The sequence below is a fragment of the Duganella vulcania genome (genome assembly GCF_009857655.1).
GTDB lineage: Bacteria > Pseudomonadota > Gammaproteobacteria > Burkholderiales > Burkholderiaceae_D > Rugamonas > Rugamonas vulcania.
The window spans coordinates 1-56,027 of the sequence record NZ_WWCX01000036.1; the positions used below are offsets into that span (position 1 = coordinate 1).

General features: G+C 66.1%; 53 protein-coding genes and 1 pseudogene (1 of these 54 running past the window's edge). 34 read left to right on the forward strand and 20 right to left on the reverse strand.

All coding sequences use genetic code 11. The annotated features are described in order from the left end of the window. From GTP90_RS18970 to GTP90_RS18995, 6 genes and pseudogenes are all read left to right on the forward strand, one after another. A pseudogene (locus tag GTP90_RS18970) lies at window positions 1–239 on the forward strand (hypothetical protein); the annotation flags it as partial. 48 nt (window positions 240–287) lie between these two features. Beyond that, window positions 288–689, forward strand: coding sequence for a hypothetical protein (locus tag GTP90_RS18975; RefSeq protein ID WP_161085035.1), 402 nt, complete (start codon window positions 288–290; stop codon window positions 687–689). Then, on the forward strand, window positions 686–1,363 hold the full coding sequence (locus GTP90_RS18980) for a C39 family peptidase (RefSeq protein ID WP_161085036.1): 678 nt from the start codon (window positions 686–688) through the stop codon (window positions 1,361–1,363). The genes GTP90_RS18975 and GTP90_RS18980 overlap by 4 nt, the downstream gene beginning before the upstream one ends. A gap of 12 nt (window positions 1,364–1,375) precedes the next feature. Beyond that, a complete protein-coding gene (locus tag GTP90_RS18985) occupies window positions 1,376–1,867 on the forward strand; it encodes a hypothetical protein (RefSeq protein WP_161085037.1) in 492 nt (163 codons plus the stop codon). A 21-nt stretch (window positions 1,868–1,888) separates the two neighbouring features. Beyond that, window positions 1,889–2,938 carry an acetate kinase gene (locus GTP90_RS18990; protein ID WP_175048150.1) on the forward strand — a complete coding sequence of 350 codons (1,050 nt, stop codon included), beginning with the start codon at window positions 1,889–1,891 and terminating at the stop codon, window positions 2,936–2,938. Window positions 2,939–3,005: 67 nt separating this feature from the next. Further along, on the forward strand, window positions 3,006–3,962 hold the full coding sequence (locus GTP90_RS18995; protein WP_161085038.1) for an MBL fold metallo-hydrolase: 957 nt from the start codon (window positions 3,006–3,008) through the stop codon (window positions 3,960–3,962). Window positions 3,963–4,071: 109 nt separating this feature from the next. Here the strand turns inward: GTP90_RS18995 and GTP90_RS19000 are convergent, their stop codons facing one another. Together GTP90_RS19000 and GTP90_RS19005 are read right to left on the reverse strand one after the other, a co-directional pair. After that, entirely contained in the window at window positions 4,072–5,127 is a 1,056-nt protein-coding gene (locus GTP90_RS19000) for an alkene reductase (protein WP_161085039.1), read from the reverse strand. 10 nt (window positions 5,128–5,137) lie between these two features. Beyond that, entirely contained in the window at window positions 5,138–5,428 is a 291-nt protein-coding gene (locus GTP90_RS19005) for an ArsR/SmtB family transcription factor (protein ID WP_301547063.1), read from the reverse strand. Between the two features lie 134 nt (window positions 5,429–5,562). On the opposite strand from GTP90_RS19005, the gene GTP90_RS19010 reads away from it, so the two are divergent. Continuing rightward, window positions 5,563–6,624, forward strand: coding sequence for a hypothetical protein (locus GTP90_RS19010; protein WP_161085040.1), 1,062 nt, complete (start codon window positions 5,563–5,565; stop codon window positions 6,622–6,624). A 3-nt stretch (window positions 6,625–6,627) separates the two neighbouring features. Here GTP90_RS19010 and GTP90_RS19015 read toward each other — a convergent pair whose 3' ends face one another. Then, window positions 6,628–6,984 carry a DUF1304 domain-containing protein gene (locus GTP90_RS19015; RefSeq protein WP_161085041.1) on the reverse strand — a complete coding sequence of 119 codons (357 nt, stop codon included), beginning with the start codon at window positions 6,982–6,984 and terminating at the stop codon, window positions 6,628–6,630. A gap of 114 nt (window positions 6,985–7,098) precedes the next feature. Here GTP90_RS19015 and sugE point away from each other — a divergent pair, with 114 nt between their 5' ends. Then, the gene (gene sugE, locus GTP90_RS19020) at window positions 7,099–7,416 is read left to right on the forward strand and encodes a quaternary ammonium compound efflux SMR transporter SugE (RefSeq protein WP_116989972.1); all 318 of its coding nucleotides are present in this window, start codon (window positions 7,099–7,101) and stop codon (window positions 7,414–7,416) included. Here sugE and GTP90_RS19025 read toward each other — a convergent pair whose 3' ends face one another. From GTP90_RS19025 to GTP90_RS19035, 3 genes are all read right to left on the reverse strand, one after another. Further along, window positions 7,417–8,376, reverse strand: coding sequence for a M14 family metallopeptidase (locus tag GTP90_RS19025; RefSeq protein WP_161085042.1), 960 nt, complete (start codon window positions 8,374–8,376; stop codon window positions 7,417–7,419). Window positions 8,377–8,474: 98 nt separating this feature from the next. Continuing rightward, a complete protein-coding gene (locus GTP90_RS19030; protein ID WP_161085043.1) occupies window positions 8,475–8,849 on the reverse strand; it encodes a DP-EP family protein in 375 nt (124 codons plus the stop codon). A gap of 4 nt (window positions 8,850–8,853) precedes the next feature. Further along, window positions 8,854–12,114, reverse strand: coding sequence for an nSTAND1 domain-containing NTPase (locus GTP90_RS19035; RefSeq protein ID WP_161085044.1), 3,261 nt, complete (start codon window positions 12,112–12,114; stop codon window positions 8,854–8,856). Window positions 12,115–12,284: 170 nt separating this feature from the next. Between GTP90_RS19035 and GTP90_RS19040 the strand changes: the two genes are divergently transcribed. The 3 genes from GTP90_RS19040 to GTP90_RS19050 are packed head-to-tail and all read left to right on the forward strand — an operon-like array spanning window position 12,285 to window position 14,391. Further along, window positions 12,285–12,923: a DUF1906 domain-containing protein gene (locus tag GTP90_RS19040; protein WP_161085045.1), complete on the forward strand. Its 639-nt coding sequence runs from the start codon at window positions 12,285–12,287 to the stop codon at window positions 12,921–12,923. Continuing rightward, window positions 12,923–13,213: a hypothetical protein gene (locus tag GTP90_RS19045; protein WP_161085046.1), complete on the forward strand. Its 291-nt coding sequence runs from the start codon at window positions 12,923–12,925 to the stop codon at window positions 13,211–13,213. The genes GTP90_RS19040 and GTP90_RS19045 overlap by 1 nt, the downstream gene beginning before the upstream one ends. Window positions 13,214–13,230: 17 nt before the next feature. Next, a complete protein-coding gene (locus GTP90_RS19050; protein WP_161085047.1) occupies window positions 13,231–14,391 on the forward strand; it encodes an acyltransferase family protein in 1,161 nt (386 codons plus the stop codon). Here GTP90_RS19050 and GTP90_RS19055 read toward each other — a convergent pair. Then, window positions 14,388–14,852 carry a hypothetical protein gene (locus GTP90_RS19055; RefSeq protein WP_161085048.1) on the reverse strand — a complete coding sequence of 155 codons (465 nt, stop codon included), beginning with the start codon at window positions 14,850–14,852 and terminating at the stop codon, window positions 14,388–14,390. The genes GTP90_RS19050 and GTP90_RS19055 overlap by 4 nt on opposite strands. A 156-nt stretch (window positions 14,853–15,008) precedes the next feature. Here GTP90_RS19055 and pvdQ point away from each other — a divergent pair, with 156 nt between their 5' ends. Continuing rightward, on the forward strand, window positions 15,009–17,390 hold the full coding sequence (gene pvdQ, locus GTP90_RS19060) for a bifunctional acylase PvdQ (protein WP_217432001.1): 2,382 nt from the start codon (window positions 15,009–15,011) through the stop codon (window positions 17,388–17,390). A gap of 59 nt (window positions 17,391–17,449) precedes the next feature. Here pvdQ and GTP90_RS19065 read toward each other — a convergent pair whose 3' ends face one another. Both GTP90_RS19065 and GTP90_RS19070 read right to left on the reverse strand, forming a co-directional pair. Next, the gene (locus GTP90_RS19065; protein WP_161085049.1) at window positions 17,450–18,319 is read right to left on the reverse strand and encodes a pirin family protein; all 870 of its coding nucleotides are present in this window, start codon (window positions 18,317–18,319) and stop codon (window positions 17,450–17,452) included. Between the two features lie 23 nt (window positions 18,320–18,342). Further along, the gene (locus GTP90_RS19070; protein WP_161085050.1) at window positions 18,343–18,942 is read right to left on the reverse strand and encodes an FMN-dependent NADH-azoreductase; all 600 of its coding nucleotides are present in this window, start codon (window positions 18,940–18,942) and stop codon (window positions 18,343–18,345) included. Between the two features lie 112 nt (window positions 18,943–19,054). Between GTP90_RS19070 and GTP90_RS19075 the strand changes: the two genes are divergently transcribed. Further along, entirely contained in the window at window positions 19,055–19,966 is a 912-nt protein-coding gene (locus GTP90_RS19075; RefSeq protein ID WP_161085051.1) for a LysR family transcriptional regulator, read from the forward strand. Between the two features lie 3 nt (window positions 19,967–19,969). On the opposite strand, the gene asd is transcribed toward GTP90_RS19075, so the two are convergent. After that, entirely contained in the window at window positions 19,970–20,818 is an 849-nt protein-coding gene (gene asd / locus GTP90_RS19080; RefSeq protein WP_161085086.1) for an archaetidylserine decarboxylase, read from the reverse strand. 160 nt (window positions 20,819–20,978) lie between these two features. On the opposite strand from asd, the gene GTP90_RS19085 reads away from it, so the two are divergent. From GTP90_RS19085 to GTP90_RS19115, 7 genes are all read left to right on the forward strand, one after another. Further along, window positions 20,979–23,207, forward strand: coding sequence for a TonB-dependent receptor plug domain-containing protein (locus tag GTP90_RS19085; protein ID WP_161085052.1), 2,229 nt, complete (start codon window positions 20,979–20,981; stop codon window positions 23,205–23,207). Window positions 23,208–23,312: 105 nt separating this feature from the next. Further along, the gene (locus tag GTP90_RS19090; RefSeq protein WP_254451941.1) at window positions 23,313–23,609 is read left to right on the forward strand and encodes a hypothetical protein; all 297 of its coding nucleotides are present in this window, start codon (window positions 23,313–23,315) and stop codon (window positions 23,607–23,609) included. After that, window positions 23,606–25,930, forward strand: coding sequence for a GAF domain-containing protein (locus GTP90_RS19095; protein ID WP_161085053.1), 2,325 nt, complete (start codon window positions 23,606–23,608; stop codon window positions 25,928–25,930). The genes GTP90_RS19090 and GTP90_RS19095 overlap by 4 nt, the downstream gene beginning before the upstream one ends. Beyond that, a complete protein-coding gene (locus GTP90_RS19100) occupies window positions 25,927–26,841 on the forward strand; it encodes a LysR family transcriptional regulator (RefSeq protein ID WP_161085054.1) in 915 nt (304 codons plus the stop codon). The genes GTP90_RS19095 and GTP90_RS19100 overlap by 4 nt, the downstream gene beginning before the upstream one ends. Window positions 26,842–27,094: 253 nt before the next feature. Continuing rightward, window positions 27,095–27,385 carry an H-NS histone family protein gene (locus GTP90_RS19105; RefSeq protein ID WP_161085055.1) on the forward strand — a complete coding sequence of 97 codons (291 nt, stop codon included), beginning with the start codon at window positions 27,095–27,097 and terminating at the stop codon, window positions 27,383–27,385. A gap of 268 nt (window positions 27,386–27,653) precedes the next feature. After that, the gene (locus GTP90_RS19110; protein ID WP_161085056.1) at window positions 27,654–28,268 is read left to right on the forward strand and encodes an LON peptidase substrate-binding domain-containing protein; all 615 of its coding nucleotides are present in this window, start codon (window positions 27,654–27,656) and stop codon (window positions 28,266–28,268) included. 92 nt (window positions 28,269–28,360) lie between these two features. Beyond that, the gene (locus GTP90_RS19115; protein ID WP_161085057.1) at window positions 28,361–28,990 is read left to right on the forward strand and encodes an FMN-binding negative transcriptional regulator; all 630 of its coding nucleotides are present in this window, start codon (window positions 28,361–28,363) and stop codon (window positions 28,988–28,990) included. An 8-nt stretch (window positions 28,991–28,998) separates the two neighbouring features. On the opposite strand, the gene GTP90_RS19120 is transcribed toward GTP90_RS19115, so the two are convergent. Then, a complete protein-coding gene (locus tag GTP90_RS19120; protein WP_161085058.1) occupies window positions 28,999–29,958 on the reverse strand; it encodes a DMT family transporter in 960 nt (319 codons plus the stop codon). An 80-nt stretch (window positions 29,959–30,038) separates the two neighbouring features. Between GTP90_RS19120 and GTP90_RS19125 the strand changes: the two genes are divergently transcribed. Continuing rightward, window positions 30,039–31,394 (forward strand): erythromycin esterase family protein, encoded by a 1,356-nt coding sequence (locus GTP90_RS19125; protein WP_161085059.1) that lies wholly within the window; start codon window positions 30,039–30,041, stop codon window positions 31,392–31,394. 7 nt (window positions 31,395–31,401) lie between these two features. Here the strand turns inward: GTP90_RS19125 and GTP90_RS19130 are convergent, their stop codons facing one another. Further along, the gene (locus GTP90_RS19130; RefSeq protein WP_308937309.1) at window positions 31,402–31,665 is read right to left on the reverse strand and encodes a DUF1294 domain-containing protein; all 264 of its coding nucleotides are present in this window, start codon (window positions 31,663–31,665) and stop codon (window positions 31,402–31,404) included. Between the two features lie 35 nt (window positions 31,666–31,700). Continuing rightward, complete coding sequence (trpS, locus tag GTP90_RS19135) at window positions 31,701–32,753, reverse strand: tryptophan--tRNA ligase (RefSeq protein WP_161085060.1); 1,053 nt, start codon at window positions 32,751–32,753, stop codon at window positions 31,701–31,703. Window positions 32,754–33,030: 277 nt separating this feature from the next. On the opposite strand from trpS, the gene GTP90_RS19140 reads away from it, so the two are divergent. Together GTP90_RS19140 and GTP90_RS19145 are read left to right on the forward strand one after the other, a co-directional pair. Next, the gene (locus GTP90_RS19140; protein ID WP_161085061.1) at window positions 33,031–33,270 is read left to right on the forward strand and encodes a hypothetical protein; all 240 of its coding nucleotides are present in this window, start codon (window positions 33,031–33,033) and stop codon (window positions 33,268–33,270) included. A gap of 56 nt (window positions 33,271–33,326) precedes the next feature. Beyond that, window positions 33,327–35,240 (forward strand): CocE/NonD family hydrolase, encoded by a 1,914-nt coding sequence (locus GTP90_RS19145; RefSeq protein ID WP_161085062.1) that lies wholly within the window; start codon window positions 33,327–33,329, stop codon window positions 35,238–35,240. A gap of 19 nt (window positions 35,241–35,259) precedes the next feature. Here the strand turns inward: GTP90_RS19145 and GTP90_RS19150 are convergent, their stop codons facing one another. The 3 genes from GTP90_RS19150 to GTP90_RS19160 are packed head-to-tail and all read right to left on the reverse strand — an operon-like array spanning window position 35,260 to window position 37,993. Next, window positions 35,260–36,060, reverse strand: coding sequence for a substrate-binding periplasmic protein (locus GTP90_RS19150; RefSeq protein WP_161085063.1), 801 nt, complete (start codon window positions 36,058–36,060; stop codon window positions 35,260–35,262). After that, window positions 36,057–37,316 carry a TCR/Tet family MFS transporter gene (locus GTP90_RS19155; RefSeq protein ID WP_161085089.1) on the reverse strand — a complete coding sequence of 420 codons (1,260 nt, stop codon included), beginning with the start codon at window positions 37,314–37,316 and terminating at the stop codon, window positions 36,057–36,059. Before GTP90_RS19155 ends, GTP90_RS19150 begins: the two co-directional genes overlap by 4 nt. A gap of 17 nt (window positions 37,317–37,333) precedes the next feature. Next, window positions 37,334–37,993 (reverse strand): HD domain-containing protein, encoded by a 660-nt coding sequence (locus tag GTP90_RS19160; RefSeq protein ID WP_161085064.1) that lies wholly within the window; start codon window positions 37,991–37,993, stop codon window positions 37,334–37,336. Between the two features lie 158 nt (window positions 37,994–38,151). On the opposite strand from GTP90_RS19160, the gene GTP90_RS19165 reads away from it, so the two are divergent. The 3 genes from GTP90_RS19165 to GTP90_RS19175 all read left to right on the forward strand — a co-directional run bounded on the left by GTP90_RS19165 (window position 38,152) and on the right by GTP90_RS19175 (window position 40,676). Continuing rightward, the gene (locus GTP90_RS19165) at window positions 38,152–38,463 is read left to right on the forward strand and encodes a hypothetical protein (protein WP_161085065.1); all 312 of its coding nucleotides are present in this window, start codon (window positions 38,152–38,154) and stop codon (window positions 38,461–38,463) included. A 93-nt stretch (window positions 38,464–38,556) separates the two neighbouring features. Then, window positions 38,557–39,051 carry a chemotaxis protein CheW gene (locus tag GTP90_RS19170; RefSeq protein ID WP_161085066.1) on the forward strand — a complete coding sequence of 165 codons (495 nt, stop codon included), beginning with the start codon at window positions 38,557–38,559 and terminating at the stop codon, window positions 39,049–39,051. Beyond that, window positions 39,051–40,676 (forward strand): methyl-accepting chemotaxis protein, encoded by a 1,626-nt coding sequence (locus GTP90_RS19175; RefSeq protein ID WP_161085067.1) that lies wholly within the window; start codon window positions 39,051–39,053, stop codon window positions 40,674–40,676. The genes GTP90_RS19170 and GTP90_RS19175 overlap by 1 nt, the downstream gene beginning before the upstream one ends. Before the next feature lie 6 nt (window positions 40,677–40,682). Here the strand turns inward: GTP90_RS19175 and GTP90_RS19180 are convergent, their stop codons facing one another. The 3 genes from GTP90_RS19180 to GTP90_RS19190 form a co-directional block, all read right to left on the reverse strand. Further along, entirely contained in the window at window positions 40,683–41,372 is a 690-nt protein-coding gene (locus GTP90_RS19180; protein WP_161085068.1) for a ribonuclease HI family protein, read from the reverse strand. Next, the gene (locus GTP90_RS37445) at window positions 41,372–42,115 is read right to left on the reverse strand and encodes a thrombospondin type 3 repeat-containing protein (RefSeq protein WP_161085069.1); all 744 of its coding nucleotides are present in this window, start codon (window positions 42,113–42,115) and stop codon (window positions 41,372–41,374) included. Before GTP90_RS37445 ends, GTP90_RS19180 begins: the two co-directional genes overlap by 1 nt. A gap of 240 nt (window positions 42,116–42,355) precedes the next feature. Further along, window positions 42,356–42,610, reverse strand: a complete 255-nt coding sequence (locus GTP90_RS19190) for a hypothetical protein (protein ID WP_161085070.1) — start codon at window positions 42,608–42,610, stop codon at window positions 42,356–42,358. Between the two features lie 201 nt (window positions 42,611–42,811). On the opposite strand from GTP90_RS19190, the gene GTP90_RS19195 reads away from it, so the two are divergent. From GTP90_RS19195 to GTP90_RS19230, 8 genes are all read left to right on the forward strand, one after another. Continuing rightward, complete coding sequence (locus tag GTP90_RS19195; protein ID WP_161085071.1) at window positions 42,812–46,180, forward strand: penicillin-binding transpeptidase domain-containing protein; 3,369 nt, start codon at window positions 42,812–42,814, stop codon at window positions 46,178–46,180. A 100-nt stretch (window positions 46,181–46,280) separates the two neighbouring features. Next, on the forward strand, window positions 46,281–47,609 hold the full coding sequence (locus GTP90_RS19200; RefSeq protein WP_175048152.1) for a hypothetical protein: 1,329 nt from the start codon (window positions 46,281–46,283) through the stop codon (window positions 47,607–47,609). A gap of 12 nt (window positions 47,610–47,621) precedes the next feature. Then, window positions 47,622–48,203 (forward strand): hypothetical protein, encoded by a 582-nt coding sequence (locus tag GTP90_RS19205; RefSeq protein WP_161085073.1) that lies wholly within the window; start codon window positions 47,622–47,624, stop codon window positions 48,201–48,203. 3 nt (window positions 48,204–48,206) lie between these two features. Continuing rightward, on the forward strand, window positions 48,207–49,337 hold the full coding sequence (locus GTP90_RS19210) for a hypothetical protein (RefSeq protein WP_161085074.1): 1,131 nt from the start codon (window positions 48,207–48,209) through the stop codon (window positions 49,335–49,337). Further along, window positions 49,334–50,362: a hypothetical protein gene (locus GTP90_RS19215; RefSeq protein WP_161085075.1), complete on the forward strand. Its 1,029-nt coding sequence runs from the start codon at window positions 49,334–49,336 to the stop codon at window positions 50,360–50,362. Before GTP90_RS19210 ends, GTP90_RS19215 begins: the two co-directional genes overlap by 4 nt. Before the next feature lie 100 nt (window positions 50,363–50,462). Further along, window positions 50,463–52,736, forward strand: coding sequence for a hypothetical protein (locus GTP90_RS19220; RefSeq protein WP_161085076.1), 2,274 nt, complete (start codon window positions 50,463–50,465; stop codon window positions 52,734–52,736). A 34-nt stretch (window positions 52,737–52,770) separates the two neighbouring features. Then, window positions 52,771–55,077, forward strand: coding sequence for an SUMF1/EgtB/PvdO family nonheme iron enzyme (locus tag GTP90_RS19225; RefSeq protein WP_161085077.1), 2,307 nt, complete (start codon window positions 52,771–52,773; stop codon window positions 55,075–55,077). 64 nt (window positions 55,078–55,141) lie between these two features. Then, window positions 55,142–55,486 carry a zinc ribbon domain-containing protein YjdM gene (locus GTP90_RS19230; RefSeq protein ID WP_117010145.1) on the forward strand — a complete coding sequence of 115 codons (345 nt, stop codon included), beginning with the start codon at window positions 55,142–55,144 and terminating at the stop codon, window positions 55,484–55,486. On the opposite strand, the gene GTP90_RS19235 is transcribed toward GTP90_RS19230, so the two are convergent. Further along, window positions 55,487–56,027 carry the 3' portion of a LysR substrate-binding domain-containing protein gene (locus GTP90_RS19235; protein ID WP_161085078.1) on the reverse strand. 344 nt of this gene lie beyond the right edge of the window, so 541 of the gene's 885 nt are visible here — the last part of the coding sequence; its start codon lies beyond the right edge, outside the window; its stop codon occupies window positions 55,487–55,489.

Sequence of the window (56,027 nt, forward strand, 5' to 3'; positions counted from 1 at the left end):
GCCGCACCGCCAGTGGCCCCACCACCGGTGGCGCGGCCACTGGCGGTGCGGCGGCGGGCGGCACCGGTGGCGCCGGTGGCGATGTCTCGGTGGCGGCGGGTACCTTCAACATGTCCAACACCATGAGCAATGTCGGCCAGTCGGCCGCCGGCATCCTGGTCATGTCGCAGAACAGCGGCATCTCCTCGCTGGTGCAGCAGAGCGTCAACGTCCAGTCCAACCTGTCGGTCGGCAGGTAACACGGTGGCGGGGTGCGCTCGCATCCCGCCATTTACAGGGAGGACCGTATGCACAGACCAGTCTTGAGTTTATGCGCCGCGCTGGCGCTGGCCGGCCAGGCCGCGGCGGCGCCGGCGATTCCACCGCTGGCGCAGCGGCCCGCGCCATCCCGGCCGACGCTGCTGCCGGACGCCATCGTCATCACGGCGGCCGATCCCGCCGGCTTTGACGCCGCCCCAGTGCCGGCCGCCACACTGGCCGGCAAGCGCGCCGGCGTGGAGGTGGTCAACAACGACATGCAGTTGAGCGGCGCCGTCAGCGGCAACACGGCGGTCAATGTCACCACCGGCGCCAACGCGATCAGCAGCGGCTCGTTCAGCAACGCCTCCGGCCTGCCGGTGGCGATACAGAATTCGGGCGCCAATGTGCTGATCCAGAACGCCACCATCATTAACGTCCGGGTGCAATGAACACCTATGCTCGCATCATCATGCTGGCCGCCCTCGCGTGCGGCCAGGCCGGCGCGGCGGACCTGCCCGGCGTGGCGGGGGGCAGCTACACGCTGCACGTCACCAGCCTGAAGGAGGCGCGCTTCCGCGCCACCGTGCGCCAGCAATTCGATTTCAGTTGCGGCTCGGCGGCGGTGGCCACGCTGCTCAGCTATCACTACGACACGCCGGTCAGCGAGCGCCAGGTGTTCGACGCCATGTACGCGCAGGGCGACCAGCAGAAGATACGGCGCGAGGGCTTCTCGCTGCTCGACATGAAGCGCTACCTGGCGACGCTGGGTTTCATCGCCGACGGTTACCAGCAGCCGCTGCACAAGCTGGCCGAGGCGGCCTTTCCCGCCATCGTGCGCATCCGCGAAAACGGTTATGACCATTTTGTCGTCATCAAGGGACTGGACGCGGAGCGCGTGCTGCTGGGCGATCCGGCCGGCGGCACGCGGGCCGTGCGGCGCGCCGACTTCGACGCGCTGTGGCAGGACCGGCTGCTGTTCGTCATCCACAACTGGCCGGGCAAGCCGCGCTTCAACCAGGCCGCGGACTGGCGCGTGGCGCCGCGCGCGCCGCTGGGCGAGGGCATCAACCGCGCCAGCCTGACCGACCTCACGCTGCCCAAGAACGGCAGCGGCAACTACTGAACGGAGGCGCGCATGCGCACCAGTTTCCTGAGCCTGCTGCTGGCCTGCGCGGCGGCGGCCCACGCCGGCGATCTGCCGGACCCGACCGATGGCTGGACCGCCGTCGACGATGCGCGGCTGGACCAGGCGCGCGGCGGCTACGAGCTGGGCGGTGGCCTGGTGGTCTCGCTAGGTGTCGAACGTTTGGTCTCGATCAATGGCAGTGTTGTAGCGAATAGTCGTTTCGCGATCGCCGATGTGACAAAGTTGAGCGCTGCGGAGGCACAGATGGCCGGCGATGCGCTGGCCGCCGTGGTGGTGCGCAACGGCGCGGGCAACGCGGTCGATGCGCTGCCGGCCGCGCCGGGACTGGGCGCCTTGCTGATCCAGAACAGCGTCAGCGACCAGGCCATCCGCAGCCAGACCACGATCAGCACCAGCGTCAGCAACCTGGCGTTGCTCAAGGCCGCCAACTTTGAAACCCTGTTGCGCGATGCCCTGAGCGGTGCGGTGGGACCGAAATGAACGCGACTCAGGAGGGCGGCGATGCGAGGTGCAAGATGGCAGGGCGGCGCGGTGGCGCTGTGGATGGTGGCGTGCGCGGCGGCGCAGGCGCAACAGCAGGGCGGCGCGGCCCAGCCGCCGGCGGTGGCCCCCTTGTTCGAGCAGCCGGGCGTGCTGACGCCGCGCGGCAGGCTGGTGCTGGAGCCGTCGGCGCAGTTTGGCTACTCGTCGAGCAACCGGGTGGTGCTGGTCGGCTACACCATCATCCCGGCCCTGCTGATCGGCCTGGTCGATGTGCGCGAGGTCAAGCGCAACACGCTGACCGGCGCCGTCAGCCTGCGCTACGGCCTGACCAACCGCGCCGAGCTGGAGCTCAAGCTGCCGTATGTGTACCGCTCCGACTCCACCGTCAGCCGCGAGATTTTCACCGGCACCGGCGTCGACAGGGTGTTCGAGACCAGCGGCAAGGGCGTGGGCGACGCCGAGCTGGCGTTGCGCTACCAGCTCAACCAGGGCGGGGCCGACCAGCCGTATTACGTGGCCGGCCTGCGCGTGAAGTCGCGCACCGGCACCGATCCATTCAGCGTGGTCACCGATTGCAGCAAGCGCTGCGTCGGGCCCAACGCCACCGGCACCGGGCTGCCGCTGGAGCTGCCCACCGGCTCGGGCTTCTACGCGGTGCAGCCCAGCCTGACGTGGTTGTACGCCAGCGATCCGGCCATCCTGTTCGGCAGCGTCAGCTACTTGTATAACTTCAAGCGCAGCAACGTCAGCCGCAAGGTGCTGGCCGGCGACTGGGAGCCGCTAGGCACGGTCGCGCCGGGCGATGTGCTGGGCTTTAACGTCGGCATCGGCCTGGCGATCAACGACAAGGTCCTGGTCAGCCTGGGCTACGACCACAGCTCGATCGCGCGCACGCGCCAGAACGGCGTGCCGGTGCCGGGCTCGGTGCGCACCCAGCTGGGCACCTTGCTGATGGGGGTGTCGTACCGGCTCAGCGACAAGCGCACCATCAACGTCGCGGTCGGCGCCGGGCTCACGCGCGACACGCCCGACGTGCAACTGTCGTTCCGCCTGCCGTTCACCTTCTAGGTGCTTGAGCAACAAAGTTGATTTTGCGGTATCGTAGCGTTTCTCGATAATCACATTCAGGGACGCTATGACCACGACCACCTTGACCCGCTCCGCCGCCATGCTCGCACTGGCGGCGGCCTGTTCGATGGCGCACGCGGCCGCGCCGATGGCCAAGTTCCAGGCGCCGGGCTTCTACCGCACCACGCTGGGCGAGTTCGAGGTCACCGTGCTCAACGACGGCACCATCGACCTGCCGGTCGACCAGATCCTCAAGCAGCCGGCCGCCAAGACCAACGCCGCGCTGGCCCGTTCGTTCCTCAAGAGTCCGGTGGAAACCTCGATCAACGCCTTCCTGATCAACACCGGCAGCAAGCTGGTGCTGATCGACGCCGGCGCCGCCAGCCTGTTCGGGCCGACGGCCGGCAAGCTGCTGGCCAACTTCAAGGCCTCGGGCTACAAGCCGGAGCAGGTGGACGAGATCTACATCAGCCACATGCACGGCGACCACGTCGGCGGCCTGACCGCCAATGACCAGCGGGTGTTCCCGAACGCGGTGGTCCGCGCCGGCAAGCTCGACGCCGACCATTACCTGAGCCAGAGCAACATGGACAAGGCGACCGGCGACGGCAAGGAAGATTTCCGTGGCGTCATGATGTCCCTGAATCCCTACGTCAAGGCCGGCAAGTTCCAGCCCATCATCGCCAACAGCGAACTGGTGCCGGGGATCAAATCGTATTTCAACGGCGGGCACACGCCAGGCCACATCACCTACGTGGTCGAGAGCGCGGGGCAGAAGCTGGTGTTGCTGGGGGATTTGCTGCACGTGCAGGCGGTGCAGTTTGAGAATCCGGGCGTCGGCATCGCCTTCGACACCGACAGCAAGGTGGCCATTGCCGAGCGTCGCGAAGCGTTCGCCGCGGCGGCCAAGGACGGCTACCTGATCGGCGCGCCGCACCTGTCGTTCCCGGCGCTGGGCCACGTGCGCAGCAACGGTGGCAAAGGCTACGAATTCGTGCCGGTCAACTACGCGTTGCCGCGCTAAAATTTGGGGTCAAGTCTGACATTCGGACACGAGCTCTTCCGTAGCAGCCAGCTACGGAAGAGCTCGTGTCCGAATGTCAGACTTGACCCCAATGGTTTGATCCCAGTGCTTAGGCCAGCGCTGGATAGTCGGTGTAGCCTTCTTCGGCGGGCGCGTAGAAGGTTTCGGCTTTCCACTCGTTCAGCGGCGCGTCCAGCTGCAGGCGGCGCGGCAGGTCCGGGTTGGCGATGAAGGCCTTGCCGAAGGCGATGGCGTCGGCCGTGCCGGCATCCAGCACCTGCTGCGCGGTCTGCTTGTCCATCTTTTCATTGGCGATATACACGCCGCCGAATTCCTTCTTCAGCAACGGTCCCAGGCTGTCCTCGCCCACCGCTTCGCGCGCGCAGATGAAGGCGATCTTGCGCTTGCCCAGCTCGCGCGCCACATAACCGAACGTCGCGGCCGGATTCGAATCGCCCATGTCGTGCGCGTCGCGGCGCGGCGCCAGGTGCATGCCGACGCGGCCGGCGCCCCAGACGGCGATGCACGCATCGGTCACTTCCAGCATCAGGCGCGCGCGGTTCTCGATCGAGCCGCCGTAGTTGTCGGTGCGCTGGTTGGTTTTATCTTGCAGGAACTGGTCGAGCAGGTAGCCGTTGGCGCCGTGGATTTCCACGCCGTCGAAACCGGCCTTCTTGGCGTTCTCCGCGCCCAGCTTGTAGGCCGCCACGATGCCGGCCAGCTCTTCGGTGTCGAGCGCGCGCGGCACCGGATAGGCGCGCTGCGGACGCAGCAGGCTGACATGGCCATTGGCCGCGATGGCGCTGGCCGACACCGGCGCTTCGCCGTTCAGGAAGCTCGGGTCGGAGATGCGGCCCACATGCCACAGCTGGGCGAAGATCAGACCACCGGCCTCATGTACGGCAGCCGTCACCTGTTTCCAGCCCTCGACCTGCTCGTCCGACCACAGGCCCGGCGTGTCCGCGTAGCCCACGCCCTGCGGCGTGACGGCGGTTGCCTCGCTCAGGATCAGGCCGGCGCTGGCGCGCTGTACGTAGTACTTGGCCATCAGCGCGTTGGGCACGCGGGCGCCGCCGACGGCGCGGGCGCGGGTCAGCGGCGCCATGACGATGCGGTTTTTCAGGGTGAGGTCGCCGATGGTGAGCGGGTCGAAAAGATTTGCCATGATGAGTTTCCTATAAGGTCATTTGATCGATGAAGGCCTGGATGGTGGCTTCGTCGCGTTTAAAATAATTCCATTGCCCCACGCGGTGGGACGTGATCAGCCCGGCCTTGAGCAGCGTGGCCAGGTGCGCCGACACGGTCGATTGCGACAATGCACAGCGCCGGTCGATGAGGCCGGCGCACACCCCCAGGCTCAGCGGGTGCTGCTGCTCTGCGAAATACACCTCGGGCTCCTTCAGCCACGCCAGGATCTGGCGCCGCACCGGGTTGGCGAGGGCTTTATGGATAGCGTCTATGTCCATTGTCATGTAACGATATATGGATCGTCTTTTTCCGATTTCAATATCGTGATTTTACGATATAAAAGAAAAACGTGCTGGCGGCCCGAAAATCATTTATGTTATTGGAACATTGTTCGAAGTTTAATGAGGGCCGTATGACGAGTCATTACCTGGATGTGGCCATCGGGCTGTCCTACACCTTCCTGGCCGTGAGCCTGCTGTGCAGCGCCACGCGCGAAGCCATCGCCTCGCTGTTCCAGACCCGCGCCAAGGTGCTGCTGGACGGCGTGCTGACCATCCTGCACGAGTCGGCCGGCAAGCCGCGCCTGAGCGGCATCGGACCGTCGATCAAGCGCCTGCTGCGCATGGACAGCGGCTTCAACCTGGCCAAGCTCGGGCCCGATTCGCTGTCGGCCGCCGTCATGTCGCATCCGCTGATCACCGGCATGGCGCAGCAGGGCCGCATGCCGTCCTACATTCCGTCGGCGATCTTCGCGCGCGCCTTCGTGTCCACGCTGACGGCCAAGTACGGCAAGGGACACACTGCCGCGCTGCTGCTGGCCAACGTCGGCAACGAGGGCTTGAGCCGCACGCTGCTGGCGATCATGGGGGAGGGGCCGGACGACCTGGCGGCGCTGGAAAACGCCGTGCGCATCTGGTACGACACGGTGATGGACCGCATCACCGGCTGGTACAAGCGGCGCTCCCAGCTGGTACTGTTCTGTGTCGGCCTGTTCTACGCCGGCGCGATGAACATCGACGCGCTGCAGCTGAGCCAGCGCTTGTGGCGCGACAACGCCGCCGCCAGCGCCCTGGCGCAGCAGAGCGCCGACGCCATCGCCGCCGGCAGCATGAAGCCGCCCGTGGCCGCCGCCCCCGGCGCCCCGGCGCCCACGCCGCTGAGCCAGGCGATGGAAGCCAAAAAAGACCTGCAAACCGTGCAAGCGCTGCCGATAGGCTGGCCGTCCGCGCGCTTCGACGGCGCGCACGGCAAGGGGGCGGGGGCCTTCATGGCCGCGCTGGCGTTCGCGCTGATGGGCTGGATCATCACCGCCTTCGCCTCGTCGCTGGGATCGCCGTTCTGGTTCGACGGCATCGGCTGGCTGCTGGCCCTGCGCGGCACCGGCGCCAAGCCGGCGCCGACCGAAGCGGCGCCGGTGGTGGTCGACACCATCGTGCTGCCGAGCCTGACGGTGACCAAGGCCGCCGGCAGCTGAGTCTTAAGCGAAGTGCAGGGCCAGCGCGATGACGGCCGGCAGGGTCTGGATCAACAGGATCGAACGCTTGACGGTCACGCCGCCCCACACGCCGGCCACCGCCACGCAAGCCAGGCCGAACACCGTGAACGCCGAAGCGATCGCCGGATTAGGATGCACAAAGCCCACCACCAGCGCGGCCACCAGGAAGCCGTTGTAGCAACCCTGGTTGGACATGGCCGGCTGGACGATGTCGGCCTTCTCCTTGCTCAGCCCGAACACGCGGCGCCCGCGCGACTGGAACAGCACGGTTTCCAGCAGGACGATGTAGACATGAATCAGCGCCACCAGTCCGGTGACGATCTGCGCCAGTAATTGCATGGGTGCTCCTCGTTATTATTGAAAGGGCATTATGGCCTGAGGCGGGCGCGGCGGGAAGCCATCGGCAGAGATTTAGCGCCGGTGCTATAGTCTGCGCCAACTTTGGAGACACAGATGACCTGGATAATTCTCATCCTGGCCGGCCTGCTGGAAGTGGCATGGGCGGTCGGACTCAAATACACCGACGGCTTCAGCAAGCCGCTGCCCACCGTGCTGACGCTGGGCGCGATGGCCGGCAGCGTCGCGCTGCTGGGCCTGGCGCTGCGCACGCTGCCGCTGGGCACCGCCTACGCCATCTGGACCGGCATCGGCACAGTCGGCACGGTCATCTTCGGCATCGTCGTGCTCAACGAACCGGCCAGCGCGCTGCGCGTGGGCTGCATCGCCATGATCATCGGCGGCATCGTCGGCCTGAAGCTGTCGACCGTCTGATCAGAAGCCGGGATTGGCGCGCGTGAGGTAATACCATTCGCTGTTGGCGCCGGCCGCCGCGTCGGGGAACAGGATGCGGCCGTCGAACTCGGCCTGCACCGGCGTGCCATCCGCGCGCGTGCCGATCTGTTCGCCTTGCAGCACCGGATCGAAGCTGGACCAGGCGCGCGTGAAGCGGTCGTCGGCGTACTGCTTGTCATAGACCGCGACCATGCTGAGCGCCTCCATCGCCTCGTCCGCGATGGGCGGCGGCGACGGCGCATCGATCAGGCCGAGGAAGGCGAGGGTGTTGACGATGGCGCGATAGCCGACCTCGGGCGCTTGCGGATCGGCGTGCTGGCCGCACTCGAGCGTCAGCGCGTAGCCGCCGGTGCTGCGCATGTACTCGGTGGTGCCCATGCCGTAGCGCAGCACGGTTTCCAGCTGGCTGTCGTCGCGCAGGCGGCGCTGCACGCCGGCGCCGTACGTGCGCAGCCAGCCGTCGACAAAGCGGCGCACGCCGAGCCGGCGCGCCATCGCGCGCTCCTGCTGCTCGTGCTGGAACGGCTCCAGCGGACCATCGTTGTTGCGCGGGCCGACCATGACGAACGGTTCGCTGGCGGCGTTGAACGAGTGCAGGTCCAGCAGCACATCATGCTGCGCCAGCAGCGGGCATAGCCAGTTGGCCACGCGGTCCTCGAAGTCTTGCGGGTTCGGATTGGGGAACAGGTTGCGGTTCAGGTTGCGCTCGCCGAAGCGCTCGCCCTTGGCGTAGGCCAGCGGATTGGCGATCGGGACGAAGGTGACGCAGCCGTGACGTACGGTCAGCGCGCCGCTGTCCAACTCCTGCATCACGCGCGTGATGGCCTTGGTGCCGCAGGTCTCGTTGCCGTGCACGGCGCCGCTGACGATCAGCCGCGTGCCGGGTTGCTGGCCGGTGTATTGATGTGATTTGAACTGATAATTTCCGGTGCCGCTCATACAGCATTCCTGTCTGGTTCATTACTACCGCAGAGTATCTGAAATTAAGCACGCCAGCAGCGGCGAATCGTGCCACTGCTGGAACGTTGAGGATACAGTTAGGTCGGTGGATTGTTGCTGATTTGTGGATCGTGGCTGAACTCGATTCCCTCTTTGCCATCGTCCTTAAATTTGAGGGTGACATTTAACGTCATGGCTTCCGTGTTGGCATCACTGAATGTCAGCGTTTTGCCGCTTATGCTAACACTGGGAGGGCTAAGCTGATCGTTGAAGTCTGGTTTGACGGACATGCCGGTGAATACGATGTCATAACCGTTAGTGTCGAAGATCTGGTAATTGATGACCGTGTCGACCTCGGTTATGACCGGTACTGCGGGGGCAGTCAAAACATCGTAAGTGCCCGGCTGGGTCGTGCTGGGCTTGACGGAAACCAGAATGTTGACGAACGAGGTTGATGCTGGAAATGTACTCATTGGATCACTTTCTTTGGTGGGTGGAAAGATAATTTAGATAGCTCGCATCTCGATACGGCATTGCCTCGAGCTGCTTTTTGATGTGGCTTACTTGTTCGCTCTGATCCAGACATGCGTGGGCCTTCACCCAGGGAGCAAGCAGTTGGAAATCAGCGCTGCCGGTGACCAATGGGCGTAGCAAGGTGCGTACGGTTTCACATTGGTCGAGCGCCTTCGGATCATTCCGCATTTCTGCCACATCGGCACTAAGCAACAAGGCATCAACCATCGCATCGCGAATGGTTATGTCAGCTGGTGCCGCTGCGTTGAGTTTCCTTAGATTGTCCAGGGCCGGTTGTAAGACCTCAGCACCGGCAGATGGTTGGTGCTGTTGCATTAATATTGCGGCCTTTCTCTGCTGGATGATGGCCAGAGTGACTTGACGGTCGAGTGTTTTGGGTTCCAGTCGGCTGAGTTCAACGAAAACTTGATGCAGTTTTTCCAGATGGGCATACGACTGCGTCAATTTTTGTGCTTTGTTTGTCTCAACCACACGGAGCTCCGCGATGTACATCTTGCGCTGCCAGTTCCGGTTGCTAGGGTCTTTTCCGACCATACTTTGCAACAGTGTAAATGCCTCTTGTGCGTCGTGATAGCTGCCGGCCACGTCGCCACTTGCTTGCTTAAGTTCGGATTGACGCGACCATGCCCCGGCCAACTGGTTCACCCAAAGAGTATCTTCGGGATAAGTGGCGTGTAATGATTGCAGCAATGCCAGCGCGCGAGCATAAAGGGACTGCGCTTGAATTAGCTGCCCAAGCCGTACTTGGACGGTTGCTTGCCACGAAAGGCTGTCGGCTAAGTCCGCTGCAAGTTGTTTGTCCTGCGGCGTCTTGGCGTAGGCACGAGTCTTGAGCTCTACTGACAATGCAAATTCGGCAGCTGCCCGCCTCACATCGCTTCGTTGTAACGCCAGCGTTCCAAGGCTATTGTGTGCATACGATTGCTCGACCCAGCCGCTGACTTCATCAGGCGCGGCGGCCGATTGCCGGTCTGCATAGGCAAGGTATTCGTCAAAATATAGTTGCGCCTTGTTCCATTCCTTTTGATCGAAATGAATCTGTCCCAGCCAAAAGGCGTTCTCTCCTGCGCTTTTCAGCAACGTGATATCTGTTGGTTTTGCTTGCAGTTGCCGCTGCAGGATGTCCCGACCTGCAAGCAGTGCGGTATTGGCGCTGACGGGATCTGAGCGCGCTATCTTGACCTCGGAAATTAGCTGAAGCGATTTTGCGCGTTGGGCGAGTGCCGCATCGCTGTCGGTCGTGAGTGTTGGGTCAGAGAGATACTTCAATGCGCGACTGCTGACGCTATCGAGGAGTTCCAGCTTTCCCAGTGGACGTAGCTTGTCGACAAACTCCCCCAGCATATAGCCCATCAGACCTTCTGCCTCGGCTCGGTGTGCTTCTGCCTGGGTCTGCGCCGAACGGGCCGCGAGGCCCAGGCCTGCTGCCAGCAGGGCCAGCGTCGTTATCAAAACCATGATGACAAGACGCAGCCGCTCGCCGCGCTGCACGCCCTGCAGCGAGGCCTGCACAAAAGCCTGCTCCTGCGGCGTGAAGCTGAAGCCGCTGGTCTTGAGCAGCTGGCGCGCCTGGTTAGCCTGCGTGCCCGACGGCAGCAGCATGTCGCGTGCGCGGCCGCTGTCCTGCCAGCGTCTGGCTTGCGCGCTGATGCGGCTGCGCACCTGCAAAGCCTGGCGATGCTCCTCGATCCACGCCACCACGCGCGGCCAGCGTCGCAGCAGCGCTTCATGCGCGATGCCGAACGCCGGCGCGCCGCCATGCAGATCGCTGACGAACAAGTGCGCATCGACCAGCGCCTGCACCAGCCCGTGGTCCGCCTCGTTGCGCAGTGCCGACCACGGCACGCGGCGCGACGTGACGGTGGATTCGTCCTCGGCCACCAGCACCAGTTGCGACAGCACATGCGGCAGGGCGGCGATCTGCGCGCTGCCCAGCGCCGAGATGACCTGCTCCGCGCGCGCGCCGATCGCACCCTCCAGCCCGCCCAGCGCGTGGAAGCTGGCATGGCTCAACTCGCCGTCGGGACTGCGCAGCCGGTACAGCTCCTGCAGACAGTATTGCAGCAGCGGCAGCGTGTCCGGGCCGGCCTTGGCGGCATCGATCAGCACCTGGTCCAGCGATTCGCCGGTCTCGGCATTGACCGTGTAGCGCAGCTGCGCCACCTGCACCGGATGGCGGATGATCTGCGCGATATCGGCCGCGCCAGGCGGCGCCAGGTCGAAGTGGCCGCCGCGCAGCTTCATGCCCATGAGCGCTGGATAGCCGCTCAAGTGCGGGTAGAAGTCATTGCGGCAGGCCAGCACGATCAGGATGCAGCCGGACCGCGCCAGCTGGTCGAGCGCATGGATGAACGCGGCCCGCTCCTGCTCGCTGATATGCGGCAGCCGGAAGATGGCTTCGAAACGGTCGATGAAGAGCATCAGCCGTATCGTCGGCAGCCGCGCCTGCAAGTGCTCGATCAGCCCCGGCAGGTCCTGCGCCATGCGCTGGGCCAGCGCCACCGCGCTGGTGTTTTCAAACAGCAGATTGCCGTCCAGCTCGGCGTCGAGCAGCACGCTGGCCAGCGTGTCGAGCAGGCCGGACTGGCCCATGTCGGCGCAGTCCAGCTGCAGATGGCTGGCGATCGCCAGGCCCGATTCGGCCGGCGCCGCGCCCGCCTTGAGGGCAGGGATCAGGCCGGCCTGCACCAGCGAGGTCTTGCCCGCGCCGGACGGCCCCAGCACCAGCACCATCGCGCACGCGGCCTGCACCTGGCTGAGCACCACCTGCACCAGCTGGTCGACGCCGAGCTTGCGGCCGAAGAAGATCGCGGCGTGCTGTTCCTCGAACGCCTCCAGCCCGCGGAACGGCGAGGCGTGCAGCCAGCTGCCGTTGCTGACGTCGTCGTCATAGCTCAGCTCGGCCAGCAGCCGGTAGCCGCGCTTGCGGATGGTTTCGATATAACGCGGCTCGACCGCCGAATCGTCCAGCGCCCGGCGCAGCTGGGTGATGATTTTGTGGACCGCGTTGTCGCTGGGCGAGACGTCGCCCCAGCACGCATCAAGCAAGGTTTCGGCGGATACGACCACGTGCGGATGTTTGCACAGATGCAACAAAACATCCATGGCGCGTGGTTCCAGCTGACGGTTGAGGTCGCCGCAGCTGAGTGTATTGGTGGCGGGATCGACCCGCCACTGCCCGAAACGAAAGCTTTTGTGATTCACACGGACCTTCTTGGTTCAGCGATAAGTTATTTGTAATCAATGACTTGGAGGCCGGAAGGTTTTCCGAAGGCCAATTTCATGCGGATTGACTACAGTTGTTCCATATCTACATATTTTGCAAATATTAACATTAACGCGGGGAAACCACACCCCTTTCTACCGGAGATGTCATGGTTGTTCTGACTGGCCTGAAAGCGCCATTTGAACTGACGCAGCACGCAATAGCAATTAAGCAACAAGGGATTGATTTCGCGATCCGGTATTACAGCCACCAGGCGGGCAAGAGCCTGTCGCTGGCCGAGGCCCGTTCGCTGACGGACGCCAGCATCCAGATCGGCGCGCTGTGGCAGGCTGGCGGCGACCACCTGAATTACTTCAGCCGCGCCCAGGGCTGCGCCGACGGCGCCGCCGCTTATCTGATGGCGCAGCAGGTCATCACCCAGCCATCCGGATCGGCGATATATTTTGCGGTGGATTTCAATCCGTCGGAGGAGGCGATCGCCGGCCCGGTCAGCGCCTATTTCGAGGGCGTCAACCAGGCGTTCCGCGCGGCCGGGCCGGGCGAGCCCAAGTATCAGGTCGGCGTGTACGGCTCCGGCGCCTGCTGCGAGACGATGCTGCTCAGGGGATTGGCGGCGTTGAGCTGGCTGTCGCCGTCGCCGGAATACCATGGCTCGCGCGACTATGTCGGCTTCAGCCTCAAGCAACTGGCGGCGGCCAGCCTGCCGGTTGACGACGGCAAGCGCATCAGCGTCGACCTGACCCGCACCAACGACGGCTATCCGGCAGGCCTGTTCCGGGTGCTGTGATGCAAATAATACAATTTACCGAGGCGGTGTCGCTGAAGACGGTCAAGCCGGCCAAGACGATTTTTCTCAACAATACGGGACAGGACCTGGTGCTGAAGTTCGTCACGGCGCCGGACCTGCTGCTGGCGGCCTACACCATCAGCAACGGCGTCAGCGCGGCGATCGACAGCATCCGGCTCGGCACCGTCGACTATTATTCGGGCCACAGCCAGAACTTCGCGATCGCGGCCGGCAGCACGGCCGTGCTGAACGTGACCAACAACGTGCTCAACATGGTGATCTCGCCCTGATTTGTTAAGATGCGGGCATGACTCCCACATCCCAGGGCCGCAACGCCGGCCTCGACACCTTGCGCGCGCTGGCCATCGTGCTGGTGTTCACCAACCATTACATGCTGTTCGTCAGCGCCAGCCCGACCTTCGGCTGGTTTGGCAAGGTTGGCTGGACCGGCGTCGACCTGTTCTTCGCCCTCAGCGGCTATTTGATCGGCAACCAGATCCTGGGCGGCATCCGCCGTTCGCGGCAATCGGACGGCGGCGAGCGCTTTTCGCTGCTGCGCTTTTACGCGCGCCGCCTGCTGCGCACCTTGCCGAACTTTTACTTCGTGCTGGCGCTGTATGCCTTGTGGCCGGCCTTCCGCGGCGCCAACGTGCTGCCGCCGCTGTGGAAGTTCCTCACCTTCACCCAGAATATCCAGCTGGTGCCGGGCACGGCGTTCTCGCACGCGTGGTCGCTGTGCGTGGAGGAGCAGTTCTACTTCCTGCTGCCGGCCGTGGCGCTGGCGATCGCCGCTTGCCGCAAGCCGCTGTTGCTGGCGTGGCTGGCCGTGGTCGGCATGCTGCTGGCCGGCATGGCGATCCGCAGCCATCTGTGGACGCAATACGTGGGGCCGGAGGAGCAGGGCGGTTTTCATTACTACACGCTGATCTATTACTCGTCGCTGTGCCGTTTCGACGAGCTGGTGGCCGGCGTCGCGCTGGCGCTGGTGAAGAATTATCATGCGACGGCCTGGACGCGGCTGACCTCGCGCGGGAACTGGATGCTGGCGGCCGGCGCGGCGTTGCTGGCGCTGACGTGGTCGCTGTTCCTGGAAGATCACTACGGCTATGCGATGACGGTGGCCGGCTATCCGCTGCTGGGCCTGAGTTTCACGCTGCTGCTGGTCGCGGCCTTGAGCCCCGGCTCGCTGCTGCAACGCTTGCGCGTGCCGGGCGCGGCCAGCATCGCGTTGTGGTCGTACGCGATCTACCTGACGCACAAGACCTTGTGCGTGTTGTTGCGCGCGCCGCTGCAGGCGGAAGGCTGGGGACCGAACAGCTGGCAAGCCATCGTGCTGATGAGCGCGGCCAGTCTGCTGGCCGGCTGGCTGCTGCACCTGCTGGTGGAGACGCCGTTCATGAAGCTGCGCGACCGCTACGTACCGGGCAATTTCGCACGCCCGGTGGCGCCGGCGGGCGCTGTCGCTTAATTCAGTTCGATCACATCGAACGGCGACTGCATCGAACCCAGGAAGGCCATCACGCTGCGCGCGCGCTCGCCCATGTCCTCATGGCGGGTGGCGGCGATGGCGGCGCGCAGGCCGGGCACCACTTCGGTGATGTGCGGACTGTCGTAGGCGTTCACCAACAACGCGGCCAGCTCGCTGGCGCGGCCGCGATTGTTGCGCATGCGTTCCTCCAGCATCGCCAGCAGCGCGCGCTGCATGCGCGGCGTGGGATTGGTGATGTAGCCGAACACCAGCGGCGTATTGCTGATCGCCTCGCACAGCCGGCTTTCGATCTGGTCCGGTTTCACGTCCGAAGCGATGTCGAAATACGCGCCGTTCCAGCGCGTCCGTTCATACGGATGGCCGGGCGGGAAGGATTCGGCCGTCTCAAAGCCGAGAACGTGGCTCAGGTAGCGCAGCCATTTGAGGATAGTGGGCATCATCCCGGCATTTTATCCTGAGACGCGACACTCCCGCACGGTATCGCCGCGCGCCACCAGCTGTGCCAAGCGGCAGACCCTTTCAAAAGCCGATGGATTTTTCTTGGAAGGTTGGCAATATTGCGCACCTTGTCACCCCATCCGATGAAGGAACTTTCCATGACATCTCCCACCTTGCGTCTGGCCCGTGTCCTGCTGCCGACACTGGTCGCCCTGTCCGGCTGTTCCGGCGGCAGCAGCTCGCCGGACAAGCCGGTCGATCCGGTCAAACCGGCGCCCAAGTACCAGGCCGAAATCCGCCGCACCGCGTTTGGCATTCCCCACATCAAAGGCAGCAGCGAAGGCGACATCGGCTACGGCGTGGGCTACGCCTACGCCGAGGACAACCTGTGCACACTGGCCGAGGAAGTCATCACCGCCAGCGGTCAGCGCTCACGCTTCTTCGGGCCGGACGGAACCCGCATCGGCTACCAGAGCACCAACCTGGCGGCCGACTATTTTTACCGGATGCTGAATGACGACGAGGCCGTGAACCAGTCCTGGGCTGCGCAGCCGGCGGAGATCAAGGCGCTGGTGCAGGGCTACGTGGCCGGTTACAACCAGTATCTGAAGGAAACCGGCGCCGCCAATCTGCCGGGCGAATGCAAGGGCGCGCCGTGGCTGCGCGAGCTTAGCGAGCTTGACGCGATACGCATGATGCGCCGCTACGCGGTCGAAGGCAGCTCCGGCCAGTTCATGGCCGCGCTGTACGGCGCCGCGCCGCCGGGTGCGCCGGCGGCGCGGGGCAACCGCACGCAGGCCGTCGCGCCGGCCGGCGAGCCGAACGTGCTGAGCCCCGAATACTGGCGCCGCCTGCACCAGCGCACCGGCAGCAACGCGGTGGCGCTGGGCAAGGACGCCACCGACAACGGCCAGGGCATGTTGCTGGGGAATCCCCACTTCCCGTGGAAGGGGCCGCTGCGCTTCTACCAGTTGCACCTCACGATACCGGGCAAGCTGGACGTGATGGGCGCCGCGCTGGGCGGCATGCCGCTGGTGAACATCGGCTTCAACCAGAACCTGGCATGGAGCCACACCGTCAACACCTCGGCGCACTTCACGCTGCACCGGCTCAAGCTGGATCCGGCCGATCCCACCAAATACCTGGTTGACGGCCAGAGCAAAAGCATGACCAAGCGCACTGTGACGGTCGACGTGAAAGGCGCGGATGGCGTCGTTAAGCAGCAGTCGCGCGACTTCTACAGCACGGAGTTCGGCCGCATCGCCGTGGTGCCGGGCGTGGCCACTTGGGACCGGAGCACCGCCTACGCGCTGGGCGACGCCAACCAGGACAATCATCGCCTGCTGACGCAGTGGTACGCGATGGACCGGGCCGCGTCGCTGGCCGAGTTCAAGGAGGCCATCGTGCGCACGGTCGGGCTGCCGTGGGTGAACACGCTGGCGGCCGACAAGGACGGCCAGGCGCTGTACCTGGACGTGACGGCGGTGCCCAACGTCTCGTTGGCCAAGCAGGGCGCGTGCGTATCGGCGGCGGATCAGCAGCTGGCCGGCTTCGGCATCATCATCCTCGACGGCGGCCGCAAGGACTGCGCCTGGGATATCGACCCGGCGGCGCCGCAGTCCGGCATCTTCGCCGGCGCCAGCCTGCCGATGCTGACGCGCAGCGACTTCGTGCAAAACTCCAACGACAGCGCCTGGCTGACCAATCCGGCGTCGCCGCTGGTGTCGTTCCCGGCCATCGTCAGCCAGCAGGGCACCGAGCAGAGCGGCCGCACCCGCATCGGCATCAGCCAGCTGCAGGCGCGCCTGGCCGGCACCGATGGCCTGGCGGGCAACCGCATGAGCTTGGCGCAGCTGCAGCAGATCGCCTTGAACAACCAGGTCTACATGGCGCAGCAGGTCATGGATGATGTGTTGAAAGTGTGTAGCGGGGCCGACCTCGCGGTGGCCTGCGCCAAGCTGGGTGCATGGGATCGCAGCGCCAACCTGGACGCGAACATGGGTTACGTGTATTTCGCCGGCATGTGGGACCGGGTGCGCGACCAGGATGTGTGGGCCGTGCCGTTCGACCCGGCCGATCCGGTGCGCACGCCACGCGGCCTGAACCTGGCCGACGCCGGCGTCGCGGCCGCGGTGCGGTTGGCCTTGCAGGACACGGTGCGCGCTGCCGCCGCCAAGGGCTGGTCGCCGGAGGCGAAATGGGGCGACATCCAGGTGGCGGTGCGCGGTGCGAAGAAGATCCCGATCCACGGCGGCGAGGATGTGTATGGCGTGTACAACGCCATCACCAGCGTCGACATCGGCGGCGGCCTGCGCGACGTGACCGACGGCACCAGCTATATCCAGGCCGTCACCTTCGACAAGAACGGCCCGGTGGCGCAGGCCATGCTGAGCTATTCGCAATCGAGTGAGCCGTCGTCGCCGTACTTTGCCGACCAGACCGAGCGCTTCTCGCGCAAGGCATGGATCACCCAGCCCTACACCGAGGCGCAGATCACCGCCGACCCGGCGTATCAAACCAAGCGCATCAGCATGCCCTGAGCGGGCGCGCCGCCGGACAGTCTGGCTGTCCGGCGGCGGTGGCAACGGCTATCGCAGCGTCAAGCGTGGGCTTCCTCGCCCAGCTTGCCGGCGCGGAAATCCTCGACGGCGGCGAAGATCTCGGCCTGCGTGTTCATCACGAACGGGCCGTACTGCGCGATCGGCTCGTTGAGCGGCTGGCCGGCCACCAGGATCAGGCGGCTGGCTTCCGCCGCATGCACCGTCACGCCGTCGGCACCGGCCGTGTTGGCCAGGATCGCCATGCGGCCCGACGCCACCGCCTTGTCGCCCACAGCCACCTCACCGCGATAGGTGAAGATGAACGCATTGTGGCCTTCGGGCAGCGCCTGGCTGAAGCTGGCGCCGGCCGGCAGATGGATGTCGAGATAAATCGGCTGCGTCACCTCGCGCTGCACCGCGCCGGCCACGCCGTGGCTGCTGCCGGCGATGACTTTCACGTCCACGCCGTCGGCCGTGGTGAAGGCGGGCACATCGGCGCCGTTGAAATCGCGGTACCACGGCGCCTGCATCTTGTCCTTCGCCGGCAGGTTCAGCCACAGCTGGAAGCCCTCCATCACGCCTTCCTCCTGCTCCGGCATTTCCGAGTGGATTACGCCACGGCCGGCCGTCATCCACTGCACGCCGCCGTTGGTCAGCAAGCCTTCGTTGCCGGCGCTGTCCTTGTGGCGCATGCGGCCTTCCAGCATGTACGTCACGGTCTCGAAGCCCCGGTGCGGATGGCTGGGGAAGCCGGCGATGTAGTCGTTGGCCTGGTCGCTGCCGAAGTTATCCAGCATCAGGAACGGGTCCAGCCGGCGCTGCAAAGGCTGGGTCAGCACGCGGTTGATCTTGACGCCGGCGCCGTCCATGACGGCCTGGCCGCTGATGATGCGTTCTACGCCGCGAGGGCTGCTTACTTGGTCGGTCATGGCATTCTCCTTGTGTGCTTGTCTTACACCAGTACTGCGTTGATCTCCGCTTCGGCCTGGGCCTGCGCCTTGGCGACCGCTTCCGGGCCCATGCCCATGCCTTCGGCGAACACGTACTGCACATCGCTCAGGCCGACGAAGTTCAGGAACATCTTGATGTGCGCCAGTTGCGTGTCGGTCGGCGCGTCGCGGTGCATGCCGCCACGGGCCAGCGCCACATACACTTTTTTGCCGGTCAACAGGCCAACCGGGCCGGTCGGGCCATATTTGAATGTCACGCCGGCGCGGGCAATCGCATCGAACCAGCTTTTGAGCTGCGCGGTGATGCCGAAGTTGTAGGTCGGCGCACCGATGACGATCACGTCGGCAGCCTGGACCTGGGCGATCAACGCATCGTCCAGCGCCACGCGGGCGGCCTGGGCTTCGGTGCGCTGGTCGGCCGGGGTGAACAGGGCTTGCAGCGTCGGCTCGTCGATCACCGGATGCGGATCGCTTGCCAGGTCGCGGCGCAGCAGCGTGGCGGCCGGATTGGCGGCGCGGACCTTGGCGACGATGGCGTCGGCCAGGCGGGTGGATTCGGAACCGGTGCTGCGGGCGCTGGAGTTGATTTGCAAGATGTTCATGGTGTTGCTCCTGTTATTGGGTTTGTGCTGCGATGGAGTTACTTTAATCGTTTCAAATTCATTCCGGAAGCCGTTAAAATGGATAACATTAGTCCACTCATGGAACAATCCTATGGAAATCGACCCTGGCGACCTGCTTTTGTTTGCCCGCATCGTGGAATGCGGCAGTTTCAGCCTGGCGGCGCAGCGCGTGCAGCTGCCCAAATCCACGGTCTCGCGCCGGCTCTCGCTGCTGGAGGCGCAACTGGGCGAGCGCCTGCTCCAGCGCACCACGCGCAAGCTGGTGCTGACCGAATTCGGCGCCAGCCTGCTGGAACACGCGCGCCGGGTGGCCGACGAAACCGAGATGGCCGGCGCGCTGGCGCAGCACCGGCAGGGCGCGCCCAGCGGCTTGCTGCGGGTGTCGATGCCGGCCGACTTCGCCAACCTGACGATGGGCGGCATGATGGCGCGCTTCATGAACCAGTACCCGGCCATCTCGCTGGAGCTGGACCTGTCGCCGCGCCGGGTCGACCTGGTGGCGGAGAATTTCGACCTGGCCATCCGCATGGGCAACCTGCCGGATGACGCCTCGCTGGCCGCGCGCCGCGTCACGCTGAGCAAGATCGCGCTGTACGCGTCGCCGCTGTACACCTCGCTGCGCGGGCTGCCCGAGCATCCCGACGACCTGTTCAAGCACGATCTGCTCAGCCTGCCGCCGCGCCTGAACGGGCTCACGCGCTGGAAGCTCCTGCGCGGCAAGGTGGAGTGGGAGCGCGAACTGCCGGTGCGCCTGATGGCGAATTCGCCGGAAATGCTGGTGCGCATGGCGGCGGCCGGCGTCGGCATCGCCGCCTCGACCGAGCTGATCGCGCGCGAGTATTTGCAGGGAGGGGACTTGGTGCGGGTCTTGCCGGAGTGGTCGTTCCCGGTCGTGACGGGCTGGGCGGTGTTCCCCGGCCGCCGGCTGATGCCGGCCAAGACCAGGGTGTTCCTCGATATGCTGGAGACCGCCTTCGAGGACGGCCGCCCGGTGGAGCGATGAAGCTTACTTCTTGAGCTTGGCCATCGCCTGGCCCAGCTGGACCGCGCCGGCCGGCTGCCAGGCTGGATTAAAGCTCAGCACATCCTTGGGGAACAGCATCACGACGGTCGAGCCGAGCAGGAAGCGGCCCAGTTCCTCGCCTTTTTTCAGCACGATGTCCTGGTCGTCGTACTGCCATTCGCATACATGCGGCATGCGCGGCGGATTGACCACGCCATGCCACACGGTCGCCATGCTGCCGACGATGGTGGCGCCGACCAGGGTCATCACGAACGGGCCATGGGCGGTGTCGAACACGCACACCACGCGCTCGTTGCGCGCGAACAGGCCGGGGATGCCGCGCGCGGCCGCCGGGCTGACCGAGAACAGCTCGCCCGGCACGTAGATCATGCGGGTCAGCTTGCCGTCGCAAGGCATGTGGATGCGGTGGTAGTCGCGCGGGCTCAGGTACAGGTTGGCGAAGCTGCCGTTCTGGAACTTGGCGGCCAGCTCGGCGTCGCCGCCCACCAGCGCCGTGGTCGTGAAGTTATGGCCCTTGGCCTGGAAGATCTGGTCGTCCTTGATCGCCCCGAACTGGCTGATGCGGCCGTCGATCGGGCAGATGTAGTCGGCGTCCGCCATCGGGCGCGCGTCCGGGCGCAGCGCGCGCGTGAAGAACTCGTTGAAGCTGGTGTAGTTCTCGATGTTGGGATCGAGCGCCTCGTCCATGTTGACGTTGTACTTGCCGACGAACCAGCGGATCAGCCAGGTGGTTTTGCCGCCCCATTTGGCGCCGGCCACGCGGCCGGCAAAATTGGTCAGCGCTCCCTTGGGAAGCAGGTAGTGCGGCAGGACAGCAAGACGAGACACGATAGGGTATCCATACAATGAACGATCGCGCATTATAGCGCCGGCCGCCCGCGCGGTTTAGAAAAATGGACTAAACAAGGAACGCAACTTGCCAAATCCTGAACATTTTGTATAAAACAAGGCATAATGCGCGCACTTGTCCTATAACTTGCCCTTCAGAATTATGCCTGCCCGCCAATTTCGCCTGACCCAGCTCGCCGCCGCCATGTTGTCCCTTTATGTCGGCGCCGTCCGCGCCGAGGCCGAAACGCCGCCAGCCGAGCAGCCCAAGCCGGCGCCGATGCAGAAGGTGGAGATCAAGGGCGCCGCCGCCAGCTACGACCCGCGCCGCGACGACACCGCCAGCAAGACCGTGGTCACCAGCGAGGAGATCCAGAAATACGGCGACACCTCGGTCAACGACGTGCTCAAGCGCGTGCCCGGCATCACGGTCAGCGGCGCGGCCGGCCGCAGCGGCGGCGAGATCCGCATGCGCGGCCTGGGCAGCGGCTACACGCAGATCCTGATCAACGGCGAGCGCGCCCCGGCCGGCTTCGCCATCGACAGCCTGGCGCCCGAGGTGATTGAACGCATCGAGATCCTGCGCGCCGCCAGCGCCGAATTCAGCACGCAGTCGATTGCCGGCACTATCAACATCGTGCTGAAGAAAGCCTTGAAGTCGGCCCAGCGCGAAGTCAAGCTCAGCGAGGCCAAGGGCAGCAAGTTCAGTTCGCCATCCCTCAGCCTGCAGATGTCGGACAAGCTCGGCGGCACCTCCTATTCGTTAGGCGGCAACGCCTGGCGCTACATGTACAACCGCACGTCGCCGTCGTACGACACCGGCACCGACGCCAGCGGCCAGCCCAACCTGGACCGTGTTGCCACCTGGGGCGACCAGGGCCGCGCCGACGGCATGAACCTGTCGCCGCGCATCAACTGGACGCTGGGCAACGGCGACACGCTGACCTCGCAAACCTTCGTCAACCTGAACCATTTCGCCAACAACAGCCACGGCCGCACCAGCACCACGCTGGGCCGCGGCCCGGACTACGACCGCATCGACGGCACCTTCAGCAGCCACAACGCCTTCGGCCGCACCGACCTGAACTGGGTACACAAGTTCGACGGCGGCGCCAAGCTGGACCTGAAGGCCGGCGTCAGCGACAACCACAACACCAGCGATTCCCTCCAGTTCGGCGGCAACAACGGCCTGCCGGCCACGCTGGAACGCACCGTCCTCTCGACCAGCGGCGAGAAGGGCTTCAGCACCCAGGGCAAGTACTCGCGGCCGCTGACCTTTGGCGCGGCGCCGGCCGACGGCAAGGGCGAGGCGCCCACCGAGCACGCCTTGTCGATGGGCTGGGACGCCGGCGTCACCAAGCGCGACGACACCCGCATGCAGCGCGAGGCCGCGCTGCCGGGCGCCACGCCGGACAACAGCGACGAAGGCTTCTCGGCCAAGGTCACGCGGCTGGCGCTGTACGGCCAGGACGAGTGGAACCTGACGCCGCAATGGTCGCTCTACACCGGCCTGCGCTGGGAAGGCCTGGACACGCGCAGCGACGGCAGCACGTTCGACGCCGTGCAGCAGCGCTCCAGCGTGCTCAGCCCGCTGATGCAGACGCTGTACAAATTCCCCAACAAGAAGGACCAGCTGCGCGTGGCGCTGACCCGCACCTACAAGGCGCCGTCCACGGCCAGCCTGGTGCCGCGCAAGTTCACCTCGACCAACAACAGCCCGACCGAGCCGGACCGCCGAGGCAATCCGCACCTGAAGCCGGAGCTGGCGCTGGGCCTGGACGCCTCGTTCGAGCATTACTGGGGCGAGGGCGGCCTGCTGAGCGCCAGCGCCTCGATGCGCCGCATTGAGAACTACACCCACCAGGGCTTGCTGTACGAAGACGACCGCTGGGTCTCGACCTCGATCAACGACGGCCGCGCGGAAACCCGCGGCATTGAGCTGGAAGCCAAGTTCCCGGTGCGCGCGCTCATCGAGCAGGCGCCGGCGCTGGACCTGCGCGCCAGCGTCAGCCGCAACTGGTCGCGCGTGGAAAGCGTGCCCGGCCCGGACAACCGCCTCGACCAGCAGACGCCGCTCAGCGCCACGCTGGGCGCCGACTACAAGAGCCCGAACGGCGCGCTCAGCACGGGCGGCAGCTTCAGCTTCCGCAACGGCGGCCTGGCGCGCGTGAGCGGCACGCAGGGCAGCTACACCAGCGTGCGCCGCGACCTGGACGTGTACGCGTTGTGGAAAATCGACACCCAGAACAACCTGCGGATCGCCGTCTCCAACCTGCTGGCGCAGGACTACGTCACGGAAAGCCTGTACAGCGACGCCAGCGGCACGCAGAACCGTCTGACGGTGGCCGGCGGCGAAACCCAGCTGCGTGTCACGGTCGAAAAGCGGTTTTGATGGCATGATTCCGAGGTGATATGATTCTGCGGTGTACTTAATTGCCGCGGGCCCCCTCTGAAAAAGCCTAAAGTTACCGAGATCAACCAGCCGGACGACGAAGGCTTGCGTCTGGCGCTGGCCGAGGTGCGCGATTTGCAGCGCACCGTGGTCGTGCTGCGCTCGGAATTGGAGCTGTCCCACCAGGAACGCCAGCACGCGGTGCAGGACGCCTTGTCCTTCGCCCACAGCGAGATTACCCAATTGCGCGAGACTATCGCCGCCCTGCGCGCCAGTCTGGAGCGGGTGACGCAGGAAAAGCTCGACGCCCTGCAACAGGCCAGCGCGCTCCACCACGGCGAAGTCGCCCAACTGCACGACACCATCCGCGCGCTGCGCGACACGCTGGAGGCGCGGGCATGAGCGCCAAGCCCGCGATCCGCAGCGTGCCGGCCAAGCCGACCGCCAAGAGCGAGGCCGCGTCGGCGCAGGCGGCGGCGGGCGCGCAGCGCAAGCGGCTGCGCCAGGTCGAGCTGCTGCTGGAAGTGTCGCGCCGCATGGCCGCCTACGACACGCTGGACGAAATCCTCACCGCGCTGATCGACGTCACCACCGAGGAGCTGGACGCCGAGCGCGGCACCTTGTTCCTCAACGACGCCGAGACCGGCGAACTGTTCTCCCGCGTCGCGCAGGGCAATATCCAGCGCGAGATCCGTTTCCTGAACCACACCGGCATCGCCGGCCACGTGTTCACCACCGGCGAGGCGCTCAACATCGCCGACGCCTACGCCGACCCGCGCTTCAACCGCTCCATCGACGAGCAGACCGGCTTCGTCACCCGCAACATCCTGTGCGTGCCGATCAAGACCTTCAAGGGCGAGATCATCGGCGTGTCGCAGACGCTCAACAAGCGGCGCGGCAAGTTCACCCGCGCCGACCTGCAGCTGCTGGAGGCGCTCACCACGCAGGGCACGCTGGCGCTGCAAAGCGCGCGTTTCCTCGAAAGCATGAAGAAGATCCGGCGCCAGGAGATGGAATTCATCGACGTGGTGTCCGAGGTCACGGCCGACATCAAGCTCGGCTCGCTGCTGCAAAAGGTGATGGGCGAGGCCACGCGCCTGCTCAACGCCGAACGCTCGACGCTGTTCCTCAACGACGAGAAGACCGGCGAGCTGTGGTCCGAAGTGGGGCAGGGCCTGGAGTCGCTGCAGATCCGCCTGCCCAACACGGCCGGCATCGCCGGCGCCGTCTTCACCTCCGGCAAGACCATCAACATCCCGTACGCCTATGCCGACCTGCGCTTCAATCCGGCCTTCGACAAGCGCACCGGCTATTTCACGCGCTCGATCCTGTGCGTCCCCATCGTCAACAAGGCCGGCAAGATCATCGGCGTGACGCAGGTGCTCAACAAGCGCGGCGGCCCGTTCACGCACGAGGACGAATCGCGCCTGCGCGCCTTCACCGCGCAGATCTCGATCGCGCTGGAGAACGCCAAGCTGTTTGCCGACGTCCAGCAAATCAAGAACTACAACGAGGCCATGCTGGAGTCGATGTCGAACGGCGTCATCACGCTGGACGGACAGGAGAAGATCGTCACCTGCAACGCGGCCGGCCTGCGGATTTTGCGCACCGGGCCGGAGGCCATCCTCGGCCGCCCGGCGCAGGACTTCTTCGGCGGCGCCAACAGCTGGGTGATGGACAAGCTGCGCCAGGTCGAGGAAAACCAGAGCGCCGAGCACCTGATGGACGCCGAGCTGGTGGTGGAGGACGCCACGCTGTCGGTCAACTTCAGCGTGCAGCCGCTGCTGTCGATGGAGAAGAAGGGCATCGGCTGGATGCTGATGCTCGAAGACATCTCCAGCGAGAAGCGCCTGCGCTCGACCATGTCGCGCTACATGGACCCCGGCATCGCCGACCAGATGGTGGCCAACGGCGCCGAAATGCTGGGCGGTAAAAACGTGCCGGCCACGGTGCTGTTCTCGGACATCCGCAGCTTCACCACCATCACCGAGCAGCTGGGCGCGCAGGGCACGGTCACCCTGCTCAACGAATACTTCACGATGATGGTCGACTGCATCCAGCGCGAGGAGGGCATGCTTGACAAGTTCATCGGCGACGCCATCATGGCCGCCTTCGGCATCCCGGTCGGCCACGACGACGACGCCGACCGCGCGCTGCGCACCGCCATCGCCATGATGACCGAGCTGCGCGCCTGGAACCAGCTGCGCGCGCGCGAGGGCAAGCCGCCGGTGGAGATCGGCATCGGCCTCAACACCGATCAGGTCGTGTCCGGCAACATCGGCTCCAAGAAACGCATGGACTACACCATCATCGGCGACGGCGTGAACCTGGCGGCGCGGCTGGAATCGGCCTGCAAGCAGTACGGCGCCCACATCCTCATCAGCGAGTTCACCTACCGCGCGCTGCGCGGCACCTACCGCCTGCGCGAGGTCGACATCGTGGTGGTCAAGGGCAAGACCCGGCCGGTGTCGATCTACGAGGTGATGGATTACCACAGCGAGGACAGCTATCCCAACCTGGTCGAGGCCATGGGCCTGTTCCGCAACGCGCTGCAGAGCTACCGCAAGCGCAACTGGTCCGCCGCCGGCAAGCTGTTCAACGAGGTGCTGTCGCTCAATCCGCACGACCGCGTGGCCGCGCTGTACATCGAGCGCGGCCTGCACATGGCGGCCAACCCGCCGCCCGACGACTGGGACGGCACCTTCGTGATGGAATCGAAGTGAAGATCCCCCGCAGCACGCTGGAGCAGTGGCAGGTCCTGCAGGCGATCGTCGAATGCGGCGGCTACGCGCAGGCGGCCGAGGCGCTGCACCGTAGCCAGTCGTCGGTCAGCTACATGGTGGCCAAGCTGCAGGAGCAACTGGGCGTGGAGCTGCTGGAGATCGACGGCCGCCGCGCGCGCCTGACGCAGAACGGCACGGCCTTGCTGGCCAAGGCGCGCGAGCTGCTGGGCGACGCCTTCCAGCTGGAGCAGCTGGCCACCAGCCTGGCCGAGGGCTGGGAGCCGCAAGTGTCGATCGCGGTCGACAGCCTGTTCCCGGTCGAGCTGCTGGTGCAGGTGCTGCGCGATTTCGAGCCCTGGGCCAAGCACACCCGCGTCAACCTGGAGGAGACCGTGTTGTCCGGCTCCGAGGATGCGCTGGTCGAACAGCGGGTCGACATCGCCATCGCCAGCCGCATCCCGTCGGGCTTCCTGGGCGACGTGCTGATGGATATCGAGTTCATCGCCGTGGCCCACCCCTGCCACGCGCTGCACGAGCTGGGCCGCGAATTGGAAGTGGAGGACCTGGGCCGCAACCTGCACATCGTGGTGCGCGATTCGGGCACGCTCAATCCGCGCGACCACGGCTGGCTCAGCAGCAACCAGCGCTGGACCGTCACCAGTCCGCACACGCGGCTGGAGATGATCTGCAACGGCCTGGGCTTCGGCTGGCTGCCCGAGCACAAGATACGAACCCAGCTGGAGCAGGGCTTGCTCAAGCCGCTGCCGTTGCGCGTCGGGCAGCGCCGCAAGCTGTCGCTGTCGCTGATCGTCGCCAACCCCGAGGTGGCCGGCCCGGCGACCTGCCGCCTGGCCAACCTGATCCGCAAAGTGGTGAAGGACGGTATCGTGCACCGGCCGCTGTGCGGCTGAATAGAAAACAGTTAATCCGCCGGCCGCTATTCTCTGAAGCGGAGCATATTGCTGCGCCGTCGTAAAACCGTCCGATACGCGCTTCAATTGAACAACAGTGGTGGAAAATATTCGTTTTTATAGCTATATTGGTATTTGTCGCGTATATCTCTGGAGAATTGGTGCAAAGTTATGGTAAATTGCGGCTATCAAATCTCACACATTGTCACCTGTGGTTTTTTTAGAATCTAACCTGCCGATAGAAGGAAATAAGATGACGACTTACCAGGAATACAAAGCAAAGATCGCCGAACTGGAAAATCTGGCCGAAACCGCCCGCAAAAATGAAATCGCACAGGCGAAAGAGAAAGTCACGGCCATCATGCGTGAATACGGCCTGACCGTGGCGGATCTGGGCGGCGTAGCCAAGGTGAAGACGGTCAAGACCCGCGCGCCGGTGCCGACTAAATACCGCGACGACGCTACCGGCCAGACCTGGACCGGCCGCGGCCGTGCTCCGAAATGGCTGGAAGGCAAGGACAAAGAGCAGTATCTGATTAAGTAAGCTGCGCCGTCAGTTTGCCGCGAGCCGGGAGCGGGGTTTATATGTTTTTATAAACCCCGGTCCCGGCTTTTCTCTTTTTCGGGGCACGATACGTGGTGAGCCGGCGCGGGTCTTATTCTCCGCTTTGATTGCGGCCTATATGTCCGGTTGCCACGCGACGTTGCTTTTATGCTGAAAGAGGCGTTAAATTCCCCCGGCCTTAACTTGGCGTTAAGGTTAGTGCCGCCAGTTTAGACCAGCCACAGCCATTTCGTGAGATGATAGTGGAATGGCATCAATACCTCTTTTCCCGCTGAATACCATCCTGTTCCCGGACGGGCATTTACCATTGCAGGTGTTTGAAGTACGTTATCTGGACCTGATCAAGCGCTGCATCGCCAATGGCGAAGAATTCGGTGTGGTTCCACTGCTCGAAGGCAGCGAAACGCGCATCCCCGACATGCAGGAAACACTGTCCGACGCCGGCACCATGGCGCGCATCCTGGATTGGACCGCGCCGCTGCCGGGACTGCTGCAAATCTCCTGCATCGGCACCACGCGCTTCCAGATCCGCTCGGCCGAAAAGCTCAAGCATGGCCTGTGGATGGCCGAGGTCGACCAGGTCCCCGAAGACATGGTGGTGCCCGTTCCCACCGAACAGCAGGACGTCGCCAATGCGCTGGGCTCGCTGATCCGCTCGCTGCAGAAGAAGCAGATCTCCACCGCCAACATGCCGCTGGCGCCGCCGTACCGGCTGGACGAAGCCGGCTGGGTGGCGAACCGCTGGTGCGAGCTGCTGCGGCTGGACGTAAGCGAGAAGCAGCGCCTGCTGCTGCAGGAGAATCCCGTGCTGCGCCTGGAACTGATCCAGGACGTGCTGAGCGAGAACGGCCTGCTGGATTAGGTCTGGCCCCACGCGGGCGGCCCGCGCTGGCACTGTCCACCTGTGCGCGCCGCTGCTACACTGGCCTCATCGTTCACGCCACCCGAGCCGCCATGTACCTGCAACCCGCCTTCGCCGAAGACCGTCTCGAAGTCCGCCACGGCCTGATGCGCGCCTTCCCGCTGGCCACGCTGATCCTGGCCGATGCCGACGGCGTCACCGCCGACCTGATTCCCTTCATGCTGTACGCCGACGAGGGTGATAGCGGCTTGGGCGTGCTGCGCGCCCACGTGGCGCGCGCCAATCCGCTGTGGCGCAAGCTGGAGACGGCGACCTCGTGCCTGGTGGTGTTCCAGGGCCCGGAAGCCTACATCAGCCCCAGCTGGTACGAAACCAAGCGCACCACGCACAAGGTGGTGCCGACCTGGAACTATGTAATGGTGCAGGCGCGCGGCGCCGGCCGCGTGGTGGACGACCCGTTCTGGCTGCGCCGCCTGCTGGACCACCTGACCGCCGTCCACGAAGGCGGCATGCCGCAGCCGTGGGAGCTGGACGACGCGCCCGCCGATTTCATGGCCGCGACCATGAAGGCCATCATCGGCATCGAGATCCCGATCGACAGCCTGGTGGGCAAATGGAAGGTCAACCAGAACCGCAGCGCCGCCGACCAGCGCGGCGTGGTGGCGGGGCTGGGCGACGATCCGATGGCGCAGCTGGTGGCCGAGCGCCTCAAGCCTGAGTAGCCGGCGCGCTAGCCGGCGTGCGCCTCGCTGGCCTCGTCCAGCGCATGCACGCGCATCGACCACAGTACACCGCCCGCCAGCAGCAGCATGGCGGCGATCTCCAGCCCGCGCGGCAGCTGCTGCTTGTAGATAAAGCCGTACAGCAGCGCGAACAGCGTCTCGAACAGGATCAGCTGGCCCGACAAGGTCAGCGGCACCTTGCGGCTGGCGATATTCCACAGGTGGTTGCCGATCACCGAGGCGCCCAGGGCCAATAGCGCGTTGATGGTCCAGAACAGCGTCCAATCGCGGCCGCTGGCCACGGCGCCTGCGCCGGTCACGTCGGCATGGAACAGCGCCAGCGCCACCAGCGCGATCGCCAGCGCGATCAAGCCGCTCGACACGCCGTACAAGGCCGACCACTCGCCGCTGCTGAAATGCGGATTGCGCTTCAGGTAGCGCGCGTTGTCCACCGAATACCAGGTCCAGCACAGCAGCGCGCCGGCCGCACACAGCACGCCGAGGATCTTGTCCGGCAGCGGCGCGCCGTTGCCCGCGTCGTGGGAGAACACATCGACATTGATGCAGGCGATGCCAGCCGCCACCATCAGCAGCGGCAGCATTAGCTGCTTGAGCGGCACCGAGCCATGGTCCTTGCTCCCCATCAGCGTGACGGAGATCGGCAGCACGCCGATGATCAGCGAGGTGGCCGCCACGCCGGCGAACTTGACGCCCAGCGCAAGCAGCATGTAGTAGACGATGTTACCGGCCAGCGCATGCTTGACCATCGCGACCACATCGCCACGGTCCAGGCGGCGCAGCAGCGCGGGCAGGCGCGGCGCCATCAGGCCGGCCGCGATCAGGCCGTAGGCGATGTAGCGCCCGCAGGCCATCTCCAGCGGCGTGAAGGCCGTCAGCAATTCCGGCACGATGAACACCATGCCCCACATCGCGCCCGCCAACAGGCCGCACAAGATACCAGTCCACATCGCACACTCTTTCCAAAGCACAAAAATAAAAATCGACCTAGAGTATTGCATACCTGCGTGGAATTGTTTGGGAGACCGCCATGACCGAGCACCCCTTGGCGCGGCTGCTGGAGCAAGCGCTGCCGCTGCGCACCGACGATGACCTCGACGCCGTGCTGAGCCACATCGGCCAGGCGCGGCTGGTGCTGATGGGCGAAGCCACCCACGGCACGCGCGAGTTCTATCAACTGCGTTCCGCCCTCAGCAAACGGCTGATTGTCGAACACGGCTTCGACGCCATCGCCGTCGAAGCGGACTGGCCGGACGCGCTGCAGGCGAGCCGCTTCGTCCAGCTGAAGGGCGCCAGCCAGACTGCCGACCAGGCGCTGTCCGGCTTCCAGCGTTTCCCGCAGTGGATGTGGCGTAACGAGGAAATGGTCGAGCTGTTGTACTGGCTGCGGCTGCACAACCAGCAGGTGCGGGACCCGGCGCGCCGCATCGGCTTCTACGGCCTGGACTTATACAGCCTGCACCACTCGATGCGCCTGGTGGTGCGCTACCTGGAGCAGGCTGATCCGCCGGCCGCCGGGCGCGCGCGTGAACGCTACAGCTGCATCGACCACGTCGGCGCCGACCCGCTGCGTTACGGCTACCTGGCCAGCCTTGGCCTGCGCGAGGACTGCGAGGCGGAAGTGGTGCGCCAGCTGGCCGAGCTGACCGCGCAGGCGCAGCGGCATCTGGAGGTGGCCGGCGGCACGGTGCCGGACGAACTGTTCTACGCGCAGCAAAACGCCCGCGTGGTGCAAAACGCCGAGCGCTACTACCGCGCCATGTTCAGCCGCCGCGACGAGTCGTGGAATGTGCGCGACACCCACATGGCCGACACGCTGGACGCCTTGCTGGCCCACCTGTCCGCGCAGCGGAGCGGCCCGGCGCGGCTGGTGGTGTGGGCGCACAACTCGCACCTGGGCGATGCGCGGGCCACGGAAATGGGGCGCGGGGGACAGCTCAACCTCGGGCAACTGGCGCGCGAGCGGCACGGCGAGGCGGCGGTCTACCTGCTGGGCTTCAGCACCCACGACGGCACGGTGACGGCCGCCAGCGAATGGGACGGTCCGGCCCAGCTCAAGCGTGTGCGGCCGTCGCTGCCGGGCAGCCTGGAGGCCTTGCTGCACCAGGTGGCCGAGGAGGATCCGGCCCGGCTGGCGCGCTTCCTGCTGCCGTTGCGTGCCTGCGCGGAAGCCCGCGCGGCCTTGCCGGCAAAGCTGCTGGAGCGCGCGATCGGCGTGGTCTACCGTCCCGAGACCGAACGCCAGAGCCATTATTTCGATGCGGAGGTGGCGCGCCAGTTCGACGCCGTGATCCATGTCGACCGTTCCACCGCGGTCAAGCCGCTGGAGTTGTCCGCGCATTGGCGGCTGGACGAGCTGCCCGAGACCTATCCGTCCGGGCTGTAGGAAGGCGTTAGAGCCAGGCCAGGAGCCCGCCCGCCGCCAGCAGGTTCAGCGCGGCGGTCAGCCAGAATTTGACGAGGAAGCTGGTCTTGATGGATTTGTGGCGCAGCCAGCGCTGCGCCAGCCAGCCGCCCGGCCAGCCGAAGGCCAGTCCCATCAGCAGCAGCGTGCGTTCGGGGATGCGCCGGCGACGGCCGATGGCGGCCGACTTGTCGACCGCGTAGGCGATAAAGCAGACGATGCTGGCCAGCCCATACGCCGCCGCCAGCAGCAACAGCGCGAGCTGGAAGGAGGGTAGCGCCGGAGCGCTCAGAAGTAGCTCAGGCCGAGGGCGGCCTTGACTTCGTCGGCGGTCTGCGCGGCCACTTCGCGCGCGCGCATCGTGCCTTCCTTCAGCATCTGCATGATGTAGCCCTTGTCCTGCGCCAGCTCTTCGCGGCGGGCGCGGATCGGCGCCAGCATCTCCTGCAGCACCACTTCCAGGCGCTTCTTGACGATGGAGTCGCCCAGGCCGCCGCGCACGTAGTGGGCCTTCATCTCGGCCAGCTTGTCTTTTTCAGGATCGAAGGCGTCCAGGTAGATGAAGGCCACATTGCCTTCCAGGTGGCCGGGGTCTTCCACGCGCAGGTGCAGCGGATCGGTATAAACCTTTTTCACGGCGGCGGTGATCTCGGCCGCGGTGGCGCCCAGGTTGATGGTGTTGCCCAGCGATTTGCTCATCTTGGCCTTGCCGTCGGTGCCCGGCAGGCGGCCGATCTCCGGCACCAGCGCCTTGCACTCGACCAGGATGTCCTTGTTGGCGATGCGGTTGAAGCGGCGCACGATCTCGTTGGTCTGCTCGATCATCGGGATCTGGTCCTCGCCGACCGGCACCAGCGAGGCCTTGAACGCCGAGATGTCGGCCGCCTGCGAGGCCGGGTAGGTCAGGAAGCCGGCCGGGATGTCGCGCTCGAAGCCGCGCAGCGCGATCTCGGTCTTGACGGTCGGGTTGCGCTCCAGGCGCGCCACGGTCACCATGTTCAGGTAGTAGAAGGTCAGCTCGGCCAGTTCCGGGATCTGCGACTGGATCAGGATGGTCGACTTGGCCGGGTCGATGCCGACCGCCAGATAGTCCAGCGCCACCTCGACCACGTTGCGGTGCACCTTGCCGGTGTCGTCCATGTTGTCGGTCAGGGCCTGGGCGTCGGCCAGCATGATGAACTGCTTGTATTCGTGCTGATAGGCGACGCGGTTGCGCAGGCTGCCGACGAAGTGGCCCAGGTGCAGCGGACCGGTCGGGCGGTCGCCGGTCAGGATCACGGTCGGGCCTTTGGACGCGGCGGGTGCGGTGGCGATTACTTCGGACTGTTCGGTCAGGCTCATCAGGGGTTCCTTTACGTTGCCCCGGTCCGGCGCGACGAATGTAAAAAACGCCACCAGATAAGGGCGGCGTTGATAAAAATATCACATCACTATGGGTAGACAGTGGCCGCGCGCTAGGAGCGGCGCCAATTCAGGCAGGCGTGAAGTGTGGTGTAAAAAGTCATCCGCGTATGGTTGCAGTTCAGCGCCGGTCTGTCAAGGTGTGAGGTGCCGCAAGGCCTGCGGCGGGATTCGGAATTAGATTGAATGTTCGCGGTTCGAACCAAAGGAGATTAAAATGGCCGATAACTTCGATTCCGTCGCGTTTATGGATACCCTGACTGATGGCGGCATGCCCGAGAAGCAGGCCAAGGCCCTGGCTTCGGCGATGTTCCAGCTTATCGATACCCACCTGGTGACCAAGAACTATCTCGACATGCGCCTGGCGCAGCTCAAGTCCGAGTTGATCCAATGGATGGTCGGAGTGGTCGTCGTACAGACCGGCCTTACCGCCGTGCTCTTCAAGCTCATGCATTAATCTAAACGATAAGGTAGTATTGCCGATCCTGAGCGATACCCCTTACCGGAGCCGATATGCGTGTCCTTGCAGTTGCAGTGCTTTCCACCCTGATGGTCTCCGCCGCAACGGCGCAAACACCCACGCCGCCGATGGCGCCCGACATCCCCGCCAAGTTCGACACCGCCATCCCCAACGCCGACTACGTCAAGCGCGACGTCATGATCCCGATGCGCGACGACGTCAAGCTGCACACCGTGATCGTCATCCCCAGGGGCGCCGTCCACGCGCCCATGGTCCTGAGCCGCACCCCGTACAACGCCAGCGGCCGCGCCCAGCGCAACGTCAGCCCCAGCGTGCTGTCCACGGTCGGGCAGGGCGACGAGGTGATGTTGGAAAACGGCTACATCCGCGTCTACCAGGACGTGCGCGGCAAATACGGCTCCGAGGGCGAGTACGTGATGACCCGTCCTGTCAAAGGCCCGCTCAACAACACCCGCACCGACCACAGCACCGACGCCTGGGACACCATCGACTGGCTGGTCAAGCACGTCCCCGAAAGCAACGGCAACGTCGGCATGATAGGCTCGTCCTACGAAGGCTTCACGGTGCTGATGGCGCTGGTCGACCCGCACCCGGCGCTCAAGGTCGCCGTGCCGATGAGCCCCATGGTCGACGGCTGGCGCGGCGACGACTGGTTCCACAACGGCGCCTTCCGCGTGACCAACCTGAGCTACATCGCCGGCCAGACCGCCGCCAAGGGCAGCGGCAAGACCCTGGCCACCGGCGTCTACGACGACTACGAGGGCGTGCTGCGCGGCGGCTCCACCGCCGATTACGCCCGCCAGTTCGGCCTGGACCAGCTCAACTTCGTCCGCAAGCTGTTCGAGCACCCGGCCTACGACAGCTACTGGCAGCAGCAGGCGCTCGACAAGATCCTGGCCAAGCGCCCGATGAAGGTGCCCACCATGACCGTGGTCGGCTACTGGGACCAGGAGGACATCTACGGCGCCCACGCCTTCTACTCGGCGGTGGAACCGCAGGACAAGGACAACAACAAGAACTTCCTGGTGGTGGGACCGTGGCGCCACAGCGGCGTCAATTACGACGGCTCCAGCCTGGGGCCGTTCAAGTTCACCGGCGACACCGCGCTGGAATTCCGCCGCGACGTGATGCAACCGTTCCTCGACCAATACCTGAAGGACGGCGCGCCGGCCGCCGACACGCCGCCCGTGCTGTTCTACCAGACCGGCGTCAATCGCTGGCAGCGGCTGCAGCGCTGGCCGCTGGCGTGCGAAACCGGCTGCCCCGCGCCGCTCAAGCCGATCTACCTGAAGCCCGGCTTCAAGCTGGACTTCGACGCGCCGCAGCAGGGCGCGGGCTTCGACGAATACGTGTCCGACCCGGCCAAGCCGGTGCCGTTCGTCCCGCGTCCGGTGCACATGAACGACGCCAGCGTGTGGCGCCCATGGCTGGTGAGCGACCAGCGCGGCGTCTCCGACCGCACCGATGTGCTGAGCTACGTCACCGAGCCGCTGAAGGCGCGCCTGCAGATATCCGGCGCCCCCATGGTCAACCTGTACGCCTCGACCACCGGCACCGACACCGACTGGGTGGTCAAGCTGATCGACGTCTACCCGGACGAAGTGCCATCGCAGCCGGAGCTGGGCGGCTACCAGCTGGGCATCGCGATGGACATCTTCCGTGGCCGCTACCGCAACAGCTTCGAGCATCCGTCGCCGGTCACGCCGGGCGCCGTGGAGAAGTACCGCTTCGCGCTGCCGAACGCCAACCACGTGTTCCTGCCGGGCCACCGGGTGATGGTGCAGATCCAGTCCAGCTGGTTTCCGCTGTACGACCGCAATCCGCAGACGTACGTGCCGAATATTTTCTACGCCAAGCCGGCCGACTACAAGAAGGCGACGCTGCGCGTGTACCACGCCGGCGCCGAAGGCAGCGCCCTGGAGCTGCCGGTGGTGGAGGCGAAATAAGGCAAACGGAATAAACCGTTTAGCGCGGACGCACGCTGTCGGTCAGCACGTCCGCGCGGAAGTAGCGGCGGTAGCCTTCCAGCACCTGGTTCGACTTGCCCATCTTTTCCAGCATGTCGATCAGCACCCGCTGGTCCGCCGCCGGCAGGGCGTGCGACACGTAGGTGCCGCTGTCGTTCCACGGCAGTTCGGGGATGGGCTCCAGCCGCAGCCTGTCCTGCAAGCCGTTGACGCGCGCATCGCGCTGGATCGCACCGGCCATCAGCGTCGGCCCCATGATGGTGAGGTCGGCCGAGCCGGCGTGCAGCAGGCGTGCCACCGCCACGACGTCCACCTCGGTGAACAGGCGGCCCTGCTTGGCCAGCTCGTTCACCAGCGCGGTGTATTGCTCGCCATAGTCGAATCCCCGCACCACGGCCACGCGCAGCTCGCGCCGTTCCAGCAGGTTCTTGGCGTCGGTGATCGGCGCGCGCGGGCCGGCTACTGAAATCAGCATGGCGCGATGGCCTATCATCGGCACAAACGTGCCAACCAGGTCGCGCGACGGCGTGCGCGAGGCCGGCAGCAGCAGGTCGGCCTTGCCGGCCTTGAACATGGCCACCTGGCGCGCGCGCGGCACCACGGTGAAGACGAAGTTGCAGCCGCTCTTGCCGGTCGCGCTGCGCAGCAGGTCGGGATAGATGCCGCCCACGTGCGACCCCTCGACCTGCACGCTGGCGCCGCTGGCCGACACCGGCACGGAGATGTCGCGTGAACAGTCGCCGGCCCGGGCGTGCGCCACGCAGGCCGCCAGCAGCGCGGCGAAGGCGTATCGTTTCATGGCTTGGCCGCCCGCATATGGTGCTGGTGGAAGTAGCGCTGCGCCACCAGGATGGCCACCGCCTGCATCGCGGCGCACAGGTAGAAGGTGCTGCCGATGCGCCAGTCGTCGGCCGGCAGGTGGCTCACTTCACCGAGGATGGCGGTACCCAGCAGCGGCATGAAGATCACCCCCAGGCTGCTGACCGATTGCATAGATCCCATCAACTCGCCCTGCTCTTGGGGCGGCGTCGCCTTCGAGACGATGGCCTGCAGCGCCGGGCCGACCGCGAACGCCAGCACATTGCACAGGATGAGCACATACATCATCCAGCCGTGCGTGGCCAGGCCATACAGCAGGTAGGTGATGGCGCCCGAGCACAATCCCAGCAGCGACAGCCGCACCTCGCCGAAGCGCTTGATCAGGATGCCCAGCAGGCCGGCCTGCACCACGGCCGCCGTCAGGCCGACGCAGAACATGGCCGCGCCGTTCTGGCCCGGGGTCCAGGCGAAGCGGAAGTGGGTGTACAGCACCCAGGTGGTTTGCAGCATCATCTGCGCGAAGGTGACCAGCGAGAAGGTGATCACCAGGCCGCGGATGTCGGTGCGGCGCGCCAGCTTGAGCAGCGCCGACAGGGGATTGATCTTGGCGATATTGAACGGCGAGCGGCGCTCCGCCGGCAGCGATTCCGGCACGACGAAATAGCCGTAGACGAAATTGGCGGCCGACAGCCCGCCCGCCACGTAGAACGGCAGGTGCAGGTTGACGCTGCCCAGCAGGCCGCCCAGCATCGGGCCGCAGATGAAGCCCAGGCCGAAAGCCGCGCCGACCTTGCCGAAGCTCTTGGCGCGGTTCTCCGGCGTCGAGATGTCCGACGCGTAGGCCGACGCCACCGACATGCTGGCCGACGACATGCCGCCCACCACGCGGCCGATGAACAGGTAGGCCAGGTTGGGCGCCCACGCGGTGGACAGGAAGTTGATGCACATGCCGGCCATCGAATACAGCATCACCGGGCGGCGGCCGATGCGGTCGCTCAGGGCGCCCAGCATGGGCATGAAGATAAACTGCATCAGGCCGAACACCGCGCTCATGATGCCGAACCAGTAGGCCTGGTTCTCGCGCGAGCCGGTGAATTCGCCGACCAGCATCGGCAGCACCGGCACGATCAGGCCGATGCCCAGCATGTCGATGAAGACGCAAATCAGGATGAAGTTCAGGTTGCCCGGCGCCGGCGCGGCCGGCAGGGCGGGTGCTGCGGTATCGGGGCTGGTCATGTGGTCGATGAAAAAAGTCAGGGCGCGGCCGGGCTGGCGGCCCATTCGGCGATGAAGCTGTCGCGGAAGGCGGTCAGCTCGTTGAGGCGGGTCTGCGCCAGGTGGCGGCCGGCGGACGTCTGCATCTTGCCGGGCAGGGTGGCCAGCTTGGTGTCGATATGGTCCAGCGCATAAGCCTTTTCATCGAGCTCGCGGTGCAGCGCCATCGGATCGTCGGGGTGCGCCAGGCCGCTGCCCATGCGCCCGGCCGTGTAGAACAGCCGCGCCAGGCCGACCGCGCCCAGGGCGTCGAGGCGGTCGGCGTCCTGCACGATCTTGGCCTCGATGGTCTCGGGGCGGATGGCGGCCGAAAAACTGTGGCTCTCGATCGCATGCGCGACGGCGGCCAGCTTGTTGGACGGGAAGTCGAGTTCGGCCAGCTGGCGGCTGGCCAGCAGCGCCGCCTTGCGCGAGGCCAGGTGGCGTTCGGGATCGTTCTTGGGCAGGTTGACCAGGTCGTGCAGGTAGCAGCCGGCCAGCACGACCAGCGCGTCGGCCTCGGGATAGCCGTCCAGCAGCAGGCTGGCGTTGCGCCAGACCCGGTGCAAATGGTTGGTGTCGTGGGCGCCGTCGGCGCCGGCGGCGGCGCTGGCCAGGCGGACCAGGCGCGGGTGCCAGCTGTTGAGCAAGCTGTTCATTGTTCTCCCGTGATGTCTGTCTCGACGTTCTTTTTTTCAGATCATACAGGCTGATACGGCCCTTGTGCAGTGGAACTTGGCGGCAATTAACAATTGTTTGCTTGCCAAGTACGATGAGATTATGCAAAATGCAACCATATTTGATAATCACAGGCACTATGATGCGTAACTTCCTGGCGCTTGCACCGATGTTGTTGAGCCTGCTCAGCGCCCCCGCGCTGGCGCTTGACGACACCCCGACCGTGGCGCCCCATTTCCAGATCAAAGGGGAAGACAGCCGCCAGGCCGGCACGCGCCCGTCCGCCGCAGCGCTCGCATCGTCGGCGCCCCGGCGCGCGCCGGTCGAGAACGAGGCCGCCCGGCCCGAGCGCGAGCCCATGAATCCGCGCGCCGTGATCACCACCGTGCTGCGCCCGCTGCCTTCCGCCGCCGGCCGTCTGGTCGAAAAGCCAAACTGGAAATTGCGTTAATTCTATTTGTTTCTTGGGTGCATTTATTTAGTGCTTAATAACTTTACTTGAGGTAACATTACTGCTAATCACTTTAGCAATGAAGGAAACCTCATGTCTAGCAATGTAAGCGAACTGCACGCAACCAACCCCGCCGGCGAGTACTTGGCCTTCACCCTGGGCCAGGAAGAGTACGGCATTGACATACAAAAAGTAGCGGAAATCCGCAGCTACGAAACTCCGACCCGCATCGCCAACGCGCCCGACTTCGTCAAGGGCGTGGTCAATCTGCGCGGCATCATCGTGCCGATCGTCGACATGCGTATCAAGTTCAACCTGGGCACGCCGTCGTACGACCAGTTCACCGTGGTCATCATCCTCAACATCGGCCACCGCGTGGTTGGCATGGTGGTGGACCGCGTCTCCGACGTGACCACGCTGCTGCCCGAGCAGGTCAAGCCGGCGCCGGAAATCGGCGCGGCCATGAAGAGCGACCATATCGTCGGCCTGGGCACGCTGGAAGAGCGCATGCTGATCCTGGTCGACATCGACAAGCTGATGTCGAGCGCCGACATGGGCCTGATCGAAACCACCGCGTTGGCGGCGTAATGGGCATGCTGGCCAATATCAGTATCGGCAAGCGCCTGGCGCTGGGCTTCTCCATCATCCTGGCGTTCGCCATGCTGATCACCGGGATTTCCGTGTGGCGCCTGCAGGGCGTGGCCACGGCCACGCGCGACATGATGCAAGTACCGCTGGCCAAGGAGCGCGTGATCTCCGACTGGTCCAGCAAGATCGACAGCGCGATCCGCCGCACCACCGCCATCGCCCGCAGCAGCGACCCATCGCTGGCGGCCTTCTTTGCGGATGAGGCGAAGGCTTCGTCGTCCATCTCGGCGGAATACCAGAAGAAAGTGGAAGCCCTGGTCGTCGACGCCGACGAGAAGGAGCTGTTCGGCCGCATCGGCGAACAGCGCAAGATTTATCTGTCCTCGCGCGACCAGGTGACCAAACTGAAAAGTGCCGGCGACCAGGAGGGAGCGGAGAAGGTCTTCACCACCGTCTTCGTTCCGGGCTCCGCCAGTTATCTGGCGCTGATGCAGGAACTGCTGAAGATGCAGCGCGCGAAGATCGACGCCACCGCGGTCCGCATCGACGAAGTGGCCGACAGCAGCCGCAATCTGCTGTATGCGCTGGCCGCGCTGGTGCTGGCCTTTGGCGCTGTCACCTCGTGGATGCTGACCACCGGTATCACCGTGCCGTTGCAACAGGCGGTGACGGCGGCGCGCCGCGTCGCCGGCGGCGACCTGACCGGCCATATCGACGACAGCGCGCGCGACGAAACCGGCCAGCTGCTGACCGCGTTGAAGGAGATGAACGCCAGCCTGCTGGGCATCGTCACCGAGGTGCGCAGCGGTACCGACCATATCACCACCTCGTCGAGCGAGATCGCGGCGGGCAACCAGGACCTGTCGCGCCGCACCGAGCAGCAAGCCGGCGCGCTGGAGGAGACCGCGTCCTCGATGGAGGAACTGACGTCGACCGTGAAGCACAACGCCGACAACGCGCGCCAGGCCAACCAGCTGGCGGCATCGGCCGCGCAGGTGGCGGTGAAGGGCGGGCAGGTGGTGTCGCAGGTGGTCGATACGATGGATTCGATCAACCAGTCGTCGCGCAAGATCGTGGACATCATCGCGGTCATCGACGGCATCGCCTTCCAGACCAATATCCTGGCGCTGAACGCGGCGGTGGAAGCCGCCCGCGCCGGCGAGCAGGGGCGCGGCTTCGCGGTCGTGGCGACCGAAGTGCGCAACCTGGCGCAGCGCAGCGCGTCGGCCGCCAAGGAGATCAAGGAATTGATTGGCGACTCGGTGGAGAAGGTCAACCAGGGCAGCAAGCTGGTGGCCGATGCCGGTTCGACGATGGACGAAATCGTCACCAGCGTGCATCGCGTCAGCGACATCATCACCGAGATCACCGCAGCCAGCAACGAGCAGAGTGCCGGCATCAACGAGGTGTATCAGGCTATCGGTGCGATGGATGGTGTGACGCAGCAGAACGCGGCGTTGGTGGAGCAGGCCGCCGCGGCGGCCGAGTCGATGCAGCAGCAAGCGGCGGCGCTGGCGCAGGCCGTCAGTGTGTTCAAGGTCGAGGGATCGGCCTCGCGTCCGCACGCCACGCCGGCGCGTGCAACGGCTGGCCCCTCGGCGCTGCGCCTGACCAGCAACGTCTGACCCACGTCATTCCTGCGCAGGCGATCCCTCGATCGCCTGCTGCGACAGGCGATCCGCGTCGCCATTGCGGTGGCGCGGAACCCAGCGCAGGATCACGCCGCCCAGCGGCTCCAGCAACGCCATCACGCGCAGCCGATGCGCCTCCAGCCCTTTCGCACCGCGACCGGCGGCCACCGCCTGCGCACTCAGGTTCACATCGTCGACCACCACCTGGCTATCGCCATGCACCACCAGGCCGGTGGCGCCGAGCCGCCCGGCCGCCTCCAGCAAAGCCGTCAACGCCAGGTATTCCGCCTCGCCGCTGTTGCCGTGGCCCGCGCGGCGGCTGATCTCCACCCGCTCGCCACCCGGCCCGCACAGCAACGCGCCGATGCCGATCCGCCCCGGATTCGGATGCGCCGAACCGTCGAACCATCCGCGCCAGCCATCGGTGGCGGGGCGCATGCGCGCCGCGCGCTGCTCCAGCAGCCGCGCCTTTTCCGCGATCCTTGCCGAACGCCGTTCCTGCTCGCGCAGTCGCACGTTTTCTCGCCCGGCCAGCAGCGTCGGCAGGCCCTGCGCGCCAGCGGCCTGCGTCAATACCTGATGCAGCGCCTGCGCCTCGCTCACATTGGAACGCGCAGCCAGACGGCGAGCGGCCACGCGCTCGCCCTTGTAGGCGGCCGTGGCCAATACTTCGAATTCAGTTTCGTTCATCAATCGCGCCGTGGGTTGTCCGGATGGCGGTCATGGCGGTTGGGTACGCCGTCGCCGTCGCGATCATGGTCGTAGCGGTTCGGGATGCCGTCGTGGTCCCTGTCGCCGCGGCCGTGGCCCCGGTTGTCGTGCCGGTCGTAGCGATTCGGGATGCCGTCGTGATCGCGGTCGCCATAAGGGCCGCGCTCCCAACGCGCTTCCTCGCGCCACCAGTGGCCTTCGCGCTGAACCCAATGCGGCTGGGCGTACACATAGCCCGGCCGTTCGGCTACCCAGCTGCCGCCTATCCATTCATGGCGGTTGCCGCGCCAGTCCCAATATCCCGGCGCCCAGATGTAGCCGACGCGCGGAGCCGGCACGCGCTCATAGCGTGGCGGCGGCGGGGCGACGGTCACGTAGTCCACGCGGCCCGGGCCCGCGTCGACCGTGACCCAGCCGCCGGGGCTCAGGCGCCAGTTGCCGCCATCGCGTACCCACTCGGCGGGGCGATATTGCGCGCCGATGCGCTCCTGCTCCCAGCGGCCGGCCAGCCACACATGGCGATAGCCGTCCCAGTTCCAATAGCCCGGCGCCCAGACGTAGCCACGGCGCGGCGCGGGGATGCTTTCGAAACGCGGCGGAGGCGGCGCATTGCCGATCACGATGCTGACGCCGACCTGCGCGGACGCGCTGGCGGGAGCGAATGCGGCAGCGCTCATGGCGAGCATGGCGGCGGCGTAAATGGTGTGCGAGCGCTTGATCATGATGTTCTCCGTTTGCGCGTTTTGGTACAACGCTTGAAACGAACTATAGCAAGCGGCGTCTGGGATGACTCCCGAAGATGCAACTTTTTACATCTGACACAAACGAGGATGGGGTTATGTGCGATGGCGCACAGAGGACAACGAGGCGGGGGCAGTGCTTGAAACGGAGCGAGGCGGGGAAAGGCTTCGCCTGTTACGCGGCATGTCGGAAGCGCGTACAGGCGAAGGGCTGACGGGCCTTCAAATTTTGCTCGCTGCGGTGGTGTCGGCGGCCAGCACGGATTTGCTTTCGTCGATCAGCGATTGTTTTTTCTGTTCGGCGCTCAGGCGTTTTGCGCTGACGACGATCACTTGCATGTCCTTCGCGGCAGGCGCAGTGTAGCTGGCTTGTACCGGCGCTGGGGCAGCGGTGTTTTCGTCGAGGACGTAATTGGCGGCGCAGGCCAGGCCCAGGGTCACGACAAACAAGGCTTCGAAGTTTTTCAGGACGTTCATTTTGCTTCCTTTCGGTGGTTAAAAGTGTGTTTCGATGTGCTCACTTTATGCAAAGGGCCGTCAAGCCGCCACGGGATTGCGACGAGCCGCGTTTTTGGCGGCCCAAAATGCAGATTGGCGCGATAGGAGGGCTGCGCGGCAGTGTTTTCCAGGCCCCCCGGCTAAGGCTGGGCAGATACCGTCCACCAGCGCGAGGGGCATATGCCGCGATTTATCACCACCATCCTGCAAGCCTGGGCCGAGCGCCGCCGCGCACGCCGCCGGCAGGCCAATCTGCGTGCAGGCGCGCGCGGCAACCGGTCGATGCGCCTGGTCTCATCGGCGAGCGCCGGAAGCCAGCCGGGGACAGGTGGCGCGCCAGCCAGCGCGGTTGGCGGTGCGGCTATCGCGGCACGGGCGCTCGGCCGGCAGCGGGCCATGTGGATCGCCATCGCGGGCGTTTGCGTGCTGGCGGGCGGCGGTATGCTGATTGCCGGCCACGCCCGCCACTTGGCCGCGGCCACGGTCAGCACGCCGCAAGCGGTCAACAGCGTGCGCGCGGCTTACGCTTATCAATCCGTGCTGCCCGGCGCCACCTTCACCGTACCGTCACAGGCAGGCCTCAACACCAGCATCCATGCCGGCGGCGCCTTGCTGGTGGCATCCGGGATGCAAGCCGCGCCGGCGGTGCGTGTGGACTTGTGCAGCCAGATGCGCAGCCCCACCGACGCGCGGCTGCTGCCACTGCGGCTGGGCTACCGTTTCGATGACGTCAAGCGCTGGGTCCAGCGCAACGAGGCTTCGGACGCCCGGATCTCGCTGCGCAACGTGCTGCTGGTGGCCGACGGCGGCGCCGACGCCGTGCCCGAAATACAAATCGAAGGCACTGCCCGCGCGGACTTCGCCGATCCGCTGAGCGAGCCGCTGCAACTGAGCTGGCGCAGCGCGCCAGCTGGCGCGCGCTGGATCAGCGATGCCAGCTTCGGCCAGGTCGAGCAGGGCGCCAGCGGCCAGGTCGCGCTGCGCCAGCAGGGATGGCTGTTGTGGGGCGCCGCGTCGGCGTTGCGCATCGAACGGCGCGCCAACGCCATGTGTCCGCAGGCCGGCGAACTGGTGGTGCAGATGTATCGCCCGGCGCCGCCAGCCGCCGCCGGCGTGCCAGCCGGCGCGCTGGTGGTTGCCTTTCCCGCGCGCGGCAGGGCCGTCAGCACCAATCTCGCGGCGGGATCTTACCAGGTGCCGGCCGCCGCACCGGCCGCGCTGGAAGACCAGTCGCTGTTCAACGCGCTGCAGGAGCAGGGCCTGGTGCGCCTGACCGCCGCCGGCGCCATCGAGCTGGCGCCGCGCGACCTGCCGCAATGGCAGGCCGCGGGCACTGCCGAACGTGCCGCCGAGTTGGACAACTGGAAGCAGGTCAAGCCCGGCGCCGCCACGCACAAACTCTTCAAGCGTCTCTACTACCAGGCCGACGGCGCCTACGTCCGCCAGCAGATCGACATCTACAACAGCGAGCGCCGCCTGCTGGCCTGGCGCGTGAAGGCGCCCCCAGGCCTTGCGCTGGACTGGAGCGTCAGCGCCGGGAGCGACGCCTCGTCCGGCAGCATGCCGGCGAAGGTCGCCACCACCAGCCAGATGCCGGTCGCCGCCTCGCGGCTGTTCGCCTCCCTGCCGCAAGGCTGGCAGCCATGGACCCGCGTGGCCCGCTGGCCGCAGGCGGCCGAAGGGCAGGGGAGCCGCCCCGTGGTGCGCCTGAACCTCTTGCTGCCGCGAGCCGCGGCAGGCGGTGAGGTCATGCAGTTGCTGGTGGCCGGCCGCGTCACCGGCACCGTCGGCGCCAGCGCGCAATCGGCGCCGGCCTGCACCGGCCGCGCCTGCGCCAGCGGCTCAGATGTCCAGCAACTCACGCTGACCCTGCAAGCGGGAGCGCACAGCGTGCAGTTCACCGCCCAGCCGCTGGACTTCAACGCGCCGGAGGACCAGAAGTACCGCCACCTGCGCGTCGCCGCCGGCCGCCTCGTGTGGCAGGCGTTGTCCCCCGCCGCAGGGGAAGCCGCACCCGGAGTGGGCCGGCCTGCCGCGCCGTCGCCGGTGCAGTTGGAGGACCGCAACGGCACGCCGCTGTGGGCTGATGGCGCGCCGACGCAGTCCGCCATCGAAGCCGGCCTCGCGCCCTTGTTGGGTGTGAGCGGCGACCATGCGAACAGCGTGGCCGGCATGCTGGCCCGCCTGCCGGTATCCGACGCCACCGTCTCGCGCGCGTCCGGCGCGGCGGTCGGCGCGCGCCTGACGCTGGACCTGCCGCTGCAAGCCCTGAGCCAGCGCGTGCTGGACTGCATCGGCATGCATCGCGGCCGCTGGGACGGCAAGGCCTGCATCGGCGGCCAGCCGGCACCCGAAGGACGCCACGCCGGCCTGGTCATCCTCGACACCGAGACCGGCGACGTGCTGGCGGCCGCCGGCGCCGGCGCGGGAAACGTCAGCGCCGCCAACTGGGCCGAGGTGCGCGACTTCGACCGCACCAGCCCCGCGCGCAGTCCATTGCGCCTCCCGGCCCTGCAGCACGACGGCGGCGCGCACCAGAGTCCAGGCTCCACGTTCAAGGTGGTCAGCGCGCTGGGACTGGAGTTGGCCGCGCAGCGCGATCCGCAGATCGATGCCCTGTTGGGCGGCATGCCGCTGCCGGCCATCAACCGCCTGGCGCAGCAGCGCGGCTTCGGCTTCCAGACCGACGCCGCCAGCTACCCGCTCAATCCGCGCCTGGCCCACATCACCAACTACCACGAGCAAAGCCTGGACCGCCGCGCGCAGGAGGGGCGACTGGGACTGGCGCAGGCGCTGACCTACAGCCTCAATACCTGGTTCGCCTGGTCCGGCGAATTGAGCGACCAAAGCCTGTTCGGCCGCGCCGACGGCGGCGCTCCGGACCTGCAGGCGCTGGATGCCGACGCGCTCGACGCGGTGCGCCCCATCGTCGCCGCCGCGCACCGGTTGGGCTTCGAGCAAACGCTGCGCCTGGACGGCGGCCTGCTGCCGGCCGATTTCAACTGGCGCAGCTGGGATGCGCTGCAGGCGACGCCGGCGCACATCGATCCTATCCATACGCGGCACGAGCTGCGCCAGATGTCGATCGGCTTGCGCATGCAGGTCACGCCGCTGCAAATGGCGCTGGCCGCGGCGGCGGTCGGGCAGGGCAAGGTGGTGGCGCCGCGCATGCTGCTCACGCTGGGCCGCACCGACAGCGTGGTGCCGGAGATGAAACCGGTCGGCATACGCCTGGACCGCATCAGGGCCGGCATGAAGGGCGTGGTCGATGTGGGTACCGGCGCCGGCGCGTTCGGCGGCGCGGCGCTGGCCGGCGTGCGGCGTGGCCTGTATGGCAAGACCGGCACCGCGCCCAGCGGCGACGACACGGCCACCGTCTGGTTCACCGGCTGGCTGGAGCCCGGCACCTTGCCCGGCCAGACGCACCGGCTGGCGATGGCGGCCTTCGCCAGCCACTCCGACGTCACTGGCGGCGAGCACGCGGCGCCGGTGCTGGCGGCGGTGCTGTCCACGCTGGCGGCGCAGAACCGCGAACAGAAGGAGAAATAGGCTTGTAAACGGGATAATGAAATCGCCGCTTTTGTGGCATGATTTTGAGGCGTCCGCCATAGCGCGCCCATTTTCGTTTTTCTACTATTGACAGGACTGTATGCGCTTGCCAGGAACCCGGTATCAGGAGCACGGCTGGGAACAAGTGCGCAAGTTGTTGGGACACTGTTCGTTGCAGGCGTTCCGGCGGCTTGAGATGCACCAGATAATCGACGCGGGACAGCACGCCGCGCTGCTCGACTGCTACACCGATGCGGTGGCTGCGGCGCTGCGCGCGGGCGCGCGCTCGGCCCGCGCCGAGGCCGAAGGCAACAGCTACGGCGACAGCGTCTACGAACTGTCGCTTAGCCTGTTGTTCGAATTGCAGGCGCAGCCCGCGTTCTGGCTGGCGTTCGCCGCCGCCGTCGCCGCCGAGCATGCGCGCAGCGGCGCCTTCTGGCTCGATGCCGCCGCCGAAGGCGTGATGCGCAAGAAGGTCAACGACATGTACGCAGGCCTGCGCGACAAGGTCGACGCCGACAACTACATCGTCACCACGGGCCGCGACTGCTCGCCCAACAAAATCTATACATACCGTATGCTCGATACCGCCTACCGCGAGATCGCCGGCCTGTTCGCGGATTGGCGCCAGCACGCGGAGCAGGTGGGGGCCATCCTCGGGCGTGCGATCGAAGGCAGCCCGATCGAAACGCGGCAGATGAAGTCCATCGGCGGCTGCAAGGCGGAATGGATCATCCGCTGGAGCGAGTCGCAGGAGCGCTATGCCGGCTCGCCCGGGCCGCTGCACACCAGATCCAAGCGCTTCGCCAGTCTGAAAAACAGCCCGGACAAGATCGCGGCGATGCTGGCGGAAATCGGCAACTACGAGGAGCTGTCCGCCAATATGGACCGCGCCGACGACTGGTCGGGCGACGCCGGCGAGGCGGCCCTGTGGCTGGAAGACTACTGGCGCGTGATCGGCGAGTCCGAACAGGGCGAGGCGCGGGACGAGGACCGTATCCTGCCCGAGCCGGAGCAGGACGGCGATGCCGGCCTTTCGGATGTTGTGCCGGACGATCCGGCGGACGGCGTAGATGGGCCGGAACCTGAATTCAAGGCGCACGACCTGGCGGTGGAACAGTCGCTGGCTGGCGCGCTTTCCCTGCCCCCCCGCTATCTGGAATTGGCGCGGGCCGCGCAGGAAGCCGGCAGCTGGGCGCTGCGTGTCCTCAGCGGTGAATCGCTGCCGATCCGGCTGGCCGTGTACCAAAAGCTGCTGGGCGCCGCCGACGACACCTACCCGGAGGCCTGGCTGGACCCGGCGACCAGCGAGCTGCCGACCCTGCAGCAGTTGGCGGCGCTGGACCAGATTTCGATGCCGACGCTGCGCAAGCGCCGCAACGAAGCGATCGACAAGCTGTACGCGGCCAACACCGCACCGGCGAAATGAAGGAGAACGAATTTGAAATCCGCACAAGATGAGCAGGACGCACGGCTGCGCGAGCGCGCGCTGCTGGCCCGCGCCGTGCCGGGCGACCGCCTGATGCTGGCCGACGCCACGCTGCTGGCGGCGCTGGACGGCAGCCGGGTGCTGACGCCGAACGAGCGGCAGGCGCTTTCCGCGTCGCCGTTGACGTTGCGGCGCTTTCGCCAGCTGTCGCTGGAGCGGCAAGCGTCGATGCGCTTGCCGCAGGCCGCCAACGATCCGGTATGGAGCGGCAGCAGCGGCATGCTGCGCGCGGCCGCCAGCGCCACCGCGCTGGAATCGCTGGCCACCGACGACGGTTGCTGGACGCTGCACTTCCTGCCGCAGGGCGAGGGCTGGCAGGTGATCCTGAGCCTGTCGGCCGAGGCGCCGTTCGCCGCCCGCCTGCTGCGCGAGCATGTGATGGTGCGCGTGATCGACGGCGGCGGGGCGATCGTCCTGCAGGGCCGGCTGGACGCGGATGGCGAATGCGAATGCGGCTGGCCCTTCGCCACCGCACCGGCGCGACACTTCCAGATGTACGGCGCGGGCTTTGCCGTCGAACCGGTGACGCCTTAGACCATGGGCATATTTTCCCGGCGCCGCAAGCCAGCCGTCGATATCGACGGTCTGGGAGCCACGCTCATCGCGCTCAGGCTCGATGGGGGCGACTCCGCGCCGGCGGGCAGCACGGTGGTGGTCTTCAACGCCGGCGGCCATGCGCGCCGCGTGCCGGCCGGGAAGGTGGCCTGCGAGCAGGGCGAGACGGCGCTGTGCTTTCATCCGGGGCCGTACACGGTGCATGTGGCGCCATTCGCCTCGGCGCCGGAGTGGGGGCTGCGGCTGCGTTTTGTGGTCGATGCGGCCAATCCGCGCGTGACGCAGCAGCGTTTCGACCTGTATTTGTACAGCGAGATGGCGGAGCGCCTGGAATTGGAGACGCTGCGTGTGGCTGCGCAAGCGGCGTTGCAAACGGAGCTGGCGCAAGGCGCATTGGATCTGCCGCCATGCACGACGATGGACGAATGGCACGCATTCCGCGCCGGTCTCAATCAGCTGATGTACACGCGTTTCGGCGTGACCGTCGACGACTGCGTGCCGGTGGATCTCGGCGACCAGGTCGACTACGCCGAAGTGCTGAAGTCGCGCGCCGCAATAGAAGCTGACGTCGTAGCGGCGACTAATGCGGCAACCGAAATGGTGGCCGAAGCGCCCGCAGCGCCGTCGCAGGTGGTGAACGCCGCCACCTCGTGCGCGCCGCCCGCGCCTGCACCGCACGCCGCCACCGCTGCGATACCGGCCGCCCGGCAGGACGCCTTCGCCCTACGGCGCCTCTTCATCGAACTCCCCAGCCTCGCCAGCGAACTGCGCGCGCTCGTCCTGCCGGACGGTTTGCAAATCTTCCAGCAGCATCAAACCCTGTTGCTGCGCCTCGGCATGGCCGCGCTGAACGTCAACACCATGCCGGCGTTGGCCTGGGCCGCGCCCGACCAGCCGCTGGCGGACGACGAGCAAGCCCGCCGCACCGCTCAAACCCTGCTGGCGTTGCAGGCGCTGGACGAAGCCTGGGCGCTGCTGGCCCGTTTCCAGCGCGCCGACCACGGGCAATGGCCGGCATTGCTGGAAGACGCGGACCGCATCTGCGCCAACCTGGAAACCGGTCTGGCCTTCCGCCGCGCCCCGCATGCGCCCCGCGCGGAGCCATCGCTATGACGACGCTATCCGCCGCCACCGTGCCGACCAACGCCGAATGCCGCAGCATGCTGCCGGACGGCCGCGTACTGACGATCACCGCCAGCCGCCGCCCGCGCGCCAACCGCGCCGACGTCAAATGCAGCGTGGCCGGCGCCCCGGCCATCGCCGAGCGGATGCAGGAAGTGGTGCGGCTGGCCCGCCATACCGAAGTGCGCCTCGACAGCCGCGACCAGGTCGTCCTCAGCATGGACATCGCCCCCGGCGCGCCGGACCGCGACTGGGAACTGGCCGCCGTCCTGGCCGACCGCATGGTACGCGGCCTGTTCCAGCCGCCGCACAAAGGCCACCAGTACGCGCAAGGCTGGTCCGACGCGTGGCACCTCGGCCGCGTCCACGGCACCGTCGGCGACGGCGCCGGCGCCGCAAGCACGCAGCACATCACCCACCTGGGTGCCTTGAGCGGACACGCCGATCCATCGTCCGGCGTATCCACTGTGCGCGCATGGTTCCCGCTGCACAGCGGCGGCATCAACGATAGCCTCGCGTGGGTGGAAGTCAGCGTCTTCGCAATCGAAAGCCCTCCGGATGGCCAGGCCGCGGCAAGCGAGGAAGACACCATCGCCGCCCCGGGCCTGGACCTGAGCGCCCAACAGGAAGTGCGCCAGACCCTGGCCGGCGCCCGCCACTTCGACGCCAAGGGACTGGGGCGCTGGCGCAGCGTGGTGCGCTTTGGCCAGCCGCGCTTCCAGGGCGGATCGTACCAACTGGCGCTGGTGATGGCGGACCGGCTCGCGCGCGGCCGTGAGTTCGTGCCGCGTGGCCGCATCATCGCCACCGGCTGCTCCAGCGCCTGGCATGCCGGCCGCGTCGACACGGTCGAAGGCCGCCAGCCCAAGCTGGAATTGATATTAATGCAAGCAACAGCGGGAGACCGCATCCTGCTCCCCAAGGACTGGGAGCCCGAACTGCCGCCCGGGTTTTCTGCTGAGCTGCGCCAAAGAGGCGCCAGCGTGGCCTGCATCGAGCGGATCGGCATGATTTAGCGCATCGCGGTATCGTGCGCAAGAATGAAATCGGGCCCGCCCTGCTAAAATCGCCGCATGGCAGGGCGGCCCGGAAGACGAATCGAAGAAGGAGTCTGACATGTTCCAAATGTTTGGTTTTGGCGGCGTTAAATGCCCGCGCTGCGAGCACAAAAACGACGACCAGTCGGGCTACTGCAAGCACTGCGGGTTGACCCTGGGCGCCCCGCGCAACGAGCCGGTGCTGCGCGATAACCGCTGGATCCCCGGCGACGACGAACTGGCCGTGTACTTCGGCGTGAGCGCCTTGTCCGGCATCTTCACCAAAACGCTGCGCGTGCCGGCCACCTCCCGCGCTTACATCCTGCAGGGCGACAAGGCCACCGAAGTCCCACAAGGCGAGTACGAGATCGAAGGCTTCTTCACCCGCCTGAATCACCTGCTGCGCAACCAGAACGCCGAAATCCTGATCACCCGCAGCGCCGCGCTGCCGGTGGAGTTTTCCTTCGCCGACCTGCAAACGGCGGAACACCTGAAGGTATCGGCCCGCTTCACGGTCGCCATCCGCATCGAGAACGTGCCGGCCTTCGCCCAGCACTTCATGACCGTGCCGGGCACCGTCAGCACGCAGCACCTGCACGACCTGCTCGGGCCCTCGGTGCATCAGGTGGCGGCGGAATTCGTCGGCAGCCGCTCGATGCGCGACATGGCCCACAACGCCGACCTTCGCCTGCAACTGGACGAGCGCCTGCAGGCCGCGCTGAAGCTGCGCCTGGCCGCATACGGCCTGGCCGTGGATCGCGTGGAGACCGCGGCGCTGCGCCACGACAAATTCGACCACAACCGCGAACGCATCGGTACTCTGTGGCTGGTGGCGGACGAGCGCCACGTGCAGCTGGAGCACACCAAGCAGCTGGACCAGATCTACGACGAAGAGGAATGGCAGGCCATCTGGCGCGAGGAGCAGAAGATGCGCTCCGAACTGCGCCGCGCCGAGCTGCGCCAGGACGCAGCCGTCGACAAGGCGGAGCTGACGTTCAAGGAATCCGAGCGCATGCAGGCGTTGCGCGCACGCGAAGTGGACCTCTACAGCCGCGTGATGGAATCGAAGACCCGCAAGGTCGCCGTCGACAAGGGCGCCGGCACCGTGCTGGCCGACCTGGAACATGAACTGGCGAAGAACAAATCGCATCGCGCCGGCGAGCAGGCCGACTGGGAGCATGTGCGCCATCTGGCCCAGATCAAGATGCGCACCGAGCTCGAAGTGCTGCAGCAGACCGCCGCCGGGCAGCGCCAGTTGGCGCAACAGCGGCTGTCGCACCAGCTGCGCCAGCAAGCCATCGAGAACCAGATGGCACAGGCGCTGCTGATCGAAGACGAAGCGCACCGCCGCAGCGAACTGGCGGCGCTGCGCCAGCGCGAGAAGGCGGAAAAAGAACGCGAGCTGCAAATCGAGGCCGAAGGCCACAATGAGCGCATCCAGGGCATGACCCTGGCCGCCGCCGCACGCCGCCGCGAGGCCGAGCGCGTTCAGGAATGGGAAGACCAGCTGCAACTGGCCCGCCAGCGCGAACTGCTGCGCGGCGACGCCGTCAAGGACGCCGCCAACGCGGTACAGGTGGCGGAGATCAACCAGAAGATCGAGGAGCTGAAGCGCGCTGGCGCGCAAGCCGATTCCGTCGCCCAGTATGAAAAGCTGTTGCGCACCATCGAGGCGGACGGCGTGCACCAGCGCCAGAACCTGGCCGTGAACAAGCAGGCCATGCTGGACCAGCTGGAGATCGAGGAGCAGCGCCAGATCCTCAAGCAGAAGGAGCAGGAGGCCCAGTGGCAGCGCGACCTGAAAAAGCTGGAGCACGATCGCGACGAGAAATTCGCTCGCTGGAAGGGCGAGTACGATGTGCTGCTGGCGCAGCAGTCGCACGAGCTGGCGCGCATCGAAACCATAGGACGCTTGAGCGACACCGGCAAGGTGGCCACCGCCGCCGCGCCGAACGCCGAGGCGCTGACGCAGATCATGAAGCTGCAGATCCAGGGCGGCATGACCGCCGAGCAGATACAGGCGCTGGCGCATGTGGTGGCGGCCGAACATGGCGTCACACCGGCGGAAGCGGCACAGCTGGCGCACACGCGGGTGCTGGAGGAACGCGCCCACCGCGACGCCGAAATGGACAAGGACCGCCGCCACCAGCTCGACCTGCTGAACGTGCAGAACACGGCCAGTGCCAGCGCATTGACCACGCAGAGCCAGTTGGGCATCGGCGTGGCGCAGGCCGGCGCTGGCGCCCCGGCACCCGCGCCGGCGCCGGTGCGCTACTGCGCCAACGGCCATCCGACGCGGGCCGGCCACCCGCTGGACAAATTCTGCGCCCAATGTGGCGTACCTTTAGCTTGAACAGTTTGAAGCAGGAACGGTTACACTTCGCTTAATGATGCAAACAGCAAGAGACAAGATCCGCGAGCTGCGGGCCTTACACGATGACGGTCTACTGAGCTTGCAGGAGTTCGACCGCCGCAAGAACGCCATCCTGGACGCGGAGTACGCGCCACCGGGAGGCGGCGTCACGGCCCCACCACCGGTGCGGCAGGGGACGGAGCTGGGGCTGATGTCCGGCCAGGAGATCGGCCCGCAGAACCGCCGCTACCGGCTGGAACGCCTGATCGGCATGGGCGGCATGGGGCAGGTGTGGCAGGCGACCGACCTGGCCACCCACGCGGAACTGGGCCACAGCGACATGGTGGCCTTGAAGATCCTGCCGCCGCAGTTGACGCAGAGCGCCACTCACGCCAAGCTGCTGATCGAGGAAGCGACGCAGGCGCGCAAGCTGGCGCATGAAAACATCGTCCGCGTGTATGAATGGGCGCAGGACCCGGCCACCTCCAGTTATTTCATCATCATGGAATACCTGGAGGGCCAGGACCTGGACGCCTACCTGGCGGCGCAAGGCCCGCTGCCGCTGGACACCATCTACCGCCTGCTGGCGCCAGTGGGCGACGCCTTGCAATACGCATGGGACAAGCACAAGCTGGTCCACCGCGACATCAAGCCCGGCAACGTGTTCCTGACCCAGCGCGGCGAGATCAAGCTGCTGGACTTCGGCATCGCCTCGCGCGCGCGCAGCGCCGGTAGCAGCCTTGGTTTGCAGACGCCCAATGCCGGCACGGTCGGCTATCGCGCACCGGAAGCGGGCACGCATCAGCGCCAGCCCGCGCCCAAGCTGGACGTCTACGCCGTCGCCGTGATGATCTACCAGTTGCTGGAAGGCCGCATGCCGTTCGACGATATGCGTCCGGCCGACTTCCATCCATCGCCGCCGCAGGGGCTCAATCCCGCGCAATGGAAGGTGCTGCAAAACGGCTTCGCCTACGCGCAGGAGCGCCGTCCGGCATCGGTCAACGAACTGCTGGCGGAGCTGCACCGCGCCGCTGGTCCAAGCGAAGAGGAACTGGCCGCTCAAGCCAAGCTGGCGCAGGAGCGCGAACAGCAGCGCAAGTCCGAACAAACCGCCCATGCCGAGGCGAAGGCCGCGCAGGCGGAACAGGCGCGCGCCGCCGAGGTGAAGCGCCAGGCGCAAGTGGCCGAGCTGGCGGCGCGCCGCCAGGCCGAGGCGCAGGCCGCGGCGGCGGAGAAGGCAAAGTTGGACCAGCAGCGCCGCGCACTGGAAGTCAAACAGCGCGCCGAGGCGGAAGCGGCCGCGCAGGCGCGCAAGCAAGCCTTGCGCGAGCAGTTGCAGGCGCGCCGCGATGCGGACGCGAAAAAGGCCCGCGACGAACGCGAGGAACAGCAACGCAAGGCCGCGCAGTTGAAAGCGGAAGCGGCGTATCGCGCGGAGCAGGAACGCCATCGCAGGCAGCAGGCCGAACGCAACGCCGCCGAATTGGCCGCATTGATGCCCACACCGGGCAGCCCGGTCGCCGACGCCCACGGCGTGCTGCGCGACCGCTTCCTCGATGGTACCGGCGTTGGTCCTGACCTGGTGCTGATTCCCACCGGCCGCTTCCAGATGGGATCACACGAACATGAACAGGCGGCGGCCATCAAGGCCGGCGCGCAGAAGAACTGGCTGGACCGCGAAACCCCGCAGCACTGGGTCGGCATCGAACAGTCGTTCGCGATGGGACGTTCGCCGGTCACGGTCGGGCAGTGGCGGCAGTTCGTGCGCGCCACCGGCTGGGAATCGCAATCGGACACCGACTGGCGCGCGCCGGGCTTCGCGCAGACCGACGAGCATCCGGTGGTCGGCGTCAGCTGGGTCGATGCGCAGCAGTACCTGCGCTGGCTGTCGGAGAAGACCGGCCAGGTGTACCGCCTGCCCAGCGAGGCGGAATGGGAATACGCCTGCCGCGCCGGCACCAAGACCGCCTTCAGCTTCGGCGACACCATCACCACCGAGCAGGCCAACTACGACGGCCACTACACCTACAACGGCAGCCCGCGCGGCGCCTATCTGCAGGGGACCAACAAGGCCGGGACGTTCCAGCCGAATCCCTGGGGCCTGTTCGACATGCACGGCAACGTGTGGGAGTGGACGCAGGATGTGGTGCACGATAACTACGTTGGCGCGCCGGTCGACGGCAGCGCGTGGGAGGAGGGCGGCGACCCGGTGCGGCGCATCCTGCGCGGCGGGTCGTGGCTCTACAACCCGCGCTACCTGCGCTCCGCGGTGCGCAACGGCTTCTCGGCGGTGCTGGCCAACGACATCGTCGGTTTCAGGGTGGCGCGAAAATTGGTCTAACTCCGGCCAAGCACCGTCAAGCGCTGGTATAATGCTGCCTTCTTCAAAACACCAGGACCGTACCATGAGCACCTTGCCACCATGCCCGAAATGTAATTCCGAGTTCACCTACGAAGACGGCACCCAGCTGGTATGCCCGGAGTGCGCCCACGAGTGGAGCGCCACCGCTGCGGAAGCCGCGGAAGAAGGAGCTAAGGTCTATCGCGACTCCGTCGGTAACATCCTGCAGGACGGCGATACTGTGACCGTGATCAAGGATTTGAAATTGAAGGGCGGCGGCGGTACCGTCAAAGTGGGCACCAAGGTCAAAAATATTCGCCTGGTCGACAGCGACCACGATATCGACTGCAAGATCGACGGCTTCGGCGCCATGAGCCTGAAAACCGAATTCGTTCGCAAAGTCGTTTAATCATCCCAGCCGCTCCAGCGCAAAGTCCACGAAGCTGCGGACCTTGGCGCTGGGGCGCGCTTCCGGCCGGCGCAAGATGTGCATGGGCCGCGACGGCAGTTCCCACTTCGGCAGCAGCCGCACCAGTTTTCCCTCCGCCAGCGCAGGCTCCAGCAGCACATCCGCCTGCATCGCCACGCCCATGTCCGCGATCGCGGCCGTCACCAGCGACATCCCCGTATTACTGACGAACGAGCTGCGTACCGCCACCTCGACCTCCTGTTCTCCCTTGCGGAAGCGCCAGGTCGCATGCGGACGCCAGTCCGAAAACATCAGGCAGTCATGCTTCTCCAGGTCCGACGGATGGCGCGGCGTGCCGCGCCTTTTGAGGTAGGCCGGGCTGGCGCAGACCAGCACGCGGCCCGGCCGCAAAGGACGCGCGATCAAGCCGCTGTCCGCCAGCGCGCCGGAGCGGATCACGATGTCGACACCTTCCTCGGCCATGTCGACCACGCGGTTGGTCAGCATCAGGTCGATTTTCACTTGCGGATGCAGTGCCGCG

Bases quoted from the DNA above. Each gene is read 5' to 3' on its own strand.
- GTP90_RS19210 (WP_161085074.1), top strand. From the start codon at position 48,207: ATGGGCATATTTTCCCGGCGCCGCAAGCCAGCCGTCGATATCGACGGT.
- GTP90_RS19010 (WP_161085040.1), top strand. From the start codon at position 5,563: ATGACGAGTCATTACCTGGATGTGGCCATCGGGCTGTCCTACACCTTC.
- GTP90_RS19005 (WP_301547063.1), bottom strand. From the start codon at position 5,428: ATGGACATAGACGCTATCCATAAAGCCCTCGCCAACCCGGTGCGGCGC.
- GTP90_RS19110 (WP_161085056.1), top strand. From the start codon at position 27,654: ATGGCATCAATACCTCTTTTCCCGCTGAATACCATCCTGTTCCCGGAC.
- GTP90_RS19190 (WP_161085070.1), bottom strand. From the start codon at position 42,610: ATGAACGTCCTGAAAAACTTCGAAGCCTTGTTTGTCGTGACCCTGGGC.
- GTP90_RS18975 (WP_161085035.1), top strand. From the start codon at position 288: ATGCACAGACCAGTCTTGAGTTTATGCGCCGCGCTGGCGCTGGCCGGC.
- GTP90_RS19145 (WP_161085062.1), top strand. From the start codon at position 33,327: ATGCGTGTCCTTGCAGTTGCAGTGCTTTCCACCCTGATGGTCTCCGCC.
- GTP90_RS19200 (WP_175048152.1), top strand. From the start codon at position 46,281: ATGCGCTTGCCAGGAACCCGGTATCAGGAGCACGGCTGGGAACAAGTG.
- GTP90_RS19140 (WP_161085061.1), top strand. From the start codon at position 33,031: ATGGCCGATAACTTCGATTCCGTCGCGTTTATGGATACCCTGACTGAT.
- GTP90_RS19220 (WP_161085076.1), top strand. From the start codon at position 50,463: ATGTTCCAAATGTTTGGTTTTGGCGGCGTTAAATGCCCGCGCTGCGAG.
- GTP90_RS19000 (WP_161085039.1), bottom strand. From the start codon at position 5,127: ATGGCAAATCTTTTCGACCCGCTCACCATCGGCGACCTCACCCTGAAA.
- GTP90_RS19155 (WP_161085089.1), bottom strand. From the start codon at position 37,316: ATGACCAGCCCCGATACCGCAGCACCCGCCCTGCCGGCCGCGCCGGCG.
- GTP90_RS19015 (WP_161085041.1), bottom strand. From the start codon at position 6,984: ATGCAATTACTGGCGCAGATCGTCACCGGACTGGTGGCGCTGATTCAT.
- GTP90_RS19045 (WP_161085046.1), top strand. From the start codon at position 12,923: ATGCAAATAATACAATTTACCGAGGCGGTGTCGCTGAAGACGGTCAAG.
- GTP90_RS19040 (WP_161085045.1), top strand. From the start codon at position 12,285: ATGGTTGTTCTGACTGGCCTGAAAGCGCCATTTGAACTGACGCAGCAC.
- GTP90_RS19085 (WP_161085052.1), top strand. From the start codon at position 20,979: ATGCCTGCCCGCCAATTTCGCCTGACCCAGCTCGCCGCCGCCATGTTG.
- GTP90_RS18990 (WP_175048150.1), top strand. From the start codon at position 1,889: ATGCGAGGTGCAAGATGGCAGGGCGGCGCGGTGGCGCTGTGGATGGTG.
- GTP90_RS19025 (WP_161085042.1), bottom strand. From the start codon at position 8,376: ATGAGCGGCACCGGAAATTATCAGTTCAAATCACATCAATACACCGGC.
- GTP90_RS18980 (WP_161085036.1), top strand. From the start codon at position 686: ATGAACACCTATGCTCGCATCATCATGCTGGCCGCCCTCGCGTGCGGC.
- GTP90_RS19215 (WP_161085075.1), top strand. From the start codon at position 49,334: ATGACGACGCTATCCGCCGCCACCGTGCCGACCAACGCCGAATGCCGC.
- GTP90_RS19120 (WP_161085058.1), bottom strand. From the start codon at position 29,958: ATGTGGACTGGTATCTTGTGCGGCCTGTTGGCGGGCGCGATGTGGGGC.
- GTP90_RS19195 (WP_161085071.1), top strand. From the start codon at position 42,812: ATGCCGCGATTTATCACCACCATCCTGCAAGCCTGGGCCGAGCGCCGC.
- GTP90_RS19225 (WP_161085077.1), top strand. From the start codon at position 52,771: ATGATGCAAACAGCAAGAGACAAGATCCGCGAGCTGCGGGCCTTACAC.
- pvdQ (WP_217432001.1), top strand. From the start codon at position 15,009: ATGACATCTCCCACCTTGCGTCTGGCCCGTGTCCTGCTGCCGACACTG.
- GTP90_RS19150 (WP_161085063.1), bottom strand. From the start codon at position 36,060: ATGAAACGATACGCCTTCGCCGCGCTGCTGGCGGCCTGCGTGGCGCAC.
- GTP90_RS19030 (WP_161085043.1), bottom strand. From the start codon at position 8,849: ATGAGTACATTTCCAGCATCAACCTCGTTCGTCAACATTCTGGTTTCC.
- GTP90_RS19055 (WP_161085048.1), bottom strand. From the start codon at position 14,852: ATGATGCCCACTATCCTCAAATGGCTGCGCTACCTGAGCCACGTTCTC.
- GTP90_RS19115 (WP_161085057.1), top strand. From the start codon at position 28,361: ATGTACCTGCAACCCGCCTTCGCCGAAGACCGTCTCGAAGTCCGCCAC.
- GTP90_RS19230 (WP_117010145.1), top strand. From the start codon at position 55,142: ATGAGCACCTTGCCACCATGCCCGAAATGTAATTCCGAGTTCACCTAC.
- GTP90_RS19050 (WP_161085047.1), top strand. From the start codon at position 13,231: ATGACTCCCACATCCCAGGGCCGCAACGCCGGCCTCGACACCTTGCGC.
- GTP90_RS19180 (WP_161085068.1), bottom strand. From the start codon at position 41,372: ATGAACGAAACTGAATTCGAAGTATTGGCCACGGCCGCCTACAAGGGC.
- GTP90_RS18985 (WP_161085037.1), top strand. From the start codon at position 1,376: ATGCGCACCAGTTTCCTGAGCCTGCTGCTGGCCTGCGCGGCGGCGGCC.
- GTP90_RS19065 (WP_161085049.1), bottom strand. From the start codon at position 18,319: ATGACCGACCAAGTAAGCAGCCCTCGCGGCGTAGAACGCATCATCAGC.
- GTP90_RS19160 (WP_161085064.1), bottom strand. From the start codon at position 37,993: ATGAACAGCTTGCTCAACAGCTGGCACCCGCGCCTGGTCCGCCTGGCC.
- GTP90_RS19105 (WP_161085055.1), top strand. From the start codon at position 27,095: ATGACGACTTACCAGGAATACAAAGCAAAGATCGCCGAACTGGAAAAT.
- GTP90_RS19070 (WP_161085050.1), bottom strand. From the start codon at position 18,942: ATGAACATCTTGCAAATCAACTCCAGCGCCCGCAGCACCGGTTCCGAA.
- GTP90_RS18995 (WP_161085038.1), top strand. From the start codon at position 3,006: ATGACCACGACCACCTTGACCCGCTCCGCCGCCATGCTCGCACTGGCG.
- GTP90_RS37445 (WP_161085069.1), bottom strand. From the start codon at position 42,115: ATGATCAAGCGCTCGCACACCATTTACGCCGCCGCCATGCTCGCCATG.
- trpS (WP_161085060.1), bottom strand. From the start codon at position 32,753: ATGAGCCTGACCGAACAGTCCGAAGTAATCGCCACCGCACCCGCCGCG.
- GTP90_RS19125 (WP_161085059.1), top strand. From the start codon at position 30,039: ATGACCGAGCACCCCTTGGCGCGGCTGCTGGAGCAAGCGCTGCCGCTG.
- GTP90_RS19075 (WP_161085051.1), top strand. From the start codon at position 19,055: ATGGAAATCGACCCTGGCGACCTGCTTTTGTTTGCCCGCATCGTGGAA.
- GTP90_RS19165 (WP_161085065.1), top strand. From the start codon at position 38,152: ATGATGCGTAACTTCCTGGCGCTTGCACCGATGTTGTTGAGCCTGCTC.
- sugE (WP_116989972.1), top strand. From the start codon at position 7,099: ATGACCTGGATAATTCTCATCCTGGCCGGCCTGCTGGAAGTGGCATGG.
- GTP90_RS19175 (WP_161085067.1), top strand. From the start codon at position 39,051: ATGGGCATGCTGGCCAATATCAGTATCGGCAAGCGCCTGGCGCTGGGC.
- GTP90_RS19095 (WP_161085053.1), top strand. From the start codon at position 23,606: ATGAGCGCCAAGCCCGCGATCCGCAGCGTGCCGGCCAAGCCGACCGCC.
- GTP90_RS19170 (WP_161085066.1), top strand. From the start codon at position 38,557: ATGTCTAGCAATGTAAGCGAACTGCACGCAACCAACCCCGCCGGCGAG.